At 60.1% G+C, this 56,751-nt stretch carries 52 protein-coding genes (1 of these 52 only partly in view); 19 read left to right on the plus strand and 33 right to left on the minus strand.

Going from position 1 to position 56,751, the window contains the following annotated elements:
• Positions 1–167: 167 nt before the first annotated feature.
• Positions 168–1,271, minus strand: a complete 1,104-nt coding sequence (locus GTU76_RS25305) for a cytochrome P450 (protein ID WP_180699871.1) — start codon at positions 1,269–1,271, stop codon at positions 168–170.
• 79 nt (positions 1,272–1,350) lie between these two features.
• On the opposite strand from GTU76_RS25305, the gene GTU76_RS25310 reads away from it, so the two are divergent.
• The 3 genes from GTU76_RS25310 (at position 1,351) to GTU76_RS25320 (ending at position 4,307) form a co-directional block, all read left to right on the plus strand.
• The gene (locus GTU76_RS25310; protein ID WP_180699872.1) at positions 1,351–2,109 is read left to right on the plus strand and encodes an ArsR/SmtB family transcription factor; all 759 of its coding nucleotides are present in this window, start codon (positions 1,351–1,353) and stop codon (positions 2,107–2,109) included.
• A 147-nt stretch (positions 2,110–2,256) separates the two neighbouring features.
• Positions 2,257–3,477, plus strand: a complete 1,221-nt coding sequence (locus GTU76_RS25315) for a putative DNA modification/repair radical SAM protein (RefSeq protein ID WP_007915071.1) — start codon at positions 2,257–2,259, stop codon at positions 3,475–3,477.
• Positions 3,474–4,307: a TIGR03915 family putative DNA repair protein gene (locus tag GTU76_RS25320; protein WP_180699873.1), complete on the plus strand. Its 834-nt coding sequence runs from the start codon at positions 3,474–3,476 to the stop codon at positions 4,305–4,307. Before GTU76_RS25315 ends, GTU76_RS25320 begins: the two co-directional genes overlap by 4 nt.
• A 250-nt stretch (positions 4,308–4,557) precedes the next feature.
• On the opposite strand, the gene GTU76_RS25325 is transcribed toward GTU76_RS25320, so the two are convergent.
• The 5 genes from GTU76_RS25325 to GTU76_RS25345 all read right to left on the minus strand — a co-directional run bounded on the left by GTU76_RS25325 (position 4,558) and on the right by GTU76_RS25345 (position 10,774).
• A complete protein-coding gene (locus tag GTU76_RS25325; protein ID WP_008086978.1) occupies positions 4,558–5,577 on the minus strand; it encodes a branched-chain amino acid aminotransferase in 1,020 nt (339 codons plus the stop codon).
• Positions 5,578–5,825: 248 nt separating this feature from the next.
• Positions 5,826–7,199, minus strand: a complete 1,374-nt coding sequence (gene lpdA / locus GTU76_RS25330; RefSeq protein ID WP_180699874.1) for a dihydrolipoyl dehydrogenase — start codon at positions 7,197–7,199, stop codon at positions 5,826–5,828.
• A 7-nt stretch (positions 7,200–7,206) separates the two neighbouring features.
• Complete coding sequence (locus tag GTU76_RS25335; protein ID WP_016985243.1) at positions 7,207–8,478, minus strand: dihydrolipoamide acetyltransferase family protein; 1,272 nt, start codon at positions 8,476–8,478, stop codon at positions 7,207–7,209.
• Positions 8,479–9,537, minus strand: coding sequence for an alpha-ketoacid dehydrogenase subunit beta (locus tag GTU76_RS25340; RefSeq protein WP_003224000.1), 1,059 nt, complete (start codon positions 9,535–9,537; stop codon positions 8,479–8,481).
• 1 nt (position 9,538) lies between these two features.
• Positions 9,539–10,774 (minus strand): 3-methyl-2-oxobutanoate dehydrogenase (2-methylpropanoyl-transferring) subunit alpha, encoded by a 1,236-nt coding sequence (locus GTU76_RS25345; RefSeq protein ID WP_016985244.1) that lies wholly within the window; start codon positions 10,772–10,774, stop codon positions 9,539–9,541.
• A gap of 185 nt (positions 10,775–10,959) precedes the next feature.
• Here GTU76_RS25345 and bkdR point away from each other — a divergent pair, with 185 nt between their 5' ends.
• Positions 10,960–11,448 carry a Bkd operon transcriptional regulator BkdR gene (gene bkdR / locus GTU76_RS25350; RefSeq protein WP_180699875.1) on the plus strand — a complete coding sequence of 163 codons (489 nt, stop codon included), beginning with the start codon at positions 10,960–10,962 and terminating at the stop codon, positions 11,446–11,448.
• A gap of 3 nt (positions 11,449–11,451) precedes the next feature.
• Here the strand turns inward: bkdR and GTU76_RS25355 are convergent, their stop codons facing one another.
• Positions 11,452–12,309, minus strand: a complete 858-nt coding sequence (locus tag GTU76_RS25355; protein ID WP_180699876.1) for a tyrosinase family protein — start codon at positions 12,307–12,309, stop codon at positions 11,452–11,454.
• A 125-nt stretch (positions 12,310–12,434) separates the two neighbouring features.
• Positions 12,435–13,298 carry an MBL fold metallo-hydrolase gene (locus tag GTU76_RS25360; RefSeq protein WP_180699877.1) on the minus strand — a complete coding sequence of 288 codons (864 nt, stop codon included), beginning with the start codon at positions 13,296–13,298 and terminating at the stop codon, positions 12,435–12,437.
• 91 nt (positions 13,299–13,389) lie between these two features.
• On the opposite strand from GTU76_RS25360, the gene GTU76_RS25365 reads away from it, so the two are divergent.
• The 3 genes from GTU76_RS25365 (at position 13,390) to GTU76_RS25375 (ending at position 15,952) form a co-directional block, all read left to right on the plus strand.
• On the plus strand, positions 13,390–13,731 hold the full coding sequence (locus GTU76_RS25365; RefSeq protein ID WP_007915092.1) for an ArsR/SmtB family transcription factor: 342 nt from the start codon (positions 13,390–13,392) through the stop codon (positions 13,729–13,731).
• A gap of 166 nt (positions 13,732–13,897) precedes the next feature.
• On the plus strand, positions 13,898–15,142 hold the full coding sequence (locus tag GTU76_RS25370; protein WP_180699878.1) for an NAD(P)/FAD-dependent oxidoreductase: 1,245 nt from the start codon (positions 13,898–13,900) through the stop codon (positions 15,140–15,142).
• Positions 15,143–15,151: 9 nt separating this feature from the next.
• A complete protein-coding gene (locus tag GTU76_RS25375) occupies positions 15,152–15,952 on the plus strand; it encodes a sulfite exporter TauE/SafE family protein (protein ID WP_180699879.1) in 801 nt (266 codons plus the stop codon).
• A gap of 43 nt (positions 15,953–15,995) precedes the next feature.
• On the opposite strand, the gene GTU76_RS25380 is transcribed toward GTU76_RS25375, so the two are convergent.
• From GTU76_RS25380 to GTU76_RS25405, 6 genes are all read right to left on the minus strand, one after another.
• Positions 15,996–17,276: a TRAP transporter large permease gene (locus GTU76_RS25380; protein ID WP_180699880.1), complete on the minus strand. Its 1,281-nt coding sequence runs from the start codon at positions 17,274–17,276 to the stop codon at positions 15,996–15,998.
• The gene (locus GTU76_RS25385) at positions 17,276–17,803 is read right to left on the minus strand and encodes a TRAP transporter small permease (protein ID WP_180699881.1); all 528 of its coding nucleotides are present in this window, start codon (positions 17,801–17,803) and stop codon (positions 17,276–17,278) included. The genes GTU76_RS25380 and GTU76_RS25385 overlap by 1 nt, the downstream gene beginning before the upstream one ends.
• 76 nt (positions 17,804–17,879) lie before the next feature.
• Entirely contained in the window at positions 17,880–18,851 is a 972-nt protein-coding gene (locus GTU76_RS25390) for a TRAP transporter substrate-binding protein (RefSeq protein WP_180699882.1), read from the minus strand.
• A gap of 58 nt (positions 18,852–18,909) precedes the next feature.
• On the minus strand, positions 18,910–19,803 hold the full coding sequence (locus GTU76_RS25395; RefSeq protein WP_016986823.1) for an SMP-30/gluconolactonase/LRE family protein: 894 nt from the start codon (positions 19,801–19,803) through the stop codon (positions 18,910–18,912).
• A 30-nt stretch (positions 19,804–19,833) separates the two neighbouring features.
• Positions 19,834–20,658 (minus strand): NAD-dependent epimerase/dehydratase family protein, encoded by an 825-nt coding sequence (locus GTU76_RS25400; protein WP_180699883.1) that lies wholly within the window; start codon positions 20,656–20,658, stop codon positions 19,834–19,836.
• Positions 20,659–21,072: 414 nt separating this feature from the next.
• The gene (locus tag GTU76_RS25405; RefSeq protein WP_425503670.1) at positions 21,073–22,260 is read right to left on the minus strand and encodes an OprD family porin; all 1,188 of its coding nucleotides are present in this window, start codon (positions 22,258–22,260) and stop codon (positions 21,073–21,075) included.
• A gap of 392 nt (positions 22,261–22,652) precedes the next feature.
• Between GTU76_RS25405 and GTU76_RS25410 the strand changes: the two genes are divergently transcribed.
• Together GTU76_RS25410 and GTU76_RS25415 are read left to right on the plus strand one after the other, a co-directional pair.
• Complete coding sequence (locus GTU76_RS25410) at positions 22,653–24,308, plus strand: MFS transporter (protein ID WP_180699885.1); 1,656 nt, start codon at positions 22,653–22,655, stop codon at positions 24,306–24,308.
• Entirely contained in the window at positions 24,305–25,447 is a 1,143-nt protein-coding gene (locus tag GTU76_RS25415) for an HlyD family secretion protein (protein ID WP_016985297.1), read from the plus strand. The genes GTU76_RS25410 and GTU76_RS25415 overlap by 4 nt, the downstream gene beginning before the upstream one ends.
• Before the next feature lie 114 nt (positions 25,448–25,561).
• Here GTU76_RS25415 and copD read toward each other — a convergent pair whose 3' ends face one another.
• Complete coding sequence (gene copD / locus GTU76_RS25420; RefSeq protein WP_180699886.1) at positions 25,562–26,419, minus strand: copper homeostasis membrane protein CopD; 858 nt, start codon at positions 26,417–26,419, stop codon at positions 25,562–25,564.
• Between the two features lie 3 nt (positions 26,420–26,422).
• Positions 26,423–26,785, minus strand: coding sequence for a copper homeostasis periplasmic binding protein CopC (gene copC / locus GTU76_RS25425; protein ID WP_180699887.1), 363 nt, complete (start codon positions 26,783–26,785; stop codon positions 26,423–26,425).
• Between the two features lie 139 nt (positions 26,786–26,924).
• On the opposite strand from copC, the gene GTU76_RS25430 reads away from it, so the two are divergent.
• The gene (locus GTU76_RS25430) at positions 26,925–27,545 is read left to right on the plus strand and encodes a TetR/AcrR family transcriptional regulator (RefSeq protein WP_007919317.1); all 621 of its coding nucleotides are present in this window, start codon (positions 26,925–26,927) and stop codon (positions 27,543–27,545) included.
• 223 nt (positions 27,546–27,768) lie between these two features.
• Here GTU76_RS25430 and preA read toward each other — a convergent pair whose 3' ends face one another.
• The 3 genes from preA to hydA all read right to left on the minus strand — a co-directional run bounded on the left by preA (position 27,769) and on the right by hydA (position 32,007).
• The gene (gene preA, locus GTU76_RS25435; protein WP_180699888.1) at positions 27,769–29,043 is read right to left on the minus strand and encodes an NAD-dependent dihydropyrimidine dehydrogenase subunit PreA; all 1,275 of its coding nucleotides are present in this window, start codon (positions 29,041–29,043) and stop codon (positions 27,769–27,771) included.
• Complete coding sequence (locus tag GTU76_RS25440; protein ID WP_180699889.1) at positions 29,044–30,411, minus strand: FAD-dependent oxidoreductase; 1,368 nt, start codon at positions 30,409–30,411, stop codon at positions 29,044–29,046. It abuts the gene before it with no gap.
• Positions 30,412–30,567: 156 nt separating this feature from the next.
• Positions 30,568–32,007, minus strand: coding sequence for a dihydropyrimidinase (gene hydA, locus GTU76_RS25445; protein WP_180699890.1), 1,440 nt, complete (start codon positions 32,005–32,007; stop codon positions 30,568–30,570).
• A 625-nt stretch (positions 32,008–32,632) separates the two neighbouring features.
• On the opposite strand from hydA, the gene GTU76_RS25450 reads away from it, so the two are divergent.
• Entirely contained in the window at positions 32,633–34,117 is a 1,485-nt protein-coding gene (locus GTU76_RS25450) for an NCS1 family nucleobase:cation symporter-1 (protein WP_180699891.1), read from the plus strand.
• Between the two features lie 144 nt (positions 34,118–34,261).
• Entirely contained in the window at positions 34,262–35,545 is a 1,284-nt protein-coding gene (locus GTU76_RS25455) for a Zn-dependent hydrolase (RefSeq protein ID WP_180699892.1), read from the plus strand.
• Positions 35,546–35,731: 186 nt separating this feature from the next.
• On the opposite strand, the gene GTU76_RS25460 is transcribed toward GTU76_RS25455, so the two are convergent.
• Both GTU76_RS25460 and GTU76_RS25465 read right to left on the minus strand, forming a co-directional pair.
• Positions 35,732–36,598 (minus strand): CAP domain-containing protein, encoded by an 867-nt coding sequence (locus GTU76_RS25460; protein ID WP_180699893.1) that lies wholly within the window; start codon positions 36,596–36,598, stop codon positions 35,732–35,734.
• A gap of 88 nt (positions 36,599–36,686) precedes the next feature.
• A complete protein-coding gene (locus GTU76_RS25465) occupies positions 36,687–37,457 on the minus strand; it encodes an alpha/beta hydrolase (RefSeq protein ID WP_180699894.1) in 771 nt (256 codons plus the stop codon).
• Positions 37,458–37,570: 113 nt separating this feature from the next.
• On the opposite strand from GTU76_RS25465, the gene GTU76_RS25470 reads away from it, so the two are divergent.
• Complete coding sequence (locus tag GTU76_RS25470) at positions 37,571–38,515, plus strand: aldo/keto reductase (RefSeq protein ID WP_180699895.1); 945 nt, start codon at positions 37,571–37,573, stop codon at positions 38,513–38,515.
• A 19-nt stretch (positions 38,516–38,534) separates the two neighbouring features.
• On the opposite strand, the gene GTU76_RS25475 is transcribed toward GTU76_RS25470, so the two are convergent.
• On the minus strand, positions 38,535–39,428 hold the full coding sequence (locus GTU76_RS25475; protein WP_175553937.1) for a LysR family transcriptional regulator: 894 nt from the start codon (positions 39,426–39,428) through the stop codon (positions 38,535–38,537).
• 97 nt (positions 39,429–39,525) lie between these two features.
• Here GTU76_RS25475 and GTU76_RS25480 point away from each other — a divergent pair, with 97 nt between their 5' ends.
• Positions 39,526–40,002: a (R)-mandelonitrile lyase gene (locus GTU76_RS25480; RefSeq protein ID WP_180699896.1), complete on the plus strand. Its 477-nt coding sequence runs from the start codon at positions 39,526–39,528 to the stop codon at positions 40,000–40,002.
• A gap of 423 nt (positions 40,003–40,425) precedes the next feature.
• On the opposite strand, the gene paoC is transcribed toward GTU76_RS25480, so the two are convergent.
• From paoC to GTU76_RS25500, 4 genes are all read right to left on the minus strand, one after another.
• On the minus strand, positions 40,426–42,624 hold the full coding sequence (gene paoC / locus GTU76_RS25485) for an aldehyde oxidoreductase molybdenum-binding subunit PaoC (RefSeq protein WP_180699897.1): 2,199 nt from the start codon (positions 42,622–42,624) through the stop codon (positions 40,426–40,428).
• Positions 42,621–43,577, minus strand: coding sequence for an FAD binding domain-containing protein (locus tag GTU76_RS25490; RefSeq protein WP_180699898.1), 957 nt, complete (start codon positions 43,575–43,577; stop codon positions 42,621–42,623). Before GTU76_RS25490 ends, paoC begins: the two co-directional genes overlap by 4 nt.
• Positions 43,574–44,197: an aldehyde dehydrogenase iron-sulfur subunit PaoA gene (gene paoA, locus GTU76_RS25495; RefSeq protein WP_175553941.1), complete on the minus strand. Its 624-nt coding sequence runs from the start codon at positions 44,195–44,197 to the stop codon at positions 43,574–43,576. The genes GTU76_RS25490 and paoA overlap by 4 nt, the downstream gene beginning before the upstream one ends.
• A gap of 308 nt (positions 44,198–44,505) precedes the next feature.
• Complete coding sequence (locus tag GTU76_RS25500; protein ID WP_175553942.1) at positions 44,506–46,260, minus strand: L-lactate permease; 1,755 nt, start codon at positions 46,258–46,260, stop codon at positions 44,506–44,508.
• Between the two features lie 243 nt (positions 46,261–46,503).
• On the opposite strand from GTU76_RS25500, the gene GTU76_RS25505 reads away from it, so the two are divergent.
• Entirely contained in the window at positions 46,504–46,707 is a 204-nt protein-coding gene (locus tag GTU76_RS25505) for a hypothetical protein (protein WP_064120858.1), read from the plus strand.
• 55 nt (positions 46,708–46,762) lie between these two features.
• Here GTU76_RS25505 and GTU76_RS25510 read toward each other — a convergent pair whose 3' ends face one another.
• Positions 46,763–47,038, minus strand: coding sequence for a hypothetical protein (locus GTU76_RS25510; RefSeq protein WP_180699899.1), 276 nt, complete (start codon positions 47,036–47,038; stop codon positions 46,763–46,765).
• 300 nt (positions 47,039–47,338) lie between these two features.
• On the opposite strand from GTU76_RS25510, the gene GTU76_RS25515 reads away from it, so the two are divergent.
• Positions 47,339–48,421, plus strand: a complete 1,083-nt coding sequence (locus GTU76_RS25515) for a hypothetical protein (protein ID WP_180699900.1) — start codon at positions 47,339–47,341, stop codon at positions 48,419–48,421.
• A gap of 2 nt (positions 48,422–48,423) precedes the next feature.
• Positions 48,424–48,777 carry a DUF1428 domain-containing protein gene (locus GTU76_RS25520; RefSeq protein WP_180699901.1) on the plus strand — a complete coding sequence of 118 codons (354 nt, stop codon included), beginning with the start codon at positions 48,424–48,426 and terminating at the stop codon, positions 48,775–48,777.
• A 108-nt stretch (positions 48,778–48,885) separates the two neighbouring features.
• Here GTU76_RS25520 and GTU76_RS25525 read toward each other — a convergent pair whose 3' ends face one another.
• Positions 48,886–49,080 carry a hypothetical protein gene (locus GTU76_RS25525; protein ID WP_016987682.1) on the minus strand — a complete coding sequence of 65 codons (195 nt, stop codon included), beginning with the start codon at positions 49,078–49,080 and terminating at the stop codon, positions 48,886–48,888.
• 106 nt (positions 49,081–49,186) lie between these two features.
• On the opposite strand from GTU76_RS25525, the gene thpR reads away from it, so the two are divergent.
• Positions 49,187–49,708, plus strand: a complete 522-nt coding sequence (gene thpR / locus GTU76_RS25530) for an RNA 2',3'-cyclic phosphodiesterase (RefSeq protein WP_180699902.1) — start codon at positions 49,187–49,189, stop codon at positions 49,706–49,708.
• Between the two features lie 250 nt (positions 49,709–49,958).
• On the opposite strand, the gene GTU76_RS25535 is transcribed toward thpR, so the two are convergent.
• The 5 genes from GTU76_RS25535 to GTU76_RS25555 all read right to left on the minus strand — a co-directional run bounded on the left by GTU76_RS25535 (position 49,959) and on the right by GTU76_RS25555 (position 55,201).
• Positions 49,959–51,056, minus strand: a complete 1,098-nt coding sequence (locus GTU76_RS25535; protein WP_122594386.1) for a polyamine ABC transporter substrate-binding protein — start codon at positions 51,054–51,056, stop codon at positions 49,959–49,961.
• A gap of 91 nt (positions 51,057–51,147) precedes the next feature.
• Positions 51,148–52,023, minus strand: coding sequence for an ABC transporter permease subunit (locus GTU76_RS25540; RefSeq protein WP_064120851.1), 876 nt, complete (start codon positions 52,021–52,023; stop codon positions 51,148–51,150).
• Positions 52,020–52,901, minus strand: coding sequence for an ABC transporter permease subunit (locus tag GTU76_RS25545; protein ID WP_371042493.1), 882 nt, complete (start codon positions 52,899–52,901; stop codon positions 52,020–52,022). The genes GTU76_RS25540 and GTU76_RS25545 overlap by 4 nt, the downstream gene beginning before the upstream one ends.
• Positions 52,902–52,930: 29 nt before the next feature.
• Positions 52,931–54,073 carry an ABC transporter ATP-binding protein gene (locus tag GTU76_RS25550; RefSeq protein WP_007919249.1) on the minus strand — a complete coding sequence of 381 codons (1,143 nt, stop codon included), beginning with the start codon at positions 54,071–54,073 and terminating at the stop codon, positions 52,931–52,933.
• A gap of 366 nt (positions 54,074–54,439) precedes the next feature.
• Entirely contained in the window at positions 54,440–55,201 is a 762-nt protein-coding gene (locus GTU76_RS25555) for a gamma-glutamyl-gamma-aminobutyrate hydrolase family protein (protein ID WP_180699903.1), read from the minus strand.
• Between the two features lie 282 nt (positions 55,202–55,483).
• Here GTU76_RS25555 and GTU76_RS25560 point away from each other — a divergent pair, with 282 nt between their 5' ends.
• A protein-coding gene (locus tag GTU76_RS25560; protein ID WP_007918694.1) for a glutamine synthetase family protein crosses the window boundary here: on the plus strand, positions 55,484–56,751 show its 5' portion. Its footprint extends 109 nt past the window's final position; only the first 1,268 of its 1,377 coding nucleotides appear in the window; it begins with the start codon at positions 55,484–55,486; its stop codon lies beyond the right edge, outside the window.

Here is a 56,751-nt window from a genome sequence, read left to right on the forward strand (position 1 = left end):
CGCACTAGCCCGCAAGCTTGCCCGGGTGGTATTTGCTCTGTTGAAAAACCAGAGCGAATACTCACCTAAAGCCGTTTAGGGGCTAGGCATGAACCATAGAATCTCCCACAGGGTTGTGATCACCCGTTAACTAATGTGGGAGCTAGCTTGCTCGCGAAGACGGATTGTCAGGCGCCAACGTCGCTGAATACTGGAATGCGCCCATTGAGCGAAGGCCTGTAGTGCCAGCCCAAACGATTCAGATCAATGCCACGCCCAAGTATTTCCCTCACCGTCGCTCCGGCAATACTCATCGCCAACGCTTGCCCCGGACACTGATGCCGACCACTGCCAAAACTGAAACTGCGGCGGTTCTCGCGCTGCGGCACAAACTCCTCCGGCCGTTCGTTGAGCGCCGGATCTCGATTGGCCGAGGCCAGCAGCAGCAGAATCACATCGCCTGCCTCGACCCGCACACCGGCAATCTCGCACGGCGCGGCGACAAAGCGCCGGGTGTTCTGCACAGGCGGATCGAAGCGCTGCGCTTCGCTGAGCAGTGCATCGATGGATTCGCCGCGCAACGCCGGCTGATGACGTAGCGCCAACAGGGTATTGCCGATCAGTCCGGCGCAGGCTTCGAATGTCTGCGAACAGAGGCCGATCAGGTTGGCGATCAGGATTTCCTCATCGCCGACAAAGCGCTGCTGGATCGCGCTGAGCAAATCGCTGGCGGGTTCGGCGAGCAGTTCGATAAGGTAGCCGCGCAGTTGTTCGGCCGCCGCATCGGCTGCGGCCAGTTGCAGGTCATTGCTCAACGGCGACAGGCAGGCGACGAAGTCCGCCGTCAGCTCGCTGACTGCCCGCGCCTGCGCCGGCGTGAATCCCAGCAGCGCCGCGACCACGCACACCGGGCCACGAAACATTGCCTTGTAGACACCGACGGCGTCCGCTGTGATCAGTCGTGCGGCGACCAACGCATTGATGGGTTCAAGGTCCAGCGCTGCCAGCTCAGGCTCGATTGCCGCACGCGGGCAGCGCTGGCGTTCGCCGTCATTCATGCGCATCAGGTGACCGAAGACCTTGCCGGCCATGCTTCCGGCAATCGCCTTGGGCACTGGCTCCTGCGCCGGACGCACCCGGCAATCGGCGTGGGCCAGCACGGCACACACCGCACGGGCGCTGCTGGCGACCCACAGTTTCAGATCCGGATGAAACGTCAGTCCACCGTCTGCGCGCAGTTCGGCGTAGTAGGGATAAGGATCGACATGCGTTGCGGCGCTGATCGGGTTCATGGTGTGCATCCTTGTCGGCGGGGAAAGTGTTGCTACTATCTCCACTGCGCAACGACGATGATTCGTCCGGGAGCGAACTATGCACGCAGAACATCAAGACATCGGTGTATCGCAGGTGGCCGCCGCCATCGCCGAGCCGGCGCGGACGAAAATCCTCTGTTCGCTGATGGACGGCCACGCCCGCACCAGCACCGAGCTGGCGACGATCGCCGAAGTCAGCGCCTCGACCGCCAGTGTGCACCTGGCGAAACTCAAGGACCTGGCCCTGGTGTGTCTGCATGTGCAGGGTCGCCATCGCTATTACAGCCTCGCCGATCAGCGTGTGGCGCAAGCGCTGGAAGCGTTGATGGTGATTGGCCAGAATGCGGCGCCGACGTTCAAGCCGCACACCCCGGATCGCCTGCAATTCGCCCGTACCTGTTACGACCACATGGCCGGGACGCTGGCGGTGTTGTTGCATGATCGTTTGCTCGCAGCGGGTTGGCTGGTGCAGACCGACGAGCAGGTGTATCGCTTGAGTGACAGTGGCGAGGCGTTGTTTCTCGGTTTGGGAATAGAAGTGCAGGATTTAACGACCCTGCGCCGCAAGTTTGCCTGTCCGTGCCTGGACTGGAGCATGCGCCGGCCGCATCTCGGGGGCTCGCTGGGGGCGGCGCTGTTGCAGACCGCGTTGAAGCGCAAGTGGGTGACTCAGGATCTGGACAGTCGGGCGTTGGCGTTGACGGCGGTGGGGCGCAAGGAGATCAGTGCGCGGTTCGGTGTTGAGTGGCCGGTAGACGGGCAGATCAAAAGATCGCAGCCTTCGGCAGCTCCTACAGGAGTTGCGTACACCCGATAAATCTCGACCCTACCCAATCCATGTAGGAGCTGCCGAAGGCTGCGATCTTTTGATTTTCAGCGTCTGACCGACGAGGGGCACATCTGCCACCTTGTAACACCGCATTCGACTCTATACTGTATATGCAAACAGTATAGAGCCCGCGCCATGCAAATCATCGACAAGCTCAGCATCCTCGCCGACGCCGCCAAGTACGACGCCTCCTGCGCGAGCAGCGGCGCGCCCAAGCGCAGCTCCGAAGGCAAGAGCGGGCTGGGTTCGACCGATGGCATGGGCATCTGCCACAGCTACACGCCGGACGGGCGCTGCGTATCGTTGTTGAAGATTCTGCTGACCAATTTCTGCCTTTACGATTGCCAATATTGCGTCAATCGCCGCTCCAGCGATGTCCCGCGTGCCCGTTTCACCCCCGAAGAAGTCGTCGCGCTGACCATGGATTTCTATCGGCGCAACTGCGTCAGCGGATTGTTCCTCAGTTCGGGCATCATCCGCTCGGCGGACTACACCATGGAGCAACTGGTGCGGGTGGCGAAGCTGCTGCGCGAAGAGCATGAGTTTCGCGGGTACATTCATCTCAAGACCATTCCCGAAGCCGATCCGGCATTGATCGAAGAAGCGGGACGCTACGCTGATCGCCTGAGCGTCAATATCGAATTGCCGACCGATGCCAGCCTGCAAGTGCTGGCGCCGGAGAAGGACATCAAGTCGATCAAGCAGGCGATGAACACCATCTACACCGGCGTGCAGACCGTGTTGAACGAACCGCGCTCGGCAAAGTTCGCCCCGGCCGGGCAGAGCACGCAGTTGATTGTCGGCGCCGACGACACCGATGACAGCACCATCCTCCACAGCGCCCAGGCCTTGTACGGCAACTTCCGACTGCGGCGAGTTTACTATTCGGCCTTCAGCCCGATCCCCGACAGCCCGAAAAGCGTGCCGCTGGCCGCGCCGCCGCTGATGCGCGAACACCGTTTATATCAGGCCGATTTTCTCTTGCGCAGTTATGGCTACAGCGCCGATGAACTGCTCAAGGGGCCGGGCAATCTGGCGCTGGACATCGACCCGAAACTCGCCTGGGCGTTGCAGAATCGTGAAGTGTTCCCGCTGGATCTGAACCGCGCCGAAGCCTCCTTGATTGCGCGTATTCCCGGCATTGGTTTGCGTACCACCGAACGACTGGTGGAGTTGCGCCGACAGCGGCGCATTCGTTACGAAGACGTCGCGCGCATGCGCTGCGTGCTGGCCAAGGCCAAACCGTTCATCATCACCAGCGACTACCATCCGCAGCAGGCCGAAGTCACCAGCCATTTGCTCTATCAGCAATTGCGTGACCGGCCGATGCCGCAGCAGATGGGGCTGTGGGGATGATCAATCTTGATTGCGATGATCTGTTCGACACTTGGCGCCAGCAGGCGCGCTGGCTGCTGAGCCATGAAGTCGATCCGAGTCTGGTGAGCTGGGCCTCGGAGGGTGTGGGTGATCTGTTTGCCAGTGATGAGCCGGTGCCTGAAGGGCAGGGGCCGTTTCAGGCACGTATTCCGCGAGCGCTGCTCGACACGCTGGAACAGGCCTCGCGCTATCGCGGCGATCAACGCTGGAGTTTGTTGTATGAAGTGTTGTGGCGCGTCAGCCATGGCGACCGCACGGCGATGATGGCCGGGGACAAACTCGGCAGCGAACTGCAGCGACGGATCAAACAAGTCAATCGCGAAGCCCATCATCTGCATGCATTTGTGCGCTTCATCGAACGCCCTTCATCCAGCGCGGGTCCGCAATATGTGGCTTGGCATGAGCCGGCCCACGACATTCTGCACAGCGCCAGCGAGCACTTCATCGGGCGCATGGGCCGCCACCGCTGGTTGATCGCCACGCCACGTGACGGGGTTTATTACGATGGCGAGCAACTGATTCATCAGCGGCAATGCCCGCTGGAATGGCAGCAGTTGGCGCAGAATGTCGATGATCCTCATGGGGATCTGTGGCTGACCTATTACAGCCACATCTTTAATCCAGCGCGTTTGAACGAGAAGGTCATGCAGGGGCATTTGCCGGCGCGGTTCTGGAAGAATCTGCCGGAGGGGGAGTTGATTCCGGGGTTGATTACGCAGGCGCGGATGGGGAAACAGCAGAATGGGCAGGCGAGTGGGATTGCTGATCGACTTGGTAAACGGATAACGCTGAAAAGCCCCTCACCCTAACCCTCTCCCAGAGGGAGAGGGGACTGACCGAGGTGTTTGGACTTGATCCATCGACCTGAACGATCAAGTCGAACTCACATTTTGAATACCACAAAGATCGGCTCCCTTTCCCCCTCGCCCCCTGGGGGAGAGGGCTGGGGTGAGGGGGAAAGAATCTCAAGCACACCACAAATACTGCGCCAAACGCCATAAAAAAAAGCCCCCCACCAATCACTCGGTAGAGGGCTTTTCTACATCAACACCCGTCAGATCAAACCTTGACGATCCAGCCCGCTGGCGCTTCGATGTCGCCGGTCTGCACGCCCGTCAGCTCTTTGTAGAGCTTCTGGGTCACAGGACCCACTTCGGTCTCGCTGTGGAACACATGCAGATGGTCGTTGTAGCTGATACCACCGATCGGGGTGATCACCGCAGCCGTACCGCAAGCGCCGGCTTCCTTGAAGTCCGACAGCTTGTCGATCAGCACGTCGCCTTCAACCACTTCCAGGCCCAGACGCGATTTCGCCAGTTCGATCAGCGACAGGCGGGTGATGCCTGGCAAAACCGACGGCGAGTTCGGGGTGATGAACTTGTTGTCGTGGGTGATCCCGAAGAAGTTGGCCGAACCGACTTCTTCGATCTTGGTGTGGGTCATCGGATCCAGGTAGATCGCGTCGGCGAAGTTGGCTTTCTTCGCTTTCGAGCCTGGCATCAGGCTGGCCGCGTAGTTGCCGCCGACCTTGGCCGCGCCGGTGCCTTGTGGGGCCGCGCGGTCGTAGCTGGAGATCTGGAAGTTGTGCGGGGTCAGGCCGCCCTTGAAATAGGCACCGACCGGAATGCAGAAAATCGAGAAGATGAACTCGGGTGCAGTGCGCACGCCGATGTTGTCACCCACGCCGATCACGAACGGGCGCAGGTACAGCGCGCCGCCAGTGCCGTATGGCGGGATGAAGCGCTCGTTGGCGCGAACCACGGCTTTACAGGCTTCGATGAACTGCTCGGTGTCGACCGTCGGCATCAGCAGACGCGCGCAGCTGCGTTGCATGCGTAGGGCGTTCTGGTCCGGGCGGAACAGGTTGATCGAGCCGTCCTTGCAACGATAGGCCTTCATGCCTTCGAAGCACTGCTGGCCATAGTGAAGGGCAGTCGAGCCTTCGCTGATGTGCAGCACGTTATCTTCGGTCAGGGTGCCTTTGTCCCACTCGCCATCGCGAAAGTACGACAGATAGCGTTTGTCGGTCTTGATGTAGTCAAAACCCAGCTTGTCCCAATTGATGCTTTCGTTACCCATGACACCCTCTATCACTGAACAACCGCCGAAACGGTTCAAGGCTTCTGACGTTTTTTGGATGGGCACAACAATACTTCATTCTTGAGCGGTTTCGCAGCCCGGACTATCGGATGACAGACAGATAATTCCGGTTGCCCTAGAGAATTCGCGAGCAAGTAGAATCGTCGCACCGTCGCTCCCACATTTGAAATGCATTCCCTCTGTGGGAGCGAGCTTGCTCGCGAAGGGGCCATCACTGCCACCGTCCATCACATATGCAACGCATGCCCGAGGGCACGCAACGCCGCTTCCTGCACCGCTTCACCCAATGTCGGATGCGCATGAATGGTGCCGCCGATATCTTCCAGCCGCGCGCCCATTTCCAGGCTTTGCGCAAACGCCGTGGACAGCTCGGAAACCCCGACGCCCACCGCTTGCCAGCCGACAATCACATGGTTATCCCGACGAGCGACCACGCGCACGAAGCCGCTTTTCGATTCCAGCGTCATCGCCCGGCCGTTGGCGGCGAACGGGAAGCTCGACACGATGCAGTCCAGCCCCGCAGCCTTGGCCTCGTCCGGGGTCTTGCCGACCACCACCAGTTCCGGGTCGGTGAAGCACACCGCAGCAATCGCCGTCGGGCTGAATTCACGGGTTTTGCCGCTGATCAACTCGGCAACCATTTCGCCTTGAGCCATGGCGCGGTGGGCCAGCATCGGTTCGCCGCTCAAATCGCCAATCGCGTAGACGTTACGCATGCTGGTCTGGCAGCGGCTGTCGATCTTGATTGCCGAACCGTTCATGTCCAGATTCAGCGCTTCGAGGTTCCAGCCCTGAGTATTCGGTTTGCGACCGACGGCGACCAGCACCTGATCGGTTTCCAGATTCAGGGTTTCGCCCTCCGGATCGCGCACCTGCAAAGTACCGTCGAATCCCAGCACGCTGTGTTTGAGGTACAGCTTCACGCCCAGCTGCTTCAGCGCGTCATGCACCGGTTGCGTCAGTTCAGCGTCGTAAGCCGGCAGGATGCGATCCTGCGCCTCGACCACACTGACGTCGGCGCCAAGCTTGCGATAAGCAATGCCCAGCTCCAGACCGATGTAACCGCCGCCCACCACGACCAGGCGTTTTGGCACGGATGTCGGTGCCAGTGCTTCGGTGGAGGAGATGATCGGTCCGCCAATCGGCAGGATCGGCAGATTAACGCTGGTCGAACCGGTGGCCAGCACCAAGTGCTCGCACTGGATGCGCGTGTCGCCAACGTCAACGGTTTTGCCGTCGATGACTTTGGCCCAGCCATTGATGACCTGAACCTTGTTCTTTTTCAGCAAGGCAGCGACGCCGGTGGTCAGGCGATCAACGATGCCGTCCTTCCACTCGACGCTTTTGCTGATGTCGAGGCTCGGCGCCGAAACGCTGATGCCCAGCGCCGAATGCTGGCTGTGGTGCTGGGTCTGGTGAAACTGTTCAGCCACGTGAATCAGCGCTTTCGACGGTATGCAGCCGATGTTCAGGCAGGTGCCGCCCAGCGATTGGCCTTCGACCAGAATCGTCGGGATGCCCAGTTGCCCGGCGCGGATTGCCGTTACATAACCGCCGGGGCCGCCGCCGATGATCAGCAGCGTAGTGTTCAGAGATTGCATGCGCGCCTTACTCCACAAACAAAGTGGCAGGTTGTTCGATCAGGCCGCGAATGGCCTGGATGAAGAGTGCCGCGTCCATGCCGTCCACCACGCGGTGATCGAACGAGCTGGAGAGGTTCATCATCTTGCGGATCACCACCTGGCCTTTGACGACCATTGGCCGTTCGACGATTTTGTTGACGCCGACGATCGCCACTTCCGGCAGATTCAACACTGGCGTGCTGACGATACCGCCCAGCGCACCGAGGCTGGTCAGGGTGATGGTCGAGCCGGACAGCTCATCGCGGCTGGCCTTGCCATTGCGCGCGGCGTTGGCCAAACGCGAGATTTCCGTGGCGCTGTCCCACAGGCTGCGCGCCTCGGCGTGACGCACCACCGGCACCATCAGGCCAACATCGCTTTGCGTGGCTACGCCGACATGTACAGCGCCGAGGCGAGTGATGACCTGGGCTTCGTCGTCGTAACGGGCATTCATCTGCGGGAAGTCGCGCAGGGCCACAACCAGCGCGCGGACGAGGAAAGGCAGCAAGGTCAACTTGCCACGGCTGGCGCCGTGTTTTTCATTGAGATGTGCGCGCAGTTCTTCAATCGCGGTGACGTCGATTTCTTCGACGTAGCTGAAATGCGCGGCACGCTGAGTAGCGTCCTGCATGCGCTGGGCGATCTTGCGGCGCATGCCGATCACTTGAATCTGTTCTTCGTCATTACGCTGGGCGTAAGCGGCAGCCGCCGGCGCTGAGGCGTTCGACTGACCTTGCGCCAGATAGGCTTCAAGGTCTTCGTGCAACACACGACCGGCCGGGCCGGAACCGCGCACCAGACGCAATTGAATACCCAAATCCAGCGCATGTTTGCGCACGGCCGGCGAGGCGAGAGGGCGTTCGTCTGCTTCGCGGGCAACCATCGGGCCTTGGCAAACCGCAGCCGGGCGCGGAGCGGCTGGAGCAGGTTTGCTCTCAACAACGGTTTCAACTTTCGGCGCAACTGGTGCTTCTTTAACAGGCGCAGGTGCGGCGGACTCTTTCAAGTTACCGGCACCTTCAACCTCAATGCTGATCAACACACTGCCAACCGCCATCACTTCACCCGGCTGACCACCGAGCGCAATCACTTTCCCGTGGACCGGCGACGGAATATCGACCATGGCCTTGTCGGTCATCACGTCCGCCAGCACCTGATCTTCAACGACCAGATCGCCAACCTTGACGTGCCACTGCGACAGTTCTACTTCTGCGATGCCTTCGCCGATGTCCGGCATCTTGATAACGTGCGTGCCCATTCAGACCTCCATGACCCGTTTCAACGCCGCGCCCACCCGGGACGGCCCTGGGAAATACGCCCACTCCTGCGCGTGCGGGTAGGGGGTGTCCCAACCGGTGACGCGTTCGATCGGCGCTTCCAGGTGATGGAAGCAATGCTCTTGCACCAGCGACACCAGTTCGGCGCCGAAACCGCAGGTGCGCGTGGCTTCGTGAACTACCACGCAACGGCCGGTTTTCTTCACCGATTTGACGATGGTTTCCAGGTCCAGCGGCCACAGGCTGCGCAGGTCGATGACTTCGGCATCGACGCCGGATTCTTCGGCAGCGACTTGCGAGACGTAAACGGTGGTGCCGTAAGTCAGCACGGTCACGTCCTTGCCGGGACGGGTGATCGCGGCAACGTCCAGCGGCACGGTGTAGTAACCGTCCGGGACCTGGGCTTGCGGGTGTTTCGACCACGGCGTTACCGGGCGGTCGTGGTGGCCGTCGAACGGGCCGTTGTACAGGCGTTTCGGCTCGAGGAAGATCACCGGGTCATCGTTTTCGATGGAGGCGATCAACAAGCCTTTGGCGTCATACGGGTTGGACGGCATCACCGTGCGCAAGCCGCACACCTGAGTGAACATCGCCTCGATGCTCTGGCTGTGGGTCTGACCGCCATAGATGCCGCCGCCGCATGGCATGCGCAGGGTCATCGGTGCGGTGAACTCGCCAGCCGAGCGATAACGCAGGCGCGCCGCTTCGGAAATGATCTGGTCGGAGGCGGGGTAGACGTAGTCGGCGAACTGGATCTCGGCGACCGGACGCAGACCGTACGCGCCCATGCCGACGGCCACGCCGACGATGCCACTTTCCGAGATCGGTGCGTCGAATACGCGGGAGGTGCCGTACTTGGTCTGCAGGCCCTCGGTGCAACGGAACACGCCGCCGAAGTAACCGACGTCCTGACCGAACACCACCACATTGTCGTCACGCTCAAGCATCACATCCATGGCCGAGCGCAGGGCCTGGATCATGGTCATGGTGGTCGTGGTCATGGCGGTTTCCAACTGAATATTGTTGTTGTGATCGTTCATGTCAGATCCCCAACTGCTGACGCTGGCGCTTCAAGTGCTCCGGCATCTCTTTGTAGACGTCTTCGAACATGGTCGCGGCGCTTGGAATCTGGCCGCCGGCGAGGGTGCCGTACTGTTCGGCCTGTTTCTGCGCAGCAATCACTTCGGCTTCGAGCTCGGCGCTGACGGCAGCGTGCTCTTCGTCCGACCAGTGGCCGACTTTGATCAGGTGCTGCTTGAGGCGCGCAATCGGGTCACCGAGCGGGAAGTGACTCCAGTCATCGGCCGGGCGGTATTTCGACGGATCGTCGGAGGTCGAGTGCGGGCCAGCGCGGTAGGTGACCCATTCGATCATGGTCGGGCCGAGGTTGCGGCGGGCGCGTTCGGCGGCCCAGGCAGAGGCCGCGTAAACCGCGTAGAAGTCGTTGCCATCCACGCGCAACGAGGCGATGCCGCAACCGACGCCGCGTCCGGCGAAAGTAGTGGCTTCACCACCGGCGATGGCCTGAAAGGTCGAAATCGCCCATTGGTTATTCACGACGTTGAGGATCACCGGCGCACGATAAACGTGAGCGAAGGTGAGGGCGGTGTGGAAGTCTGATTCGGCGGTGGCGCCGTCACCAATCCACGCCGAGGCGATTTTCGTGTCGCCTTTGATCGCTGAAGCCATGCCCCAGCCAACCGCCTGAATGAACTGGGTGGCGAGGTTGCCGGAGATGGTGAAGAAACCAGCGTCCTTGACCGAATACATGATCGGCAACTGGCGACCCTTGAGCGGATCGCGCTCGTTGGACAGCAGTTGGCAGATCAGGTCGACCAATGGCACTTCGCGGGCCATCAGAATGCTTTGCTGGCGGTAGGTCGGGAAGCACATGTCGTCGATGTTCAAGGCCAGCGCCTGAGCACTGCCGATGGCTTCTTCGCCGAGGCTTTGCATATAGAACGACATTTTTTTCTGACGCTGGGCGACCACCATGCGGTTGTCGTAGATGCGCGTCTTGAGCATGGCGCGCATGCCTTTACGCAGAATCTCGACCGGCACGTTTTCGGCCCATGGGCCGAGGGCGTTGCCCTGATCGTCGAGTACGCGAATCAGCCCACGCGCCAGGTCGGCGGTGTCGGCAGGTTCAACGTCAATGGAAGGTTTGCGCACCGTACCGGCATCGGTCAGATGCAGGTAGGAAAAATCGGTTTTGCAGCCTGGACGGCCCGAGGGTTCAGGGACGTGCAGGCGCAGCGGTTCATACGCTTGGGTCATGGCTTCTACGCTCGATCTTGTGAATTTCTTGTAGTGAGCTGGCAGTCATTCTTCGGTAGAAGAAATCTTGTCCTACAACAATCATAGGCCCGGGCAAGAAGAATATTTATCTCTGTTTCGTTGCGCTGGAGACGATTTGCAGATAGAAATTCTGCATAAACATAAAAAACAGGTGGTTTTGTCTCATGCGCAAACTGGACCGTACCGACATCGGCATTCTCAACAGCCTTCAGGAGAATGCGCGCATCACCAACGCCGACCTCGCACGCTCGGTGAATCTGTCGCCAACGCCGTGCTTCAATCGGGTCAAGGCAATGGAAGAATTGGGCCTGATTCGCGAGCAGGTGACGCTGCTGGATCCCGACCTGCTGGGGCTGCACGTGAATGTGTTCATTCACGTCAGCCTGGAAAAACAGGTCGAGGAAGCGCTGCAGCATTTCGAGGAAGCCATTTCTGATCGCCCCGAGGTGATGGAGTGCTACCTCATGGCCGGAGACCCGGATTACCTCATCCGGGTCTTGGTCCCGACCATTCAGTCGCTCGAACGCTTCATGATGGACTTCCTGACCAAAGTGCCGGGTGTGGCGAATATCCGGTCAAGCTTTGCGCTCAAGCAGGTGCGCTACAAGACCGCGCTGCCGTTACCCGCTAACGGTTTGACGCTGGGCAGCTGAGGGTCAGATGGAGTCATAGCGGTAATCGAGCTCTGTGGTGAAGAGGGTTTGTTGGACGGTATAGGTTGGTACCCAGGGTGCCGGCTCATTGGCGGGATGAAAGATCAGCACGGTTTCGTTCATGCCTGTCGAGCCGGCCTCGTTGGTAAAGCCCGGAGTGCCAGGGTGTTGATGTTTCCAGCGCTCCCACAACAAGTCGAGGTAGCAGTGGTGCAGGAAGAAGATCGGATCATTGGGTGAGGCGGCTTGCGCCATGCTGCCGCCTATCCAGGCATGTACCGGATTGTGCAGTTCGGTTTCCGAGATGTTTTCCCAGCCGCTTGCCTCCATCCAGTAAGGCGTACTGTTGAGCGTCGATATGACGGTCTCTGCGGTGGGCAGTGCGCCGTTTGCCCCGAGATCTCGACGAATGCCGGTGTTGCCGATGCCCTCGTCCCAGACTCTCACTTCGAACTGCGATTGCTCTCTGGAAAACGGGCCGCTGGTGACGCGCTGATCTTGCAGGCTGTCACCGTTTGAACCCATGAAGTCCGAGGTGAAGGGGTTGTCGGCCCCGGTCAGTTGCCAGTTCCAGTAGGGCAGGGTGATGGTCGGATCATTGGCGGCGGACTGCAGGGCCAGTTCGAACTGGCGGATCAGAATCCGGTGCCACGGATAGAACAGCGGGCTTCGATGCGGGTTGGGCGTCAGCGGATTGCCGCGGCCCATCGAATTTTTGTGGATCTGGACAAAATCATCGTAGCGGCTTTGCTGTCCGGGTCGCAGCACGCTGTCGACATTGTTCTTCAGCCTCAGGATGGCATCGATGAAGGCGGATTTCTGTTGCGGTGTCATGTCACGGTGATTACGACGAATATCCATATTGCGAAAACTCCATTGAATGTTTGCCCAATGGAGTCTGCTCGCTTACAGGATTTTCACCAGTTCACCACCCTCGACAGAGTTCGTAGGAAAAATAATCCGGCGACGTCCCGAGCGATTTTTTCCTATAGGGAATTGAGCGGAATCTTCAGGTAAACCACGCCGTTTTCCTCGGCCGGTGGCAAATTCCCCGCCCGCACATTCACCTGAATCGCCGGCAGCAACAGCGTTGGCATACCCAGCCCCGCGTCACGTTTTGTGCGCATCTCGACGAACGCCGCTTCATCGATTCCGTCATGCACATGAATATTGCTTTTGCGCTGCTCACCGACCGTGCTTTGGCACTGCGATTCGCGGCCTTCTGGCGGATAGTCGTGGCAAACGTAGAGTTTCACGCTGGCGGGGAAGGCGAGCAGTTTGTGGATCGAAGCAAACAACTGATGGGCGTTGCCGCCGGGAAAGTCGCAACGCGCGGTGCCGACGTCCGGCATGAACAGCGTATCGCCCACCAGAATCTGCTCGCCATCGATCAAATAAGCCATGTCCGCCGGGGTGTGGCCGGGCACATGCAGGGCCGTGGCCTTGAGATTGCCGATACGGAACGATTCGTTCGGTGCAAACAAATGATCGAACTGCGAGCCATCAACGCAGAACTCCGGCTCCAGATTGAAAAGAGCCTTGAACACGTTCTGCACTTTGCTGATCGATTCACCGATAGCGATTTTCCCGCCCAGCTCCCGGCGCAGATAAGGCGCGGCGGACAGGTGATCGGCGTGGGCGTGGGTTTCCAGCAGCCACTGCACTTGCAGATTGTGGGTGCGGACGAAGGCGATGATCTTGTCGGCCTGCGCGGTGCAGGTGCGCCCGGCGGCGCCGTCGTAATCGAGCACCGGATCGACGATCGCGCATTGCCCGCCAGCGGTTTCATAGACCACATAGCTGTAGGTCGAGGAGGCGGGGTCGAGGAAAGCTTCAATCTGCGCGGGCATGGACACCAACCTGAACAAGGAAAATGGGTTGCAACACTTTATCTAAAAACATAATGTTCGCAGCTTAAGTGACCTTGAAGGCATCGTGCAAATGCAATCCAGTCTGACCGAATGTGAAGTCGCCCAACTGCGCGCCTCGGCCTCCAAGGCCTGTGCGCTGCTCAAAGCCATGGCCAATGAGGATCGTCTGCTGATCCTGTGTCAACTGACCCAGGGCGAACGCAACGTCGGCGAACTGGAAAAGATGACCGGCGTGCGCCAGCCGACGCTGTCCCAGCAATTGGGCATCCTGCGCGATGAAGGGCTGGTCGCGACCCGTCGTGAAGGCAAGTACATTTTCTACGGGCTCGCCAGTCCGGAAGTCATCCAGGTGATGAAAACCCTCTCCGGGTTGTATTGCGGCGCCGTGCTGAAAAGTCTCGGCCATCAATAAATGCCAGCCAACACGCTATCCCAATGTAGAAGTGAGCCTGCTCGCGATAGCGGTAGGTCAGCCAGAACATTCATTGACTGACACACCGCTATCGCGAGCAGGCTCACTCCTACAATGGATGTGTGTGAGGCCAATTAATCCTTGCGTGCAGCAAAAGGAACAAGCAATGAACGATCAACACTGGGGCCCATCCATCAGTGCAGACATCGTGGTTATCGGTGGTGGTACGGCCGGTATCGGTTTTGTCGCCAGTCTGCTCAAGCGTGATCCGGCGCTGAAAATTACCGTAATCGAACCGAGTGCCCAGCATTACTACCAACCGGCATGGACGCTGGTCGGCGGTGGCGCCTTTGACGTGAAAGACACGGCCCGGCCGATGAACAAGGTCATGCCCAAGCAAGCGAACTGGCTGCAAGCGGCGGTCACCGCGATCGACCCGGACCAGCGGCAACTCACCCTCAACGATCAACGTACGGTCAGCTATCAAAACCTGATCGTCTGCCCCGGCCTGCGTCTGGCCTGGGAGAAGATCGAAGGCTTGCAGGAAAGCCTCGGCCAGCACGGCGTCACCTCCAATTACAGCTACCAGCACGCGCAGTACACCTGGGATCAGGTGCAGAAACTGCGCGGCGGCAAGGCGCTGTTCACTCAACCGGCGATGCCGATCAAATGCGCTGGCGCACCGCAAAAAGCGTTGTATCTGTCCTGCGATCACTGGCGCAAAACCACCGTACTGAACAACATCAATGTCGAATTCAATCTGGCCGGCGCCGCGCTGTTCGGCGTGGCGACGTTCGTGCCACCTTTGATGAAGTACATCGAAAAGTACAATGCGCAGCTGGCGTTCAACTCCAATCTGGTCAAGGTCGACGGCCCGGCGAAAACCGCCTGGTTCGAAATCAAGGACGCCGACGGTAACGTCACCCGTGTGGCGAAAACCTTCGATCTGCTTCACGTCGTGCCGCCGCAAGTTTCGCCGGATTTCATCGCCCAAAGTCCTCTGGCCGACGCCGCCGGCTGGTGCGAAGTCAATCCGCACAGCCTGCAACATCCGCGTTATCCCGAGGTGTTTGCACTCGGCGATATCTGCGGCACCAGTAACGCGAAAACCGCCGCAGCAGTGCGCAAACAAGTGGTGGTGGTCGCGGAAAACCTGTTGGCCGCGCGCAAGCAACAACCGCTGCCGCTGAAGTACGACGGCTATGGTTCCTGCCCGCTGACGGTGGAGAAGGGCAAGGTGATCCTTGCCGAGTTCGGATACGCCGGCAAGTTGCTGCCGACCTTTCCACTGGACCCGACGGTGGCGCGGCGTTCGGCATGGTTTCTCAAGGCGACGCTGCTGCCGTGGTTCTACTGGAACGGCATGCTCAAGGGTCGCGAGTGGCTGACAAGCCTGTCCAAGGTCGACTGAGAAAACCCTATGTTGCTGGCAAGTCTGTTTGGCGTGGTGATGGGGTTGGTGCTCGGTTTGACCGGGGCCGGCGGCGGGATTCTCGCTGTTCCGGCGCTGGTCCTCGGCCTCGGTTGGACGATGACCCAGGCAGCGCCGGTGGCGTTGTTTGCGGTGGGCAGTGCGGCGGCGGTCGGGGCTATCGACGGTTTGCGTCATGGCCTGGTGCGCTATCGCGCGGCGTTGTTGATTGCCGCTTTGGGGGCGGTGTTTTCGCCGTTGGGCATTTACTTCGCGCATCAGTTGTCGGAGAAAATCCTGATGGTTCTGTTCAGTCTGCTGATGGTCATGGTGGCCTGGCGCATGCTGCGCCGCGAGCGTCAGCAGGAGGGGCCGAGCGATCACGGTCACGCCAGTTGGGGCCAAAAGAATTGCATGCTCAATGAACAAACCGGACGCTTCGACTGGACCGCCAAATGCACCGCGACGTTGGCGGCGTTAGGCGCAATTACCGGCGTGGTGTCCGGGTTGCTCGGTGTCGGTGGCGGCTTCTTGATCGTGCCGGCATTCAAGCAACTGACCGATGTGCAGATGCGCGGGATTGTCGCCACCTCGTTGATGGTGATCAGTCTGATCTCGGCGATCGGGGTGATCGGCGCGTTTCACGCCGGTGTGCGGATTGACGGGCAGGGCGCGGTGTTCATCGTCGCCAGCATTGTCGGGATGATCATCGGCCGTAAGCTCTGCGCGCGGGTGCCGGCGCGGGCGTTGCAGGTGGGGTTTGCCAGTGTCTGTCTGGTGGTGGCGGGGTATATGTTGTTGCGGGCTTAAAGCAAAAAATCGCAGCCCGTGAGGGCTGCGATCCATTAACCGCTTACAACACCAGATGCGGCAACCACAGCGAAATCGCCGGCACGTAGGTCACCAGAAGCAACACCAGAAACAGCACCGCATAAAACGGCAGCAGCGCTTTCACAGTGCTCTCGATACTGACCTTGCCCACCGCCGAACCGACAAACAACACTGCGCCCACCGGCGGCGTTATCAGCCCGATCCCGAGGTTGACCAGCATGATCATGCCGAACTGCACCGGATCCACACCGATACCGAGAATCACCGGCATCAGGATCGGCGTCAGGATCAGGATCAGCGGCGCCATGTCCATCACCGTGCCGAGCAACAGCAGCATGACGTTGATGCACATCAGGATCACGTAGCGGTTGTCCGACAGGGTCAGGAACAGCGTGGTGATCTTTGCCGGGATCTGCATCAGGGTCATGATGTAGCCGAAGCTCGCAGCGAAACCGATCAGGATCATCACGATCGAAATCGTCCGCACGGTGCGGTGCATCAGTTTCGGCAGTTCGCTCCACTTGTAGTCGCGGTAGATGAACATGGTGACGAAGAACGACCACAGCACGGCGATGGCCGCCGATTCGGTCGCGGTGAAGATACCGGACAGGATGCCGCCGAGGATGATCACCATCGCCATCATGCCCCATAGGGCTTCGCCGACGATTTTCAACGCCTGGCGCATCGGGATCACTTCACCCTTGGGGTAGTTGCGTTTTTTCGCGAAGATCAGGCACAGCACCATCAGGCAGGCGCTCATCATCAGTCCGGGGACGATGCCGGCCATGAACAGCGAGGCAATCGAAACCGTACCACCGGCGGCCAGGGAGTAGAGCACCGAGTTATGGCTTGGCGGAGTGAGCAAGGCTTGCACTGAGCCGCTGACGGTCACGGCGGTGGAGAAATCCCGTGGATAGCCCTTGCGCTCCATTTCCGGAATCAGCACCGAACCCACCGACGCGGTGTCGGCCACCGACGAACCGGAGATCGCGCCGAAAAAGGTCGAAGCGACGATGTTGACCAGCGACAGACCGCCGCGCACAAACCCCACCAGCACCCCGGCACACGCCACCAACCGGCGGGACATGCCGCCCTCGGCCATGATCGCGCCGGCCAGCACAAAAAATGGGATGGCCAGCAACGAGAATTTGTTCACCCCCGAGGCGACCTGAATCATCACCGCCTGGAACGGGATGTCTATCCACCACGCACCGATCAGCGCGGCGGCGCCCAGCGCGTAGGCGACCGGCATGCCGACCAGGATCAATACGATAAAACTGCCCAGCAGTATCAGAGCGTCCATTAAGCGGCACCTTCACTTTCTTCAACCAGGTCGAACTGCACGACTCGACGTTTGCTCTGGTCACCGAGCAAGAGTTTTTCCAGAACAAAAATCAGCGTCAGAAAGCCGCCCAGCGGAATCGGCAGATAGGTCACGCCCACGCGCAGATCGGGCAGGGCCGCCATGAACTGGTTCCAGGTGGACATGCACAGTTTGGCGCCCCAGATCGTCATGAAGATGCAGATCGCCGCCATGAGCAGTTGGGAAAAAACCGCCGCCGCGGTTCTCAGCTGCGGCGGCATGCGGTCGGTGAGCATGGCCACGGCCATGTGCGCCCCGGCGCGGTAACTGGCGGCAGCGCCGATGAAGGTAAACACCATCATCAGCAGGATCGCCGTGGGCTCGGGCCAACTCGAACCGGTGCCCAGCACGTAGCGGGCGAACACGCCCCAGGGAATCATCAGGGAAATCGCCAGGACGGAAAGGCCGGCGACCCAGATGCACGTCATGTAGATCTTGTCGTTGATACGCAGCAGCAGATTCTTCATCGGGTTCCACCGTAACCGGGTGCGCCGCAGTCATCGGGCGCACCGGGCCTTGTTCATGGGGACGGAGCGGGAGGCGTTACTGAACGGCTTCGATCTTTTTGATCAGATCGGCATACGGCGCGCCGTATTTCTCACGAACCGAGGCGGTGGCGTCGTAGAAGGGTTTCTTGTCAACGGTGATGAACTCGACGCCGGCAGCCTTGAGTTTTTCTTCGCTGGCAGCGGACTTCTTGTCCCACAACACGCGTTCTTCGGCCTGGGCAGCCTTGGCGGCTGTCTTGACCTGCGCCTGTTGATCCGGCGTGAGTTTTTCCCAGGTGATTTTCGACATCACGATCGGCTCTGGCAGGATCAGGTGACCGGTCAGGCTGTAGAATTTGGCGTTCTGGAAGTGGTTGTGTTCGAGCAGGGTTGGCGGGTTGTTTTCCGCGCCGTCGATCACGCCGGTCTGCAGGGCACTGAAGATCTCGCCGGTGTCCATGGCGATACCGTTACCGCCCATGGCGTTCATCATGTCGATGAACATCGGGTTGCCTTGCACGCGGATTTTCATGCCCTTGAGGTCTTCGAGCTTGCGCACCGGTTTCTTGGTGTAGATGTTGCGCGTGCCGCCATCCATCCAGGCCAGGGCCACCAGGCCGAATTCGGAGTTGGTGATTTTGCCGAGGATTTCGTCGCCTACCGGGCCGTCGATGACGTTACGCATGTGTTGCTGGTCGCGGAAGATGAACGGCATGTTGAACACGTTCACGTCCGGCACCACCGGGCCGACGATCCCCAGGCTGACGCGCGACAGCTGCACCGCGCCGACCTGCATCTGCTCGATGACTTCCTTTTCCGAACCGAGTACACCGCCCGGGAAGTACTTGAAAGTCAGCTCGCCGTTGGTTTCCTTGGTCAGGGTCTTGCCCATGCTTTCTTCGGCTACGACAGTCGGGTAACCGGCGGGGTGAATGTCAGCGAATTTGAGTTCCAGCGCCTGAGCGGCACCGGCAAAGGTGAACATCAGCGGAAGTGCAGCGGCGAGCAAGGTGCGTTTGAAGTCCATGGGGGTGTCTCCAGTCTTGTTATTGTTGTGTTCAAGGCGCAACGGTGCAGCAGAGGGTTTAAAGCAAATCGTTGTACAAGGGTTCCGGAAGGCCTTTGACGCCTGGCTTCAGGGCGAACACGCCGCCGGCCAGGGATTGCGGATCGTGGTCGTCGCCCGGACGAATCGAGGCGACGAACAAGGTGTCCATGGCGCTACCGCCGAAGGCGCACATGGTCGGTTTTTTCACCGGGACGGCCAGCGAGAAGTCGAGTCGGCCGTCCGGGGCAAAGCGGTGAATCAGTCCGGCGTCGTTGGCGCAGATCCAGTAGAAACCTTCGGCATCCACGGCGGCGCCATCGGGGCGACCGGGGAAGTGGTTCATGTCGACGAAGACGCGGCGATTCGACGGTGTGCCAGTTTCGGTGTCGTAATCGAACGCCCAGATCAACTGCACGTCGGGGTGCGAATCGGACAAATACATCGTCCTGCCGTCAGGGCTGAAACCGAGGCCGTTGGGCACGATGAAACCGTCGAGCTGCGCTTCGATCACGCCGGACTGCCCGGCGCCGTAACGATAGAGCCGGCCCTCGGGCGCATTCAGGCCCATGTTCAACACCATGCTGCCGGCCCAGAAGCGGCCCTGACGGTCGCAGCGGCCATCGTTGAGGCGCATGTCTTCGCGGTTGTGTGCAACGCTGGCGAGCTGCTCACTGTCGAGGCTGCCGTCGCTGTGCGGGTGCAGATGAAAGAAGCCGCTTTCCATTCCGGCCACCCAGCCGCCACGGCTGTGACGGGCGATGCAGGCGAGCATCTCCGGGGCTTTCCAGGCATGTACGTGGCCGGTGTCAGCGCTCCAGCGTTGCAGGCCGCCGTTGGGAATGTCGACCCAGTACAGTGCGTTTTCCTCAGCTACCCAGACCGGGCTTTCGCCCACGGCGTTGCGCGCATCGACGATCAATTCGGCTTGCATACTCAATCCCTTGTGTCGTTGTCAGAGTGATCAGTCGCCAAACGGACCGGCCGCGACAAACGCGCCGCCCTGATAGATTCGCGCCGGGTCATCGGCCGCCGGCATTGGCTGCGCCTCGACTTTTTCGCGGAACACTTCGGAGCTGTCCTTCGCCTCGAAGCCGAGGTGGCTGGCGAATTTGTTGTCCCACCAGACGTCCTTGTTGGCGGACATGCCGTAGACCACGGTGTGGCCGACGTTGGGTGTGTACAGCGCGCGTTCGAGCAATTGGGTGAGGTCGTCGAAGCTCAGCCAGGTGTGCATCATTCGACGGTTTTGCGGTTCGGGGAACGAGGAGCCGATGCGGATGCTGACGGTCTCGATGCCGTAGCGATCGAAGTAGAAACTGGCCATGTCTTCGCCGTAGGACTTCGACAATGCGTAATAGCCATCGGGGCGGCGCGCGGAGCTGGCGTCGAGCGCCTCGTCCTGTTTGTAGAAGCCGATGACGTGGTTGGAGCTGGCGAAGATCACCCGCTTCACGCCGTGGCGGCGCGCGGCTTCGTAGATATGGAAGACGCCGCAGATGTTGGCACCGAGGATTTCTTCGAACGGCCGCTCAACAGAGACGCCACCGAAATGCAGGATCGCATCGACGCCTTCGACCAGTTGGTGCACGGCGTGTTTGTCGGCCAGATCGCAGACGACAATTTCTTCCCGATCATCGACGGCGGGGGCGAGGGCGGCGATGTCCGACAGACGCAGGACATTGGCATAAGGGCGCATCCGTTCGCGCAGGACTTTGCCCAGGCCACCGGCAGCGCCGGTCAGCAGCAGACGGTTGAGCGGGGCGCGGGGAGTGGAGGTAGATGTCATGGCAATCCCTTACACGATTGTTATTAGGTTTGTTGTAGGTTGTCGTATGACTGCGCTGAAGTATCGGTAGGGTTTCCGGAACTTGTCAACGCGACTTTTGGTGTAGATGACGGAAGGCCTAGCCTCTTTTCAATCACCACAGTTCTGTATTTGCAATGCAATCCCATGTGGGAGCGAGCCTGCTCGCGAAAGCGGTGTGTCAATTAACATCGATGGTGAATCTGCCGCCGCCACCGCTGGCAAGCCAGCTCCCACAGGTATCAGCGTTGTTTTCAATTACTGCATTCACCACAAAATCCTGTGGGAGCTGGCTTGCCAGCGATGAGGCCGGTCCAGGCAACTCTTGTATCGACGGACACGCCGCCTTCGCGAGCAGGCTCGCTCCCACAGGGAAACTCGGTGTGACGACTGGCTTTACAACAACGAAATCGGATAACTGATAAAGATCCGGTTCTCGTCAAACTCGTTGGTGCTGAAGTCCCGGCGTATCGTCGCGTTGCGCCATTTCACGTTGAGGTTTTTCAGCGGGCCGCTCTGCACGGTGTAGGCCAGTTCCGACTCGCGGCCCCATTCCTTGCCGTCATTGGTGGCGGCGGTGTGCACGTTGTCGCCGCTGATGTAGCGGTTCATCAGGGTCAGACCGGGCACGCCGAGGGCGACGAAGTTGTAGTCATGGCGCAGCTGCCAGGAGCGCTCTTTGGCGTTGTCGTAGCTGGCGTTGTAACTGTCGTTGGCCAAGGTGCCGCCGCTGGTGCCGTTGACACGCATCCAGGCGTCGTCGCCGCTGAGTTTTTGCAGGCCGACGTAGAAGGTGTTGCCACCGTATTTGGCCGAAAGCAGGGCGAACGCGGTCTTGTTGTCGAGGTCGCCGGCCTGGGCGCTGCCGTCTTCTTTACCGGTGAAAAAACCGAGGTTGGCGCCCAGCGTCCAGTCGCCTAGCGGCTGGCTGTGGCTGAGGTTGAAATACTGTTGCTGGTAGATGTCGCTCAGTTCGGCGTACCAGACACCAACCTGCGTGCGCTTGTCGTTGAAGCTGTACTCGCCGCCGCCGAAGTTGAAGCGGTCGGAAGTGAACGCGCCACGGCCGTTCATTGACATGTCTTCCATGCTCGCGTCGTTGCGCGGGCTGTTGCCACGGAACTGGCCGCCGTAGACGGTCAGGCCATTGATCTCGGTGGACGTGATCTGGCCGCCGCGAAAGGTCTGCGGCAGCGAGCGGCCATCATCCGAACGCAGGATCGGCAGCACCGGCATCCATTCGCCGACCTTCAGTTCAGTCTTCGACACCTTGGCCTTCAGTGCCACACCGAGCCGTCCGAAATTGTCCGCCGGGCGCCCGTCATCGTGGATCGGCAACAGTTGCGTGCCGCCCGTACCTTTGCCGCCATCGAGCTTCTGCGAATACATTCCCAGCAGATCAAGGCCGAAACCGACGGTGCCCTGAGTGAAGCCGGATTTGGCATCGAGGATGAAGTTCTGCGTCCACTCCTCAGCCTTGCCCTGCGGGTTGGCCGGGTTGACGAAGTTGCGGTTGAAGTAGGCGTTGCGCAGGTTCAGCGTGGCTTTGCTGTCTTCGAGGAAACCTTCGGCATCGGCGCTCATCGGCAGGGCGAGGGCGAGGCTGCTGCAGCCGATCAGGCCAAGTGTGGAACGGCTGGAAAAGCGGGAAGGGCGGACGGAATTGCAGACGGGTGTGCTCACTGTGACGCTCCCTGTTTCGTTTGTTGTTTTTATTATTTGTCATACGTCGTCGTACAACATGGGTGCGGATATTTCCTAGGTTTTGCGGGAATGTCAACAGCAAGTTATACGATGACTCCCAGTCATCACACCGAACCCTTGTGGGAGCGAGCTTGCTCGCGAATGCCGACTTTCATCCGCCGATGTTGTCGACTGACACACCGCTTTCGCGAGCAAGCTCGCTCCCACAGGGGAAAAGTGTTTTAGCAATGAATTTGCGGCAAACTTAACCACCCTCCGCACAAGGCCTTTCAATGGATCAATACGCCCCGCGCAACTGGCAGCCCCACGAAAAGCCCAGTCTGCCCGGTTCCCCCTCGACACCGTTGCACTCCACCCCCAAGCGCCTGGCCTATGCGCTGGTCGGCGTGCTGGTGGCGGTGACCGGTGGCTTGGGTAACTCGCTGGTGGTGGCCAACCTGCCTTATCTGCAAGGCGCGCTCGGTGCGACCACGGCGGAAATGGCCTGGCTGCCAGCGGCCTATGTGATGACCAACGTGTCGATGAACCTGTTGCTGGTGAAGTTTCGTCAGCAGTTCGGTTTGCGCGCGTTCACCGAAGTGTTCCTGGTCTTGTATGCGCTGGTGACCTTCGGCCACTTGTTCGTCAACGACCTCAATTCAGCGGTGGCGGTGCGTGCCGCCCACGGCATGGTCGGCGCGGCGCTGAGTTCGCTGGGCCTGTATTACATGGTTCAGGCATTCCCGGCGAAGTGGCGGCTGAAGGCGCTGGTGCTCGGCCTCGGCACGTCACAACTGGCGTTGCCGCTGGCGCGATTATTCTCCGAAGATTTGCTGCAGATCGCTGAATGGCGTGGTCTGTACCTGTTCGAATTGGGTATGGCGTTACTGTCGTTGGGTTGTGTATTGCTGCTCAAATTACCGCCAGGCGATCGCTTCAAAACCTTCGAAAAACTCGACTTCCTTACCTTCGCGATTCTCGCCACGGGTGTGGCGTTGTTGTGCGCGGTGTTGTCGCTGGGGCGGATTGACTGGTGGCTGGAGGCGGACTGGATCGGCTATGCGCTGGCCGCCTCGATTGCCTTGGTCCTCGCCGGTCTGGCGATCGAACATAACCGCAGCAATCCGCTGCTGATGACCCGTTGGCTCGGCAGCGGGACGATGATCCGCCTGGCGCTGGCGGTGACCCTGATTCGCATGGTCACCTCGGAGCAGTCCACCGGTGCGGTCGGTTTCATGCAGAACCTGAACATGGGCTATGAGCAGTTGCACAGCCTCTACGTGGTGATGCTGATCGGCAGTGTCGCGGGACTGTTGACCAGTGCGCTGACCATCGACCCCAAACACCTGTTGATGCCGTTGATCATCTCGCTGGGTCTGATGGCCACCGGGTCGGTGATGGACAGCTTTTCCAACAACCTGACTCGCCCGCAAAATCTCTACTTCAGTCAGTTTCTGCTGGCCTTCGGCAGTACGTTTTTCCTCGGCCCGACCATGGTCTTCGGCACTCGCAACGTGCTGACCAATCCACGCAATCTGGTGAGTTTTTCCGTGCTGTTCGGGATCTGCAATAACCTCGGCGGTCTGCTCGGCGCGGCACTTCTGGGCACCTTCCAGATTGTCCGGGAAAAATTTCATTCCAGTCACATCGTTGAGCACCTGACGCTGTCTGACCCCTTGGTGGCTGCACGCGTGCAGAGCGGCGGTTCGGCGTACGGCTCGCTGTTGGCCGACCCGAGTCTGCGTAACCTGGCGGGTATTCGCAGCCTGGCCAACGCCGCTACCCGTGAGGCCAACGTGCTGGCCTATAACGATGTGTTCATGCTGATCGCCGTGATTGCGGTGCTGACCATGATCTGGCTGTCCATTCGTGCGCTGTGGCTGATGAGCACCACCAAAGCCGTCGCCCCTGCGCCATCCACACTTTCGAGCGGTGCCACTTCTTCATGACCGAACCGACCACCACGACCACCAATGCCATTGCTGCCACGCCTGAGGGTGTGGCGCCGCCGTCATCGCCAAACACCGAGCCACGCTCGCTGCGGGTGCGGATCATCTCTTCAATGGGCTTCGCGGCGATTGCCATCGTCGGTGTGTTGATCGTGCTCTATGCCTGGCAATTGCCGCCGTTCAGCAGTGCGGTCGAGACCACCGAAAACGCCCTGATTCGTGGGCAAGTGACAATCATCGGCCCGCAGCTCGCCGGTTATGTCTATGAAGTGCCGGTGCAGGATTTCCAGTACGTGAAGGCCGGGGATTTGCTGGTGCGCCTGGATGACCGTATCTATCAGCAGCGGCTCGATCAGGCACTGGCGCAACTGGCGGTGCAGAAAGCCGCGTTGGCCAATGTGGTGCAGCAACGCAACAGCGCCGAGGCGACGATCAAATTGCGTCAGGCCGTGCAGGCCGACAGCGAAGCGCAATTGCGTAAAAGCGAGGCGGATCTGCGCCGCAACAAGGAATTGGTTAGCGACGGTTCGGTGTCCAAGCGCGAGATGGACGTCGCGCTGGCGGCGAATGCGCAGAGTGTCGCAGCGGTGGCGCAGGCCAAGGCCAATCTGGAAATTGCCCGTCAGGATCTGCAAACGGTGATCGTCAATCGCGGCTCGCTGGAAGCGGCAGTGGCCAGCGCCGAAGCGGCTGTGCAACTGGCGCGGATCGACTTGTCGAACACCCGTATCGTCGCGCCACGTGACGGTCAGCTCGGGCAGATTGGCGTGCGTCTCGGTGCTTACGTCAATTCCGGGGCGCAGTTGATGGCGCTGGTGCCGAACCAGAAATGGGTGATCGCCAACATGAAGGAAACCCAGATGGACAACGTTCGCGTCGGGCAACCGGTGCGCTTCACCGTCGATGCGCTGAATCACCGCCGATTCACCGGGCATGTGCAGCATATTTCGCCGGGCACGGGGTCTGAATTTGCTCTGTTGCAGGCGGATAATGCCACTGGCAACTTTGTGAAAATCGCCCAGCGCGTGCCTGTGCGGATCACCATTGATGCGGATCAGCAGGAGGAAGAACGGTTGCGGCCGGGGATGTCGGTGGTGGTCAGCATCGACACCGCGGCGGGCGACACCCAACCCCACTGATCAATGCATAACCCTGTGGGAGCGAGCTTGCTCGCGAAAGCGATGTATCAGTGGCATTTCTTTATCTGACACACCGCCTTCGCGAGCAAGCTCGCTCCCACAGTTGAACGGTGTTTATCCTGTGATCATCGGGGGCAGGGTACCGAGTAGCGAGACGGCCGCCACCGCGCCAATGCCGAGTAACCACTCCAGCATCACACTGCGCCTGAGCGCGCCCATGCGCTGTTCGCAATCATCAATCCGCAAGCGGTTGAACAGCGCTAGCCCAAGCATCCCCAGCACGATCAGCGCCTTGATCAGCAGAATCAGCGCAAACCCGCTGAACAACGGCGTCGGCCACCACTGGCCGGTGAGCACGCGTACGTTGATCAAACCGGTGATCAGCAACCCCGCGACCAAGGCATAACCGACGCCGCTGAAGCGCCGCAAAACTTCACGCATCGGCTCCGTCGGCTGACGCAGAATCATCACCAGCATCAACAGTCCGCCGAGCCACGCCGCCACGCAGTTCAGATGCACGATCTGGTTGAGAATCAGCAATTGCCCACTCAACCCGTCGAGCATGGCGCCGTGTCCGACCGGGGCCAGGGTCGCGAGCAACAATGCGCTTAAGCCCAGTCGCATCGGCATGCTTGAGCGCCAAGGCGTAAACAACAGCGCCAACAGCGCGGCATTGATCAGCAAATGCCAGCGCCATACCTGACCAAAAAACGTATTGCCCAGCACCAGCGCAACCGTGTCCGGGTCAAACGCCGCTGTAGCCGAGCCGGCCATGCTCGCAGTAATCAACAGCGCCCAGGCAATCCCGCTGAGCAGCGCCACAGCCGCCAGCCAACGCGCCAGTCGCGCCAGGTGCCGATCCACTTGTGGCGCTTCATCCTTGAGCAGCAACGGCCTGAACAGCCAGGCCCCGAACAGCATCAACACCACGATGAAATGCACAAAGCGGCACAGCACCAGCGCTTCACTCATGGGTTACTGGCCAACCTTGAACTGATAGGCGCCTTCGCTTTTGTGCGTGTCGACCGACACCGCGTGCCATTCGACTTTGTACTCGCCGGCGGTCAGCGGAGCGGCGGGGGTGACGATCAGGGTTTTCTTGTCGCCTTCGGTGGTCAGCGGCTTGATCGCGACTGCTGCGCCATCCTTGGTCACGGTGACTTTGGTGAAACTGGCCTCGACACCTTCGGAAAAGGTCAGGCGCAAATCGGCCGGGGCGGCGACGGTGCTGTCGGCGGCCGGGGTCTGGCTTTTCAGGTGCGCGTGGGCGAATACGGAAGATGCGGCGAACAGCGAAGCGAGCAGGGCAGTGGTGGTCAGGACGTTCTTGAACAGCATCGCGAATACCTCTGAGGCAGGAGTGAAGAAACGTCAGTTTAGCCATCCGCTCACGCCAGTACGAAGTTTTGTTTGCAGCGGTCGCCCGCGGAGCAGAGCGGATGCTAGTCTTGGGCAACGCTGTTGTCAGGGAGCCCTCATGGGCAATCACAAGATCGAGATTCGTCGCAACAACGTCGAGAAAATTCTCCTCGCGGCGGAAAAAGTCTTCGCCGAAAAAGGCTTCGGCGGTACCGCCATGGCCGACATCGCGGCTGAAGTGCAATTGCCGCGCTCCAACCTGCATTACTACTTCAGCACCAAGAGCGAGTTGTACAGCGCGGTGCTGTTCGACCTGCTGGAAGTATGGAAACAGGACGCGCTGTGCTTCGAGATGTTCGACGACCCGCGCGTGGTGTTGAGCAGCTACATCCGCGCCAAGATGAACCACTCGCGCAGCCGGCCGTACGGCTCGAAAGTCTGGGCCAACGAAATCATCCACGGCGCGCCGACGTTGGGCGAGGCGCTGGATGTCAGCCTGTATGACTGGGCGAAAATGAAGGAAGCGAAGATTCGCCAGTGGGTCGAGGACAAGCGGATTCTGCCGGTGGAACCGTCGAGTCTGCTGTACATGATCTGGGCGTCGACGCAGCACTATGCTGACTTTGATCATCAGGTGAATATTCTGAATGAGCATCAGCCGTTGTCGGATATGCAGTTTGAGCGGGCGGTGCAGACGGTGACGAGTGTGATCTTGCGTGGGATCGGGTTGGAGCCCTAGAAGCAGACCCTCACCCCAGCCCTCTCCCGGAGGGAGAGGGGGCCGACCGAGGTGTCTCTCGGGTTACATCGACCTGAAGAACCGAGTCGATTGCGGATTCAAAGCAGCTCGTGCCTATGCATGTATCGATTATGGATTCAAAGCAAATCGTTCAGGTCGGCGGAGTTTGCCAACATCCCCCAATCAGTCCCCTCTCCCTTTGGGAGAGGGTTAGGGTGAGGGGCTAGACCGCAACGTGATACGGATTCCTCGGATCATGATTCCAATCGAGAAACGGCTTGCCAGTCTCCATCGGCACCATCTCGATGCAATCCGCCACCGGACAAGTGATCTGACACAGATTGCAGCCCACACACTCCTCATCAATCACTTCATATTTATGCGTGCCGTCCGCCTGCTTCAGACTGCCAATCGCCTGATGTGAAGTGTCCTCACAAGCAATGTGGCAACGCCCGCAACCAATGCACGCGTCCTGATCAATCTTCGCGATCACCTGATAGTTGATGTCGAGGTACTTCCAGTCCGTGGTATTGCCCACCGCGCGCCCGGCAAACTCGTTGATGCTGGCGTAACCCTGACTGTCCATCCACCGCGACAGCCCATCCTTCATCTCCTCGACAATGCGGAAGCCATGCAGCATCGCCGCCGTGCACACCTGCACCGCGCCGCTGCCCAGCGCCATGAATTCCGCCGCATCGCGCCAACTGCCGATGCCGCCAATCCCACAGATCGGCAAGCCCTGGGTCTGTGGATCGCGGGCAATCTCGGCGACCATGTTCAGCGCGATCGGCTTCACCGCCGAGCCGCAATAACCGCCGTGGGTGCTTTTGCTGCCGACGGTGGGCAGGGCGACCATGTGCTCGAGATCGACGCTGGTGATCGAGTTGATCGTATTGATCAGCGACACCGCATCGGCGCCACCACGGTGGGCCGCGCGGGCAGCGACACGGATGTCGGTGATGTTCGGCGTCAGTTTGACGATCACCGGCAGGGAGCAATAGGTCTTGCACCAGCGCGTCACCTGCTCGACGTACTCCGGCACCTGACCGACCGCCGCGCCCATGCCACGTTCAGGCATGCCGTGCGGGCAACCGAAATTCAGCTCGATACCGTCAGCGCCGGTGGCTTCGACCAGCGGCAGGATGTGTTTCCACGACTCCTCGACGCACGGCACCATCAGCGAAACGATCAGCGCGCGGTCCGGCCAGTCCTTCTTCACCTGAGTGATTTCGCGCAGGTTGATTTCCAGCGAACGGTCGGTGATCAGCTCGATGTTGTTGATGCCGAGCACTTCACGGTTGTTGCCGTAATGCGCGGAGTAACGCGACGACACGTTGACCGCCGCCGGATCCTCTCCGAGGGTTTTCCAGACCACGCCACCCCAGCCCGCTTCGAAGGCGCGGACGACGTTGTAAGCCTTGTCGGTGGGTGGCGCAGAGGCCAGCCAGAACGGATTCGGCGCTTTGATGCCAGCGAAGACAATCGACAGATCGGCCATTTACGCAGCCTCCACGTTAAGCATCAGTTGAGCATTGATCGCCTCGGCGGCGCGTTTGCCGTGCTGCACGGCTTGCACGGTGAGGTCCTGATCGAGGCTGGTGCAGTCGCCGCCGGCATACACGCCGGGGATGCTGGTGCGCAGGTTTTCATCGACGTCGATGCGTTCGCCCTGACGCTTGAGTTCGCGGGCCAGCGGGTCGGCGAGGGTGCTGCCATCGAACGCCTGGCCGATGGCCTTGAAGATCGCATCGGCGGCCAGTTCGAAGGTCTCGCCGGTGGTTTGCAGGCGACCGTCGACCAGATCGGTGCGGGCGAAACGCATGCCGCGCACCTGGCCCTGAGCGTCGAGCAGGACTTCTTCAGGTTGTGCCCAGGTCAGCAGGCGCACCTGATTGGCTTTGGCGATGTCTTGTTCATGGCCGGTGGCGCCCATGTCGGCGGCGCCACGGCGATACACCAGATTGACTTCGCGGGCTCCGAGGCGGGCCATTTGCACGGCCATGTCGATCGCGGTGTTGCCGGCGCCGAGGACGATGCAGTGTTCGGCCAGTGGCAGTTGCGTGAGGTCATCGGCCTGGCGCAATTCGCGGATGTAATCGGTCGCAGCGAGCAAGCCTGGGGCATCTTCGTGGGGCAGGCCAAGTTGTTTGCTGGCGCTGAGGCCGAGGCCGAGGAACACCGCGTCGAACTGTTGATGCAGTTCACTCAGCGTCAGATTCTCGCCGAGTTTTTGCCCATGACGAATTTCGATGCCGCCGATTTGCAGGAGGAAATCCAGTTCCTTCTGCGCGTAGTCGTCGACCAGTTTGTACTTGGCGATTCCGTACTCATTGAGGCCGCCAGCCTTCTCCCGTGCTTCGAAAATCACCACGTCGTGGCCGTGCATGGCACTGCGGTGGGCGCAGGACAAACCGGCCGGCCCGGCACCGACCACGGCGATACGTTTGCCGGTGGCGGCGGCGCGCTGGAACGGATGTTCGCTGAAGTGTGCATTGTCGACGGCGTAGCGTTGCAGCAGGCCGATCAGCACCGGTGCGCATTCGTGAGCGTTGTTACGCACGCAGGCTTGCTGGCAAAGGATCTCGGTTGGACAGACTCGGGCGCAACTGCCACCGAGGATGTTCGCCGAGAGGATTTTCTGCGCCGCACCGGGGACGTTGTCCTGGTGAATATTGCGGATGAACGACGGGATATCGATCTCGCTCGGGCACGCATTCACGCAGGGCGCGTCGTAGCAATACAGGCAGCGCGAGGCTTCCAGATGCGCTTGCCGATCGTTGAGCGGCGGCGCCAGATCGGTGAAATGCCCGGCGAGGGCGGCCGCGCTTTCGTGCGGGTGGGGGAGATGGTTCAGGGTCTCGATCACGGTTTATGGCCTCACGGTTATTTGAGGTGCTGCCTCTGATGGGCATTGGTTTTTGTGTTGCCTGGACTAGCCTCTTCGCGAGCAAGCTCGCTCCTACAGGGGAATGCATTTCAAATGTGGGAGCGAGCTTGCTCGCGAAGGCCGAAGGCCTGGATTTCAGCGTTTCACAGCAGTGGGCCGGTGCATCTCAGCCCGCTTGCTCAGCAAATCAAAAACCGCCGGATACGCCGGCCGTTCGATATACCGCCCGGCGCCACGCTCGGCGCGCAAATCACCATCGGCCCAGACCAGCCGGCCCTGGCTGACGGTATGGCTCGGCACGCCGCGCACGGTCTTGCCTTCGAAGATATTGAAGTCCACCTGCTGATGGTGGGTCTTGGCGGAAATGGTGCGGGTGCCTTGCGGGTCCCACAGCACCAGATCGGCATCGGCGCCGACGCGAATTGCACCTTTGCGCGGATAGAGATTGAAGATCTTCGCGGTGTTGGTGGAGGTGAGGGCGACGAAATCCTGCATCGATAAACGCCCGCTGTTGACGCCTTCGTCCCACAGCACCGCCATGCGATCTTCGATGCCGGCGGTGCCATTGGGAATCTTGCTGAAGTCATCGCGCCCGGCGGCTTTTTGCTCGGCGCAGAAGCAGCAGTGGTCAGTCGCGGTGGTGTGCAGATTGCCGTTTTGCAGTCCGTGCCACAGCGCCTCTTGATGACCGCGCGGACGGAACGGCGGGCTCATCACGTAACCGGCAGCGGTCTGCCAGTCCGGGTGTTGATAGACGCTGTCATCGAGCAGCAAATGCCCGGCGAGGACTTCGCCATACACCGGTTGGCCCTTGCTGCGCGCATAGGTGATTTCGTCGAGGGCTTCTTTGGTCGAGACGTGCACCAGATACAGCGGCGTGCCGATGGTTTCGGCAATACGAATCGCCCGGCTCGCCGCTTCACCTTCAACCTGCGACGGCCGCGACAGCGGATGCGCTTCCGGCCCGGTGATGCCCTGGGCCATCAACTTGCGTTGCAAGTGATAAACCAGCTCGCCGTTTTCTGCGTGCACGGTCGGCACCGCGCCGAGTTCCAGGCAACGTTCGAAACTCGCCACCAGTGTGTCGTCGGCGGCCATGATCGCATTCTTGTAAGCCATGAAGTGTTTGAAGCTGTTGATGCCGTGATGGCTGACCAGCTCGGCCATCTCCTCACGCACCTGTTCGCTCCACCAGGTGATCGCAACGTGGAAGCCATAGTCGGAAGCGGACTTTTCCGCCCAGCCGCGCCACTGATGAAACGCCTCCATCAGCGACTGCTGCGGATTGGGAATTACAAAGTCGATGATCGATGTGGTGCCGCCGGCCAGACCGGCCGCCGTGCCACTGTAGAAATCCTCACTGGCCACAGTGCCCATGAAGGGGAGTTGCATGTGGGTGTGCGGATCGATGCCGCCGGGCATCAGGTATTGGCCGCTGCCGTCGAGTACTTCGGCGCCGGCGGGAATATCAAGGTTTTCACCGATGGCTTTGATCACGCCGTCGGCGCAATAGACGTCGGCGCGATAACTTTCATCATGGGTAACAACGGTGGCGCCACGGATCAACAGAGACATTCCGAGTTCCTCGCAGGCATTGACCGACTTGTGTCGGTTCTAGATGTTTTATTGATGTACAGCGTTGCAGAGCGTATTCCTGTCAGCGCTGTCAGGAATAGAAACTAGTCGCAGATTTGCAATAGATCAAGATTATTTTTTATAAGCTTATGACTGTTTTAAGTGTATGAAAAATAACGATAAAAACATCAAATCACCAAAATGGTGAGGCTGCTCACCATTTTGACGCACTTGACAGGATGGAAATATGAGCAAGATTTCCTATGTGAAATCAGCCGCTTGAAGTTGAGCTGCGGTTGCTCGCTCACGATGAAAATAAATGCAGTGCACCAGATTGAGTCCTGTCTGTTCGGACAACTTGGCAGGTGTTTAGCCTGAGCACCCAGACAAGTTTCCGCGAACTCATCCGGTGAATAATTAAAACTGATTAATATCAGAAAGTTGCAAAGCGTTTAACGCTCGGCCCGATGCGCAAGCGGGGCACCCGGCACGTTTATTGATGCCGCCGCTGACACCATGGCCGGTGCACGAAAGTTGTCAGTTCCTCCGGCCATCGTCCGGCTGCACCTGTGTGTGCAAGCCGCCTGATGAGCAGAAAAATAATCAGAAGAACAGTGGAGCGGCCATGCAACAGATCAGATCGCAAGTGACCGAGCGCGACGGCTTGTTCGAGCTTGAAGCCGGTAGCGACGTCCTCGACAGTCCCCGTTACAACCACGACATGGCACCGACCAAGGTGCGCGAACGAACCTGGAACAAATGGCACATCACCGCGCTGTGGGTCGGCATGTCGATCTGCGTGCCGACCTACACCCTCGGCGGCGTACTCACCGCTTACTTTGGCCTGACGGTCGGTGAAGCGCTGTTGGCGATTCTGTTCGCCAACATCATCGTGCTGATTCCGCTGACACTTAACGCTTTCCCCGGCACCAAGTACGGCATCCCGTTTCCGGTGTTGCTGCGCTCGTCGTTCGGCATTCTCGGCTCCAACGTGCCGTGCCTGATTCGCGCACTGGTGGCGTGTGGCTGGTTCGGCATTCAGACGATGTTTGGCGGGCTGGCGATTCACCTGTTTCTCGGTTCGGTGTTCGAGGGCTGGAAATCCCTCGGCGGCACGGGGGAGGTGATCGGTTTCATGGTGTTCTGGGCGCTGAACCTGTGGGTGGTGATTCGTGGCGCCGAGTCGATCAAGTGGCTGGAAACGTTGTCGGCACCGCTGCTGGTGGCGGTCGGCATCGGTCTGCTGGTGTGGGCGATGCCTAATGTGTCGATGAGCGAATTGATGGCGATCCCGGCCAAACGCCCGGAAGGCGCGAGTGTGGTCAGTTACTTCGCCGCCGGGCTGACGGCGATGGTTGGCTTTTGGGCCACGTTGTCGCTGAACATTCCGGACTTCAGCCGTTATGCCAAGAGCCAGAAAGATCAAATCCTCGGGCAAATTTTCGGCCTGCCACTGACGATGTTTCTGTTCGCCTCCCTCGGTGTGATCATGACCGCCGCGTCTGTGAAGCTTGTCGGTGTGACCGTTTCTGATCCGGTTAGCCTGATCGGCCATATCCAGAGTCCGGTGTGGGTGGCGGTGGCGATGGCGTTGATCATCATCGCCACGCTGTCGACTAACACCGCCGCCAATATCGTCTCACCGACCAACGACTTCCAGAACATCGCACCCAAGGTCATCAATCGCACCAAAGCGGTGTTGCTGACCGGGGTTGTCGGGTTGGCGTTGATGGGCCATGAACTGCTGAAAAAACTCGGCCTGATCGTTTCCGATGTCAGCCTGGAAACCGTGTATTCCAATTGGCTGCTCGGTTATTCAAGCCTGCTCGGACCGATCGCCGGGATCATGGTGGTGGACTATTTCCTGATCAAGAAACAGCAACTGGACCTCGCCGGGCTTTACCGCGACGACGTCTATCCGGCATGGAACTGGGCCGGTTTTGTTGCGTTTGGCGTACCGGTGGTGTTGACCGTGATGTCGCTGGGCAGCGATGCGTTCAGCTGGTTTTACAGCTATGGCTGGTTCACCGGCTCGGCGCTGGGCGGGATTATTTATTACGGGTTGTGCGTGATGCGTGCTAGTCCGTCAGTAGCGAAATCTGCGGTGTGAATGCAGGCCTCTTCGCGAGCAAGCTCGCTCCCACAGGAGTACGCATTCCAAATGTGGGAGCGAGCTTGCTCGCGAAGATGGCCTCACTTGCGGCAGAGATGTATCTGAAGAAACTCATAAGAAAAGCAGCCTGAGGAGATCCCCATGAACGCAGCCGTAGACGTTCTGCAATCAACCCATCAGCACATCAACCGCGATCGCTTGTGGGCGTCGCTCATGGAACTGGCCAAACTCGGCGCGACGGTCAAGGGCGGGGTCTGTCGCCTGGCCCTCACTGACCTCGACCGCCAGGCCCGCGACCTCTTCGTGCAGTGGTGCAAGGACGCCGGGTGCAGCGTCACGGTCGATGAAGTCGGCAACATCTTCGCCCGTCGCCCCGGGCGCAATCCGAATCTGCCACCGGTGATGACCGGCAGCCACATCGACACCCAACCCACCGGCGGCAAGTTCGACGGCTGCTTCGGCGTGCTCGCCGGCGTCGAAGTTCTGCGCACCCTCAACGACCTCAAAGTGGAAACCGAAGCACCGCTGGAAGTAGTGGTCTGGACCAACGAAGAAGGCTCACGATTCGCTCCGTGCATGATGGGCTCCGGGGTGTTTGCGGAGAAATTCACCCTCGAAGAAACCCTCGCCAAAGTCGATGCCGACGGCGTCACCGTTGGCGAAGCGCTGAACGCCATTGGTTACGCGGGTCCGCGTAAAGTCAGCGGGCACAAGGTCGGCGCCTATTTCGAAGCTCACATCGAACAAGGCCCGATCCTCGAAGACGAGCAGAAAACCATCGGCGTGGTGCTCGGCGCGCTGGGTCAAAAGTGGTTCGACCTCAAGCTGCGCGGCGTCGAGGCGCATGCCGGCCCGACGCCGATGCACCTGCGCAAAGATGCACTGGTCGGCGCCTCGGTGATCGTCGGTGCGGTCAACCGCGCGGCCCTCGGTCACCAGCCGCATGCCTGCGGCACCGTCGGCTGCCTGCAAGCCTATCCGGGCTCGCGCAACGTCATCCCCGGCGAAGTGCGCATGACTCTCGACTTCCGTCATTTGCAACCGGCGCGTCTGGACTCGATGATCGCTGAGGTGAAGCAAGTCATCGACGCCACCTGCGAAGAACACGGCCTGACTTATGAACTGACCCCTACCGCGGACTTCCCGCCGCTGTACTTCGAAAAAGGCTGTGTGGAAGCGGTGCGCAGCGCAGCAAAAGGGCTTGGCTTGTCGAATATGGACATCGTCAGCGGCGCCGGACATGACGCGATTTTCCTCGCCGAACTCGGCCCGGCCGGGATGATCTTCGTGCCATGCGAGGGCGGCATCAGCCACAACGAAATCGAGAACGCCGCGCCGGATGATCTGGCGGCGGGATGTGCGGTGTTGTTGCGGGCGATGCTGGCGGCTTCGGCGATGGTCGCGGGAGGACAGCGGGCGGCTTGAAGATCAAAAGATCGTAGCCTTCGGCAACTCCTACGGGGAAACCATAAATCCTGTGCAGGAGCTGCCGGAGGCTGCGATCTTTTTGCTGTCACCACAACGTCATGACTATGTGGCGGACCGCGATAGCCGTTGTATCGCCGTCAACGTTGCGCAAGGAATAGCTGAAACTGAAGCTTGTGCGACCAGTCACTGCGCACCAAACACCATCGTCCAGTAAACCCCTTCATCACTGCGCGCCTCACTGGCAAATCCGGCACCAACCTGGGTAAACATCGGGTTCATCAGGTTGGCGCAATGCCCGGGACTGGCCAGCCATCCGGCCATGGCCTTGCCCGGTGAACTCTGCCCGGCGGCGATGTTTTCACCGATTTGCCGACCGCGATAGCCGGCCGCACGGGCGCGATCAGAGGGCAGGTCGCCGTCCGGGTCGCGGTGGGCGAAATAGTTGCCGTAAGCCATGGCTTTGCTGTGTCCCTGTGCGGCGGCGCCCAGCGCGGCGTTCCAGCTCAGCGGCCGGGCGGCGGCGAATCGCTGACGGCCGCACATCCGTGGCCGGGCGCGCGCGGCGTTGACCTCAGCGAGCAAAGCCTTGCCGACGCTGCGGTTATCGCCGACGCGATGGTCGAGCACCGGTTGCGCCAACACCACTTGCCACTCATTGCGTGAACGACTGACGCCGATGTCCGCGTAGCTCGCATCCAGCAGCGCGGCGCAGTGCTCGTCTTGCAGCAGGTCGAAGGCCTCTTCGGCGTCCTCGGCTCCGATCACGCGAATACTGCGCACCGCGATGGCGGAATACCCGGACGACTTCAACGCTTCACGCATGCCACCGGCGTAGCGATAACCAATCGGCAAGGCCAGGTTGGACTTCAGCGCCAACGGCGCCAGACGCTGCGCCGGGCGTCGATCGCAACGTTGCGGATGGGCACGATAGTCGTTGATGGCGGCCACCAGTTGCCGCTCCGCACCGGCATGGGCGGTTTCCGCGAACAGCGGCGAAAGGATCAGCAGGCACAGCGAAACGAAGCGAGACGAACGAACGGCGTGGCGCATGAGACGGGCAGCTCTGAAGAGGGACAGCGCAAAAGTTGAGTGAACCGCAGAAAGCGGCGCGAGTAGGACTGGGCTTTTTGGACTTGGTTCAGCGATTCAACACATTCCCCATCCACTGCAAATACTGCGCACGGTCGGAAATCGAGTTATGCCCCGAATCCGGCACCACTCTGAGCAGTGCCACGCCTTGCGGGAAGTTCTCCAGCAAACGCTGCGTACTGGCGCGTGGAATCACCTCGTCGTCGCTGGCCGCGAGCAGCAGCGTCGGCACACGGATATGCGCGGCGTACTTGCCCGATTCAAAGCGATCCTTGAGCAACCACTTCACCGGCATCCACGGGTATTGCCGTGCCGCGATTTCTTCGAGGCTGTTGTAAGGCGTCACCAGAATCAGCTGTTGAACCGGTCGTTGGCTGGCCAGACGCACGGCGACGCCCGATCCCAGGCTGCGGCCAATCAGCGAAACCTGCGGGTGGCTGGTGTACACCTGATCGAACAGCGCCAGCGCATCCTCGGCAATCGCTTCCTCAGACGGTGAACCACCGCTGCCACCAAAGCCGCGATAGTTGAGCAGATAGACCGCGTATTCAGGAAACGCCTCGGCAAACTCCGGCAGATTGCGCGAAACGTCCTCGGCATTGCCGCCAAAGTAGATCAGCGCCCGGGGCCCGACGCGCTCGCGGGTGATCACTGAAACCTGTGCGTCCGGCATCGACAGGGTCAGTTGTGAATCGGCGCTGGTGACGGCATTGGGCTGCGGAAAATAGATCATCGAACGCTGAAAAAAGAACAGCGCCGCGCACAGCACCAGGTATACGGCAACGATCAATGCGACGAGTGACATCAGGGTTCGGGACATTCGGCTACTTTTAACGGGGTGTGAAGGGTTCGCTGTCGCAGTGTAGTCCAGCCCTGCCAGCGGATGCCCCATACACACAACAGGCAACAGATCCACGCAGCAGGAGAACCAGCATGAGCCACACTGAGGGTTACTCCCGTCGCCGATTGCTCACGCTGGCTGCCGGGGTTTCGGCGGTCTTCACCTTTGATCGGGCGTTGGCCACAACCACCACACCCGCGACCACCGGAGGCCACGCCATGCAGACCCGCGCCATCCCGTCCAGTGCCGAGTCGCTACCCATCGTCGGCCTGGGCACCTATCGCGGCTTCGACGTCGCCCCCGGTGATCCGGCCTACCGGCAATTGCCGGCGGTGCTTGATGAACTGTTCACCAAGGGCGGCACGCTGATCGACAGTTCGCCGATGTATGGCCGCGCCGAACAGACTACCGGTGAGCTGCTGTCGATCCACGAACCACGTTCGCCAGCATTTCTGGCGACCAAAGTGTGGACGCGCGGACGCGAGGAGGGCATCGCGCAGATGGAGCAGTCATTCAGCCTGTTGCGTACCGAACGCATCGACCTGATGCAGATCCACAACCTGCTCGACTGGCAGACGCACTTGCCGACGTTGCGTGAATGGAAAGCGCAGGGGCGCATCCGCTATATCGGTATCACTCACTACACGCCCTCGGCCTACGAAGAGGTCGAAGCCGTGCTGAAGGCAGAGCCACTGGATTTTCTGCAAATCAACTACGCCCTCGATGACCGTGGCGTGGAGAAACGTATTTTGCCTTTGTGCCGCGAACGCGGCGTTGCGGTGATCTGCAACCGGCCGTTCGGTGGCGGGGGACTGCTGGCCCGGCTCAAGGGCAAGCCGTTGCCAGGCTGGGTTTCCGATGTGCAGGTCAATAGTTGGCCGCAACTGGCGTTGAAGTTTCTGCTGTCGCATCCAGCAGTGACGTGCGTGATACCCGGCACGGGCAATCCGCGCTACATGGCCGACAACGCCAAGGCCGGGTTCGGGCCGATGCTGACCGATGCACAGCGGCATCAATTGATTGCGCTGCTGGGTTGATCGATCTCGTAGACGGCACTCAGCCGCGATAGCGCAACGCCTCCAGCAACAACGCAAACGCCGGCGCCGCCTGACGCCGGCTCGGGTAGTAGAGGTGATACCCGGCAAACGTCGGGCACCAGTCTTCCAGCACTTGTCGCAATCGGCCGTCGGCCAGATAGGGTGCGACGATGTTTTCCGGGATGTAACTCAGGCCGAAACCGTCCAGCGCAGCGTCGAGCAGCGGGTAGACGCCGTTCAGGGTGATTTGCCCGGACACCCGCACTTTCAGGCTTTCGCCAGCCTTTTCGAATTCCCAACTGTACAACCCGCCGTTGGTGGGCAGGCGCAGGTTGTTGCAGGCGTGATCGGTCAGATCCCGTGGCGTTTGCGGCGCGGTTCGTTTGGCGAAATAGGTGGGTGAACCCACCACCGCCATGCGCATGTCGGGGCCGATGCGGGTGGCGATCATGCCTTGCGCGACGTCCTCGCCCAAGCGCACGCCAGCGTCGAAACCTTGGCCGGCGATGTCGACGAAACCATAGTCGCAGCTTACCTCGACGCTGATGTCCGGGTACTTCGGCAGAAAGTTCTTGAGCACCGGGCGCAGCAGCCAGTCCAGCGAATGGTCGGTGGCGTTGAGGCGGATCTTGCCGGCCGGGGTGTCGCGCAGGTTACTCAGGGCCGCGAGTTCCAGTTCGATTTCTTCGAAGCGTGGGCCGATGGTTTGCAGCAGGTGTTCGCCGGCCTCGGTGGGCGAGACGCTGCGGGTGGTACGGGTCAGCAGGCGCAGGCCTAAACGTGCCTCAAGTGCGCGAATCGTGTGACTCAGTGCCGATTGCGAAACGCCGAGTTTGGCCGCCGCTTTGGTAAAGCTGCGCTCGCGCGCTACGGCGAGGAAGGCGAGCAGGTCGGTAGCATTTTCCCGAAGCATTGATGAGTTTCCTGCATAAGTTTTTTTGAATTCTAGTCGATTATCGGAAGAGTGCGGCTGGGTAAAGTAGTGGCATTGATTATCTGGAGGAATTGCCATGAACCCGATTGCCGCTTCTGCGTTGACCCTTTCCCTGTTGGCGGGTGAGGTGCAGGCCAATGACAATCCCCGCGTGACCGTGACACCCAATGGCTCACAAGCTTCGGCCAGAGGCCCGGCGGATTGGTTCACTGGCACTGTCCGTGTCGATGCGCCGTTCAAAGGCACAGACGAGGCGCGGGTCAGTGGTGCGACGGTGACGTTTGAGCCGGGCGCGCGTACCGCGTGGCACACGCATCCGTTGGGACAGACCTTGATCGTCACGGCGGGTTTCGGTTTTGTGCAGGAGTGGGGGCAGCCGGTGCGTGAGATTCGTCCTGGGGATACGGTGTGGATTGCGCCGGGGGCCAAGCATTGGCACGGGGCGGCGCCGACCACGGCGATGACGCATATCGCGATTGCTGAAGTGCTGGACGGCAAAGTTGTGGATTGGATGGAGCAGGTGAGTGCCGAGCAGTATCCACGAGCGGACTGAAAGCTGTCAGGTAGCGCACTTGCACCCCATGCTAGTGCGCTACCTGATTTCCCCTCACCCCAGCCCTCTCCCAGAGCGAGAGGGAGCCGACCGAGGTGTCTTGGGTCAGACATCGACCTGAGAAACCGAGTCGATTATGGATTCACATTGGAGCTTTCAGGTCGGTGAAACTCTCCAATTTCCCTCACCCCAGCCCTCTCCCAGAGGGAGAGGGGGCAGACCGAGGTGTCTGGCGTCATACATCGACCTGAGAGACTGAGTTGATTATGGATTTACAGCAAAGTGCTATCCATCGACCTGAATGTGCTGTGTCGATTATGGATTCACAGCAGGACGTTCAAGTCGGTGCAGCCCTCAAATATCCCCGGATCAGTCCCCTCTCCCTCTGGGAGAGGGCTAGGGTGAGGGGCTCTTTCCGGTGGTTCAGATCATCTCCGGCAGTGAAGAGAGGATTTTATCGAGGGTGATCGGATACTCCCGCACCCGTGCCCCGGTGGCGTTGTAAATCGCATTCGCCACCGCCGCACTGACCCCGCAAATTCCCAGTTCACCAACACCCTTGGCCTTCATCGGCGAAGATACCGGATCAGTCTCATCAAGAAAAATCACCTCCTGATGGGGAATGTCGGCATGCACCGGCACTTCATACCCGGCCAGATCATGGTTGACGAAAAAGCCCAGTTTCTTGTCCACCGCCAACTCTTCCATCAGCGCCGCACCGACACCCATGGTCATTGCGCCGATGACCTGACTGCGCGCGGCTTTCGGGTTGAGAATCCGCCCGGCCGCGCACACCGCCAACATGCGGCGTACACGCACTTCACCGGTCGCCGCATCCACCGCCACCTCAACGAAATGCGCACCAAACGTTGACTGCTGATACTTCTCGGCCAGGTCGGCAAATTCGATGCTGTCCTCGGCCACCACAACGCCGTCCTGCGCAGCGTTGCGCAACGGCACGCTCTTGTCGCCGAGCCGCACCTGACCGTCGATAAACTCCGCCTGATCCGCCGCCATCCCCAGTTTGCCAGCTACCGCCTCACGCAGTTTCATGCACGCGGCGTACACCCCGGCGGTCGAGCAGTTGGCACCGAATTGCCCGCCGGAGCCTGCCGACACCGGAAAACTCGAATCGCCCAGATGCACGTTCACATCCTTCAAACCAACACCCATCATCTCGGCGGCGGTTTGCGCAATGATCGTGTAACTGCCAGTGCCGATATCGGTCATGTCGGTTTCCACCGTGATCTTGCCATCGCGCTCCAGCCGCACCCGCGCGCCCGACTTGACCAACAGATTGTTGCGGATCGCCGCCGCGACACCCATGCCGATCAGCCAGCGACCCTCACGCCGTGTACCCGGTTGCGCAGTGCGCTGGTCCCAACCGAATTTATCGGCACCGGTCTGCAGGCATTCGATCAGGCGCCGCTGCGAAAACGGCCGCTCGGTTTTCACCGGATCGACCTGGGTGTCGTTGAGAATGCGGAACTGGATCGGATCAAGTTTGAGCTGCTCGGCCATCTCGTCCATGGCGATTTCCAGGACCATCAGCCCCGGCGTTTCGCCGGGTGCGCGCATGGCGTTGCCTTCCGGTAGGTCCAAGGGAGCCAGACGCATGCTGACCAACCGATTTTCAGCGGCGTACAACAACTGACTTGGCTGCGCCGCGACTTCGACTTTGCCTTCCGCCAGATTGCCCGACCAGCCTTCGTGAGCGATCGCGGTGAGTTTGCCGTCCGCCGTCGCGCCCATGCGAATGCGCTGAATCGTCGCCGGGCGGTGGGTGGTGTTGTTGGCGATCTGCGGGCGGGCGAGGGCGACCTTCACCGGCCTGCCAGCCATGCGCGCACCGAGGGCGGCAAGAATCGCATCGGCGCGCACGAACAATTTGCCGCCGAAACCACCGCCAATGTACGGCGAAATCAGCCGGACTTTTTCCTTGGGCAGACCGAGGGTGGCGGCGATGTCGCCGACGCTCCAGGCAATCATCTGATTCGATGTCCACAGGGTCAGTTGATCGCCTTTCCACGCCGCCAGCGTGGCGTGCGGTTCCATCATCGCGTGGGACTGATCGGGCGTGGTGTAGGTCTGATCGAACTGCACCGGCGCAGCGGCGAACGCCTTGGCGAAATCACCGTGGCTGACGTCGGGCAACTCCTCTTTCGGCTCGACGCCTTGGTCGCGCACGCTGGTCAGATCGAATTCGCCGTTGCTCGCGACGTAGTCGACCTTGACCATTTGCGCAGCGGCGCGGGCTTGCTCGAACGTCTCGGCCACCACCAGCGCGACGGCCTGGTGGTAGTGCTGAATCTCGGGCCCGGCCAATAAATGGGCGGCGTTGTATTTGCCCTTGCCGAGTTTGCCGGCGTTGGCGGCGGTGACGATGGCCAGGACACCGGGCGCGGCTTTGGCTGCCTCAAGATCGATGTTGTTGATCCGCCCCTTGGCGATGGCCGAGCCGACCATGAAACCGTAAGCCTGATTGGCCACCGCCTCATGTTGCTCGTAGGCGTAAGGCGCCTGACCGCTGGTTTTCAACGGGCCTTCGATACGGTCGGTGGGTTGGCCGATCACCTTCAACTGGTCGATCGGGTTGGTGGTGGCGGGCGTGTCGAATTTCATGCTTCATCCCTCGCTTGCGCCAACACCGAACCGAGCGTGCGCTCGACCAGGGTCAGTTTGAATTGGTTGTCGTGGGTCGGCGTGGCGCCGTCGAGCAGACGTGCGCTGACGGCTTTCGCGCCTTGGGGTAGCAACGCCTCGGCGGCTTCAACCCGCCATGGTTTCGGCGCGATACCGCCGACGGCGATGCGGCCGCTGCCGTCCTTTTGCAGGATCAGACCGACTGACACCAGCGCAAACGCATAGGACGAGCGATCTCGCACCTTGTGATAAACGTGGGTACCGCCAAGCGGTGCGGGCAGTGTCATCGAGGTGATGAATTCGCCGGGGGTGAGGCTGGTTTCGATGTTCGGCGTGGTGCCGGGCAACTGGTGAAAGTCGGCTATCGCAATGCTGCGAGTCGTGCCATCGGGTTTCACCGTTTCAATCTGCGCATCGAGCGCGCGCATGGCAATCGCCATGTCGCTCGGGTGTGTGGCGATGCACGCGTCGCTGACGCCGATAATCCCCAACTGCCGACTGACCCCGCCGATCGCTGCACAACCGCTGCCGGGTTGGCGTTTGTTGCAGGCCTGATTGGTGTCGTAGAAGTACGGGCAGCGCGTGCGTTGCAGCAGGTTGCCAGCAGTGGTTGCCATGTTGCGCAGCTGTCCGGAAGCCCCGGCGAGCAAGGCACGGGAGAGCAGGGCGTAGTCTTTTCTGATGCGCTGATCAGCCGCCAGGTCGGTATTGCGCACCAGCGCGCCGATGCGCACGCCGCCTTCGGGCGTGGCCTCGATCTGATCCAGGCCGAGGTGATTGACGTCGATCAAATGCAGCGGGGTTTCGATGTCGAGTTTCATCAGGTCGAGCAGGTTGGTGCCGCCAGCGATGAACCGCGCACCTTCGACTTGAGCGGCTTGCGCAGCGGCCGCGGCGGGGGAGTCGGCGCGGCTGTAATTGAACGGTCTCATGCCGGCACCTCCGCGACTTCAGTAATCGCTTCAATGATGTTCGAGTAAGCCCCGCAGCGGCAGATATTGCCGCTCATGCGTTCCTGAAACTCACTGGCGATCAGTTGCGGTTGCTCGGTCAGGCTCTCACTGACATGGCTGGGAATGCCGTCGCGGATCTCTTTGATCACCGCCACCGCCGAGCAGATCTGCCCCGGTGTGCAATAGCCACACTGATAGCCGTCATGCTTGATGAACGCGGCCTGCATCGGGTGCAGATTGTCCGGCATGCCGAGGCCTTCGATGGTCGTAATCTCGCTGCCTTCATGCATCACCGCCAGGGTCAGGCACGAGTTGATGCGTCGGCCATCAGCGATCACCGTGCAGGCGCCACACTGGCCGTGGTCGCAGCCTTTTTTACTGCCGGTCAGGTGTAAGTGCTCGCGCAAGGCATCGAGCAGGGTGGTGCGGGTGTCGACGTCAAGCGCACGTGGCTTGCCGTTGACGTTGATGGTCACTTTACTCATGGCCGGTTTCTCCAGATTGGCGGCGTAGGCCTTGAGGCTGATAAACGGCGGCATTGCGAACGCGGTGGCGGTCACGGCGCCGAGGATCAGAAATCTGCGTCGGGAAATCGTCATGGTTCGATTCCTTTTCTCTTCATCAGGGCAGCTGGGTCGTGGATGGCCCAAGCGGGCAGCCAGCGTCATCGCCGGTCTCGTTAAGGAGTGACTGCCGGAAAGAGGAAAAGGTTTTGTCGGATTTTCGCTATAGAGTTATGCGTGTGGCTCATTAATTGTCTGGCGCTGTAAACACCTTTGCATTCACAGCCTCAGACCTGTGGGAGCGAGCTTGCTCGCGAAGAGGCCGGCACAGTCAACCTCTTCACTGACTGAACGGACGCCTTCGCGAGCAAGCTCGCTCCCACAGGGGAATGGGGTGTAGCTGGCTAATGCGAGCCAACCACCATATGTGTAAACGGCGCCACATACGCCTGCAACGTCACCAGCCCGCCGACCAGAATCGCCAGCACAATCGAGTGGAAGAACACGTAGCGCAGAATCTCGCCCTCATGCCCGTACCAGCGTGTCGCGGTGGAGGCGACCACAATCGATTGCGCATCGACCATTTTGCCCATCACCCCACCGGAACTGTTCGCCGCTGCCATGAGGATCGGACTGATGCCGAGCTGTTCCGAAGTCACTCGCTGCAAACCACCAAACAATACGTTCGACGCGGTATCCGAACCGGTCAACGCCACACCCAGCCAACCGAGCAACGTGCCGAACATCGGATAGAAAATCCCCGTCGCCGCAAACGCCAGACCCATGGTCGCGTCGAGCCCTGAATAGCGCGTGAGGAACCCCAGCGCCAACATCGCCGCAATGGTGATCAGCGAAAACCGCACCACCCACAACGTGCGCAGGTACTGCTTGATCAGTTGTGGAATCGAATAGCCCATCAGCAACCCACCGACAATCGCTGCCAGCAGAATCCCGCTGCCAGTGGCGGTGAACCAGGTGAATTTGTACACCGCTTCCTCGGCTTTCGGCGCGGCCACCACTGGCGGCACTTTTTCGATCTGCAGGTGCAGGGTGGTGAAGGTCACCGCCGGCGCGAAGATCGGATTAGCCTCGTTCACCGGTTTGCCCGAGGGGTCGAGTTTGGCCGAATGCGTGACCGGATCAATCGCCGGGCGCACGTCGAACATATTCTTGAAGCCCTGCGTGCCCCAGGCAAACACGAACACGGTGAGGATGATCCACGGCATCCACGCGCGCATCACCGCCGGACGCGCCTGATCGCTGAACGCGGCGCTGGCGGTGACTTTCTCTTCTTCGACTTTGGAGTTATCGACTCGCCCTGAAAGAGCTGCCGAGGTGTGAATGGTCGCCGGTTTCCACACCTTTAAAAACAATGTCAGACAAGCCATGGAAATCAACGCGGCGATCACGTCCACCAGCATCGGCCCGTGGTAGTTCGACACCAGAAACTGCGGCACGGCGAAGCTCACCCCGGCCACCAGAATCGCCGGCCAGATCTCCAGCATCTTGCGCCACCCGGCAAACGCCCAGATCAACCAGAACGGCACCAGCACCGAGAAGAACGGTAACTGCCGACCGACCATCATCGACAGCTCCATTTCATCCAGCCCGGTGACTTTGGCCAGGGTGATGATCGGCGTACCGAGTGCGCCGAATGCGACTGGCGCGGTGTTGGCGATCAGCGCCAGACCCGACGCGGCCAACGGCGAAAACCCGAGACCGATCAGAATCGCCCCGGTCACCGCCACCGGGGTACCGAATCCCGCCGCGCCTTCGAAAAATGCACCGAAGCAGAAGGCGATCAGCAGCAACTGCAGACGTCGGTCATCGGTGATGCGTGCGAGAGAATCCTGCAGCACTTTGAACGAGCCGTTCTCGGTGGTCAGGCGATGCAGGAAGATGATGTTGAGGACGATCCAACCGATTGGCAGCAAGCCATTCGCCGCGCCAAACAACGCCGCAGAGCCAGCCATGCTTGCCGGCATGCCGAAGGCAAAAATCGAAATCAGCAGGGCGGACGCCAGCGCCAGCAGCGCCGCCAGATGCGCCTTGACGTGGAAAAACGCCAGCGCCGCCAGCATCACCACCACCGGCACAGCGGCCATGAGCGTGGAGATCACCGGATTGCCGAACGGGTCGTAGATTTGCTGCCAGACCATGGTCCACCTCTGCTTGTTGTTATTGAGGGCGCAGATCCATTGCGTGGGGCTAGGTTGCAAGGAGTATAGGTGGCATTTCGCCGCTGTTTGGGCCGCGCGGGCGGGGCGACAAACGGTCGATGGTGGCCAGTGAATCAACGGCGTTTTGCCCGGTCGTATCTGCGGCTGCGCGCACCGCGTCATGAAGGCGTGGGCAGCGTGGCCGATTCCGTCGTCAAGACCTTGGTTTTAGGGAAGTGTTGAATGAAGCGCGCAACAACGATGCTGTTGACCGTGACCGCCGCCGTAATGCTCGGCGGCTGTGTCGCGGATTTTGATGATGACCACCGCCATGGCCGGCATTACGACCGCGATCATGGCCGCAATTACGACCACGATCGGCGTTGGGATGACCGTGATGATCGCCGCGACGGGCGTCGTTACTATCGCGATCGGGATGATGATTGATTGAACGCAAAAAGGGCGTCCTGCGATGGGACGCCCTTTTTGTTTGGCCTTTTAATTAAAAGTGAGCGCTCGCCCGGACGCTGGATCGCGCAGGCACGGCGGCCTCGATGTCCAGCAAATGGGTGGCGAGAATGTCGCTCAGAAAACGGAACTGATCGTTGAGGCCGACCACTTCATTGCTGAAATGATTGCTCGCGGCGGGCATCAGCAGATCTTCGAAATCTTCGTTGAACACCAGTGCCTGCGCCTTGTGCGACACGACGTGCTGGTCGTAATAGTTGCTGCCGAACACCGGGAAACTCACCGAGAGTGTGACGTGGGTGTGAATCATGCTGTGAACTCCTCGTTGTGTTTCGGATGGGCTAATCGTGCCTTTCATGGGCGGTCGGCGGAAGGCAATCGTGGCGATGGTGAATATCGATGGCAGTGATGGTTGTCGCAGCCCCCTGTGGGAACGAGCTTGCTCGCGAAGGCGTCGAGCCAGTCGATTCATATGTGTCTGATACACCGCATTCGCGAGCAAGCTCGCTTCCACAGGGGATCTGCGGAGTTTTCGCGACAGCGGACAAATGGTCCGACGCACACACCTATACTCAAATCTGCTTGCGCCCATTTAAAGGAAATCTCAACCGTGAACCCGCGTGCGCTGCTCGTCGCCGCACTGTTGTTGCTGGCCGGCTGCGCCACTTCGGCGCGGGCCCCGGTGTCAGCGCCGCAAGCGGTGTTCGTCTCGCCGCAGACCTGGCAGCAGATCGACCGGGAAATCGTCAGCGCTTCGCAGCAGTCCACCGATCAAGTAAAGGTATTCGCCCGTGGCTCGATGGAACATTGGCGCACTCGGGTCTATCAGCAAACTGAAGAAAATTTCATTCCGTGGTTCAGCAGCTACTGGACCCAGGAATGGCTGTCGATGAAGGTCAGCTGGTACACGATCAATGCCGGCGGCGAGCAGGATGCATCGGCCAAGCGGCTGGCGGCGTATCTGCTTGAGCAATATCAGGAAAGGGTGCTGGCGCCAGTCGCGGTGGAAATCGATCCGGATGCGATTCTCGGCCAAGCGACGGCGTTCTATGCGCAACTGATGGCGCAGCAGATGCCGCTCATCGCCCAACGCCATGGTGTGCCCGTTGGTCAGCTCAATGGACGCTTGCAGACAGTCCCGGCCATTGCGCTTGGCCCACCACCGGCGCGCGATGCTTCGCTGTATCAGGTCATCAGTACCGAGCCGCTGAACACGCTGCCGGCCTACGCCGCGCTGATCGACAAGATACACACCGAGGGCGGCGCCAAGGGCATTGCCTCGACGGATGCCGGCATGGCCCCGGTGGCCAAGCGCGCCAGCCAACGGATGGAAGCGGAAATGGCCCCGCGCGGTGCGGCCAGCGCAGTAGCCGCTGCGGCCGGAAAACTGGCTGGCGGATTGATTTCGGTGGGTGTAGCCGGCATTCGCGCGATCATTCAGGCCAATGACCGGCCCGACAGTGAAGCGCTGATCCGCAGCAGCCTGGGCAGCACCTTCGACAAGGCTTGGCTGAAGCTGGTGCAAAACCCGACCACCGGCGTCATGGCCGGCACCCTGCACATGGCCGGTCAGGTCGAGCGCAATCTGGGTGAGGGTGAAGAACCGTCGGTCGGCTTGGGCGTGAGTCCTGTCGAATGGCAGCCACCGCAATCGACCAATCAGCAGATCGAACCCAACGTGCAAGGAGAGTGATCATGGCTTACATCGATATTTTCGTAGCGCCGGTGCCGACTGCCAACCTTGAGCAGTACAAAAAGCACTGTGAAATCGCGGCGAAACTGTTCAAGGAATACGGTGCACTGGATGTGGTGCAGTGCTGGGGCGATGACGTGCCGGAGGGCAAGGTCACGTCATTCCCGATGGCGGTAAAGCTCAAGGAAGGCGAAACGGTGTCGTCCGGCTGGCTGATCTGGCCCGACAAGGCCACTCGCGACGCCGGCATGGGCAAAATGATGGAAGATCCGCGCATGCAACCAGACGTCAACCCGATGGGGTTCGATGGCCAGCGCATGATCTTTGGCGGTTTCAAAAACATCCTCGAACCCTGACGCTCACACACATCCCCGTAGGAGCTGCCGAAGGCTGCGATCTTTTGATGTTGATTGTAAAAAACAAGATCAAAAGATCGCAGCCTTCGGCAGCTCCTACAGGGGGCCTCACTCGGGTGAGGGGGTGATTCTGCAGCTTTTGCGGTTGCGGATCTGCTCGTCCGTCGGCCGTTCACGGACGAACTCGAAGCGCGGCTCACCCTCGCTGTAATGCACCAACCAGCCCCATTCCAGTTCGGTTTCGTCCTGTCCGGGATGCGGCGGTCGGGCCCACCACGGTTCTTTGCTGAGGATCGCGCGCATGGCGGCCTCCGGTTGATGGCAATCCTTGAACTATAGCTACCTGTCACGAGTCGTCAGATCAGGCTGTGTAGAATCCGGCGGATCACGATGAACAGGGAGCAGGGCCATGACCGATGAAGCGAAGCGACTGTTTTTTGCCCTCGATTGCCCGCCGGCGCAGCGGAAGGCGATCGCTCAGTGGCGCGGGGAGTTGGGTTTGCGAACCGGTAAGCCGGTGCCGCCGGACAATTTCCACCTCACGCTGTTGTTTCTGGGCGCTGTACCATTGGCGCAGATCAATGAAGTCTGCGAAGCGGCCGGGCAAGTGCGCACGCCGGGTGAGCCATTGAAGATTGCGCTGGATAGCTTGCAGGTCTGGCATCGCGCCGGGGTGTTGTCGCTGGCGCCGGAGCAGGCCCCGCAGGCGTTGCTGCGCTTGGTCTATGCGCTGGAGCAGGCAATGTTGCCGTTTGGCTTTGAAGAGAAAACCCGCGAATTTCGCCCTCATCTGACGTTGGTTCGCGATTACCGCGCGCCGGAACCGGAATCGGCCACGGCGCCGGAGTTCTTCTTGCGCGCCGAACGTTTTGCCCTGTTCGAATCACACAAGGGGCGCTATCGGGTTCTGCAAGATTGGTCGCTGATTTGATGCAACAAAAAAAGGCGCCCGCGGGCGCCTGAGAATTCACCCGAGCCGAGGGAGCCAGGTGAGGCCGTTCATAGCAGGGTGCAGCGGTGGTAAGGCGCTGCGTGAACGGGAAATCAATGATTTTTCGAGTCAACACCGTCCCTGTGGGAGCGAGCTTGCTCGCGAAGGCGTCGGTTCATTCAACATCTGCATAGCCTGACCCACCGCTTTCGCGAGCAAGCTCGCTCCCACATTTGGATTTGCGCTTGTTCTATTTACCGAGTTTCACCCGCGTCCAGCCACGGGTCATGATCCGCTGAGTGGCAATCGGCTGATCCGGCACCGCATACAACGTGGCCATCACCGCTTGCGACGGATACGAACCCGGATCGTTGCGGATCGCTTCGTCCACCAATGGCGTCGCCGCCGCGTTGGCGTTGCTGTAGCCGTTGCTGTTGGTGATTTCGGCGATGATGTCCGGACGCATCAGAAAGTCCATGAACAGGTAGGCGTTCTCGACGTTGGCGGCATCGCGCGGGATCGCGACCATGTCGTAGAAACTGCCAGCGCCTTCCTTGGGAATGCTGTAGTCGATGACCACGTTGTTACCCGATTCCACCGCGCGGGCCTTGGCCTGCAGCACGTCACCGGAGTAACCGACCGCGACGCAGATGTTGCCGTTGGCCAGATCCGAGATGTATTTCGAGGAGTGGAAGTACGCCACGTTCGGGCGAATCTTCATGAACAGTGCCTCGGCTTCCTTGATGTGCGCGGTGTCCTTGTCGTTCACCGGGTAGCCCAGATAGTGCAGGGCGGCCGGGATCATTTCGGTCGGCGAGTCGAGGAAACTGATGCCGCAGGCTTTCAGTTTTTCAGCGTTTTCCGGTTTGAACAGCAAGTCCCAGGAATTGGTCGGGGCGTTGGCGCCGAGCACTTCCTTGACCTTGGCCGGGTTGAATCCGATGCCGATCGAGCCCCACATGTACGGGAACGCGTGGGCGTTGTCCGGATCACTGGCGGCGGCGTTTTTCAGCAGCACCGGGTTTAGATTCTTCCAGTTCGGCAGCTTCGATTTGTCCAGCGTCTGATACACGCCGGCCTTGATCTGCTTGGCGAGGAAACTGTTCGACGGCACGACCAGGTCGTAACCGGATTTGCCCGCCAGCAAGCGCGCCTCAAGGGTCTCGTTGCTGTCGAAGACGTCGTAGGTCACGCGGATGCCGGTCTCGTCTTCGAACTTCTTGACGGTGTCCGGCGCGATGTAATCGGACCAGTTGTAAACACGCAGCACCTTGTCGTTGGCCTGGGCGCCCATGACGATTGCGCCCATTAAGGACAGTGTCAGCAGAGTCCTGCCAAACATTTTCATCGGTACAACTCCATTCTTTTTATTCACGTTACGCAAAGCCCCCTCACCCTGACCCTCTCCCATAGGAGAGGGGCGGGGTGAGGGATACAGGTTAAGCAGTTGCTGCGGATTGCTGAGGTTGCCACGACTCATTCGCCGTCTGATCCATCGCTTCCTGAATCGCTTTTTTGCGGTTGGCTTCTGCCTTGCGGCCGAAGTACCAGACCAGGAAAGTCACCAGCGACACCGCCAGCAGAATCAGGCTGGCCACGGCGTTGATCTCAGGCTTCACACCCAGACGTACCGCCGAGAACACTTCCATCGGCAGGGTCGTCGAACCCGGCCCGGAGACGAAGCTGGCCAACACCAGGTCATCCAGCGACAAGGCAAACGACATCATCCCGCCCGCCGCCAGCGACGGCGCAATCATGGGAATGGTGATCAGGAAAAACACCTTGAACGGCTTCGCACCGAGGTCCATCGCCGCTTCTTCGATCGACAGGTCCAGTTCGCGAAGGCGGGCGGAGACTACCACCGCGACATAAGCGGCACAAAACGTGGTGTGGGCGATCCAGATCGTGACGATGCCACGTTCCTGCGGCCAGCCGATCAACTGCGCCATCGCCACGAACAGCAGCAACAGCGACAGACCGGTGATCACCTCAGGCATCACCAACGGCGCGGTGACCAGACCGCCAAACAGCGTGCGGCCCTTGAAGCGCGTGACGCGGGTCAGCACGAAAGCGGCGAGGGTGCCCAACGCCACGGCGGCAATCGCGGTGTAGCAGGCGATTTCCAGCGAGCGCACCACCGAGCCCATCAGTTGCGTGTTGTCGAGCAAACCGACGTACCACTTCACCGACCAGCCACCCCACACCGTCACCAGTTTGGAGGCGTTGAACGAGTAGATCACCAGAATCAGCATCGGCAGATAAATGAACATCAGGCCGAAGATCAGCATGAACTTGGAAAAACCGAAGCGTTTCATCCCCGTGCCTCCATCTCTTTGGCCTGGCTGCGGTTGAACAGCAGAATCGGCACAATCAGGATCAACAGCATCACCACCGCCAGCGCAGATGCCACCGGCCAGTCGCGGTTATTGAAGAACTCTTGCCACAGCACGCGACCGATCATCAGCGTCTCCGGGCCACCCAGCAGTTCCGGAATCACGAACTCACCGACCACCGGAATGAACACCAGCATGCAGCCGGCAATAATGCCGTTCTTGGCCAGCGGCACGGTGATTTTCCAGAAGTTGTTGAAGTTGCTCGAACCCAGGTCCTGCGCGGCTTCCAGCAAGCTGCCGTCGTGCTTGACCAGGTTGGCATAGAGCGGCAACACCATGAACGGCAAATACGCGTACACGACCCCTATATAGACGGCGGTGTTGGTGTTGAGGATCTCGATCGGGTGATCGGTCAGCCCCGTCCACATCAGAAACGCGTTGAGCAAACCGTTGTTGCTGAGGATGCCCATCCACGCGTAAACGCGGATCAGGATCGCCGTCCAGGTCGGCATCATGATCAACAGCAGCAGGACGTTTTGCGTTTCCTTGCCGGTCTTGGTGATCGCGTAGGCCATCGGGAAACCGATCAGCAGACACATCATCGTGCTCAGCGCCGCGACCTTCAGCGAGCCGAGGTAGGCCGACAGGTACAACTCGTCTTCGCCGAGCATGGTGTAGTTGCCGATGTTCAGCAGCAGCTGGAATTTCTGTTCGGCGTAGGTGTAGATCTCCGAGTACGGCGGGATCGACAGCGCGGCTTCCGAGAAGCTGATCTTCATCACCAGAAAGAACGGCAGCATGAAGAACAGGAACAGCCAGATGAACGGGATGCCGATCACCAGTTTTCGCCCGCTGGGCACCAGGCGCAGGAATTGCTGATTGAAGGTTTTCATGAGCGCAGTACCACGCCGCTGTCGTCTTCCCACCAGACGTAGACTTTGTCGTCCCAGGTCGGGCGCGCGCCACGGCGTTCGGCGTTGGCCATGAACGACTGGACGATTTTGCCGCCGGGCAATTCGACGTAGAACACTGAGTGGCCGCCGAGGTAGGCGATGTCATGCACTTTGCCTTCGGACCAGTTGTAGCGGAACTCCGGTTGGGTGGTGCTGACGAGCATTTTTTCCGGACGGATCGCGTAGGTGACCGACTTGTCCTGCACCGAGGTGCTGACGCCGTGACCGACGTAGATCTTCTGCTGCAAGTCCGGGCTGTGGATGATCGCGTGACCTTCAAGGTCTTCCACCACGGTGCCGTCGAAGGCGTTCACGTTGCCGATGAACTCGCAGACCATGCGACTGACCGGGGCTTCATAGATGTCGACCGGACTGCCGATCTGCGCGATCCAGCCGAGGTGCATGATTGCGATGCGCTCGGCCATGGTCATGGCCTCTTCCTGGTCGTGGGTCACCATCACGCAGGTCACGCCGACGCGTTCGATGATCTGCACGAGTTCCAGTTGCATCTGCGAACGCAGCTTTTTATCCAGCGCACCCATCGGTTCGTCGAGCAGCAACAGCTTCGGACGCTTGGCCAGCGAGCGGGCGAGGGCGACGCGCTGGCGCTGGCCGCCGGACAACTGGTGCGGGCGGCGTTTGGCATATTGGGTCATGTGTACCAAGCGCAGCATTTCATCGACACGGGCGTCGATTTCGCTGGCGGGCAAACGGTCCTGCTTCAAGCCGAAGGCGATGTTCTGCGCAACGGTCATGTGTGGGAACAGCGCGTAGGACTGGAACATCATGTTGATCGGCCGCTCGTACGGCGGCATGTCAGTGATGTCCACGCCGTCGAGCAGAATCCGCCCTTCAGTCGGGCGCTCGAAACCGGCGAGCATGCGCAGCAGGGTCGATTTGCCCGAACCGGAGCCGCCGAGCAGGGCGAAGATTTCGCCCTGATGGATCTCCAGGGACACATCGTCCACGGCCACGGTTTCGTCGAACTTCTTGGTGACACGGTCGACTTTCACCAGAACCTTTTTCGGTTGCTGATGACCTTCAAGTGCCTTCCTGTAAGTGCTGGAGGCGTTTGCCATGTGAAACTCCCAACAGGTTTCGTTCGCGCGGCCAATGTGGCCGGGCTTAAGTGGATTGCAAGCCTGCAGGTGCATTCCCGCTCGGATCACATCTCCCTGTGGGAGCGAGCTTGCTCGCGAAGACGTCGTGTCAGCCGACATCGTTGTTACCTGACACACCGCTTTCGCGAGCAAGCTCGCTCCCACAGGGTTTTGTATTGATCTGACGGTCTTGCTCCTGCCATCCGGCTTGGTCGGCGCCGCCGTCCTGGCTGCCTGGGTCGTACTTGTTGTTATTACGGGTGTTGTTGTTCACGGATGACGGATGTGCGCAGGCACACCCGACCTCCGAGGGGGCAGTAAATCGTTACGTATTCTTGGGTTGGATCAGCGCTGGTTGCGCCGCGCCGCCCGTTGCCGGCAAGCCTCGCCGAACGCCTGGAAAATCTTCAGGTAGTTCGGGTTGTCGAGCACTTGCCATTCCGGGTGCCATTGCACGCCGAGGGCGAAGGTCGGGCTGTGCTCGACCGAGACCGCCTCGATCAAGCCGTCCGGCGCCACCGCTTCGGCACGCAGGCCGGGGGCGAGGCGGTCGATGCCCTGGCTATGAATCGAGTTGACCTGGAATTCGGCCGGCAGCTCCAGAGCTTCGAACACGCCACCACCGAGCACAGTCACCGCATGCGCCGGTGCGTATTGCACGGCCACATCAGGGCTATCGGCTTCGCGGTGATCAAGCATGCCCGGCAGCTCATGCACCTTCTGATGCAGGCTGCCGCCGAATGCCACGTTCATTTCCTGGAAGCCACGGCAAATGCCGAGCACCGGAACGCCCGCCGCAATGGCTGCACGCAATAAAGGAAGGGTGGTGGCATCCCGCGCCGGATCGTGATCCGTGCCGGGAGCGCTGGCCGGGCCTTGATAGTGGAAAGGTTCCACGTTGGAAGGCGAGCCGGTCAGCAGCAGACCGTCGAGTTGACCGAGCAGGTCTTCGATTTCAGTCAGGTTGCCAAGGGAAGGAATGACCACTGGCAACCCCTGAGCGCCAACGCTGACAGCACGTACGTACTTGTCGCCGCTGATGTGATAGGGATGCAGGCCAATCTGTTTGACGCACGCAGTAACGCCGATCAATGGCTTGAATGCCATTTTTATTCACCTCGAAGTTTGACACTTGAACGAGCTTTTCCGGAGCTTAGCCTCGTTGATTTTAATTAACAACTGCCATGTAAAAAATTCTAAACGTCGTTCATCCAATCTTCATGATTCTCTGGGCTCTGGCGCCTGAAATGGCACGCAAGTGTTAAAAAAAGCCCGAAAAATAAACCTTCAGCGGCCATCTGTTCGCTATTGACTTCACTTTGCCGTTCGGGTTGACTGGCTCGGCGAAACAGCAGTGAACATAATAATTAACAGCTAAATAGGTGCATCATGTCGGTCCCTCTGCGTACCGTTCAACTCAACGAAGCAAACGCATTCCTTAAGAAATATCCTGAGGTTTTGTACGTCGACCTTCTGATTGCGGATATGAACGGTGTGGTGCGCGGCAAGCGCATCGAACGCACCAGTCTTCATAAGGTTTACGAGAAAGGCATCAACCTGCCGGCCTCGCTTTTCGCGCTCGACATCAATGGTTCCACGGTGGAAAGCACCGGCCTGGGTCTGGACATCGGCGACGCTGACCGCATCTGCTACCCGATCCCCGGCACCCTGAGCATCGAGCCGTGGCAAAAGCGCCCAACCGCACAACTTCTGATGACCATGCACGAAATCGAAGGCCAGCCGTTCTTCGCTGACCCGCGTGAAGTGCTGGCCAACGTCGTGCGCAAATTCGACGACCTCGGTCTGACCATCTGCGCGGCGTTCGAACTCGAGTTCTATCTGATCGATCAGGACAACGTGAACGGCCGTCCGCAATCGCCACGTTCGCCGGTGTCCGGCAAGCGTCCGGTGTCGACTCAGGTCTATCTGATCGACGATCTCGACGAATACGTCGATTGCCTGCAAGACATCCTCGAAGGCGCGAAAGAGCAGGGCATCCCGGCTGACGCGATCGTCAAGGAAAGCGCCCCGGCGCAGTTCGAAGTCAACCTGCATCACGTCTCCGACCCGATCAAGGCGTGCGACTACGCCGTCCTGCTCAAGCGTCTGGTGAAGAACATCGCCTACGACCACGAGATGGACACCACCTTCATGGCCAAGCCGTATCCGGGCCAGGCGGGCAACGGTCTGCACGTGCACATTTCGATCCTGGACAAAGAAGGCAACAACATCTTCGCCAGCGAGGATCCCGAGCAGAACGCCGCACTGCGTCACGCGATCGGCGGTGTGCTGGAGACCCTGCCTGCGCAAATGGCGTTCCTCTGCCCGAACGTCAACTCGTACCGCCGTTTCGGCGCGCAGTTCTACGTACCGAACTCGCCGAGCTGGGGCATCGACAACCGCACCGTTGCGGTCCGTGTGCCAACCGGTTCTGCCGATGCTGTGCGTATCGAGCACCGTGTTGCCGGTGCTGACGCCAACCCATACTTGCTGATGGCGTCGGTGCTGGCCGGTATTCACCACGGCCTGACCAACCAGATCGAACCGGGCGCTCCGGTGGAAGGCAACAGCTACGAGCAAAACGAACAGAGCCTGCCGAACAACCTGCGCGATGCACTGCGTGAGCTGGACGACAGCGAAGTCATGGCCCGCTATAT

The sequence above is a fragment of the Pseudomonas crudilactis genome, assembly GCF_013433315.1.
Taxonomy (GTDB): domain Bacteria; phylum Pseudomonadota; class Gammaproteobacteria; order Pseudomonadales; family Pseudomonadaceae; genus Aquipseudomonas; species Aquipseudomonas crudilactis.

Excerpts from the sequence above, each read along its gene's own strand:
- GTU76_RS25375 (WP_180699879.1), top strand. The coding sequence starts at position 15,152 with ATGTTGCTGGCAAGTCTGTTTGGCGTGGTGATGGGGTTGGTGCTCGGT.
- GTU76_RS25365 (WP_007915092.1), top strand. The coding sequence starts at position 13,390 with ATGCAATCCAGTCTGACCGAATGTGAAGTCGCCCAACTGCGCGCCTCG.
- GTU76_RS25465 (WP_180699894.1), bottom strand. The coding sequence starts at position 37,457 with ATGTCCCGAACCCTGATGTCACTCGTCGCATTGATCGTTGCCGTATAC.
- GTU76_RS25415 (WP_016985297.1), top strand. The coding sequence starts at position 24,305 with ATGACCGAACCGACCACCACGACCACCAATGCCATTGCTGCCACGCCT.
- GTU76_RS25305 (WP_180699871.1), bottom strand. The coding sequence starts at position 1,271 with ATGAACCCGATCAGCGCCGCAACGCATGTCGATCCTTATCCCTACTAC.
- GTU76_RS25345 (WP_016985244.1), bottom strand. The coding sequence starts at position 10,774 with ATGACCCAAGCGTATGAACCGCTGCGCCTGCACGTCCCTGAACCCTCG.
- GTU76_RS25340 (WP_003224000.1), bottom strand. The coding sequence starts at position 9,537 with ATGAACGATCACAACAACAATATTCAGTTGGAAACCGCCATGACCACG.
- GTU76_RS25480 (WP_180699896.1), top strand. The coding sequence starts at position 39,526 with ATGAACCCGATTGCCGCTTCTGCGTTGACCCTTTCCCTGTTGGCGGGT.
- GTU76_RS25410 (WP_180699885.1), top strand. The coding sequence starts at position 22,653 with ATGGATCAATACGCCCCGCGCAACTGGCAGCCCCACGAAAAGCCCAGT.
- GTU76_RS25455 (WP_180699892.1), top strand. The coding sequence starts at position 34,262 with ATGAACGCAGCCGTAGACGTTCTGCAATCAACCCATCAGCACATCAAC.
- GTU76_RS25540 (WP_064120851.1), bottom strand. The coding sequence starts at position 52,023 with ATGAAACGCTTCGGTTTTTCCAAGTTCATGCTGATCTTCGGCCTGATG.
- GTU76_RS25390 (WP_180699882.1), bottom strand. The coding sequence starts at position 18,851 with ATGGACTTCAAACGCACCTTGCTCGCCGCTGCACTTCCGCTGATGTTC.
- GTU76_RS25395 (WP_016986823.1), bottom strand. The coding sequence starts at position 19,803 with ATGCAAGCCGAATTGATCGTCGATGCGCGCAACGCCGTGGGCGAAAGC.
- GTU76_RS25510 (WP_180699899.1), bottom strand. The coding sequence starts at position 47,038 with ATGATTCACACCCACGTCACACTCTCGGTGAGTTTCCCGGTGTTCGGC.
- copC (WP_180699887.1), bottom strand. The coding sequence starts at position 26,785 with ATGCTGTTCAAGAACGTCCTGACCACCACTGCCCTGCTCGCTTCGCTG.
- GTU76_RS25525 (WP_016987682.1), bottom strand. The coding sequence starts at position 49,080 with ATGCGCGCGATCCTCAGCAAAGAACCGTGGTGGGCCCGACCGCCGCAT.
- GTU76_RS25335 (WP_016985243.1), bottom strand. The coding sequence starts at position 8,478 with ATGGGCACGCACGTTATCAAGATGCCGGACATCGGCGAAGGCATCGCA.
- GTU76_RS25405 (WP_425503670.1), bottom strand. The coding sequence starts at position 22,260 with ATGAGCGCCGATGCCGAAGGTTTCCTCGAAGACAGCAAAGCCACGCTG.
- GTU76_RS25450 (WP_180699891.1), top strand. The coding sequence starts at position 32,633 with ATGCAACAGATCAGATCGCAAGTGACCGAGCGCGACGGCTTGTTCGAG.
- paoC (WP_180699897.1), bottom strand. The coding sequence starts at position 42,624 with ATGAAATTCGACACGCCCGCCACCACCAACCCGATCGACCAGTTGAAG.
- GTU76_RS25550 (WP_007919249.1), bottom strand. The coding sequence starts at position 54,073 with ATGGCAAACGCCTCCAGCACTTACAGGAAGGCACTTGAAGGTCATCAG.
- paoA (WP_175553941.1), bottom strand. The coding sequence starts at position 44,197 with ATGACGATTTCCCGACGCAGATTTCTGATCCTCGGCGCCGTGACCGCC.
- GTU76_RS25400 (WP_180699883.1), bottom strand. The coding sequence starts at position 20,658 with ATGACATCTACCTCCACTCCCCGCGCCCCGCTCAACCGTCTGCTGCTG.
- GTU76_RS25535 (WP_122594386.1), bottom strand. The coding sequence starts at position 51,056 with ATGAAAATGTTTGGCAGGACTCTGCTGACACTGTCCTTAATGGGCGCA.
- GTU76_RS25355 (WP_180699876.1), bottom strand. The coding sequence starts at position 12,309 with ATGGATATTCGTCGTAATCACCGTGACATGACACCGCAACAGAAATCC.
- thpR (WP_180699902.1), top strand. The coding sequence starts at position 49,187 with ATGACCGATGAAGCGAAGCGACTGTTTTTTGCCCTCGATTGCCCGCCG.
- GTU76_RS25460 (WP_180699893.1), bottom strand. The coding sequence starts at position 36,598 with ATGCGCCACGCCGTTCGTTCGTCTCGCTTCGTTTCGCTGTGCCTGCTG.
- GTU76_RS25500 (WP_175553942.1), bottom strand. The coding sequence starts at position 46,260 with ATGGTCTGGCAGCAAATCTACGACCCGTTCGGCAATCCGGTGATCTCC.
- GTU76_RS25380 (WP_180699880.1), bottom strand. The coding sequence starts at position 17,276 with ATGGACGCTCTGATACTGCTGGGCAGTTTTATCGTATTGATCCTGGTC.
- GTU76_RS25310 (WP_180699872.1), top strand. The coding sequence starts at position 1,351 with ATGCACGCAGAACATCAAGACATCGGTGTATCGCAGGTGGCCGCCGCC.
- GTU76_RS25360 (WP_180699877.1), bottom strand. The coding sequence starts at position 13,298 with ATGCCCGCGCAGATTGAAGCTTTCCTCGACCCCGCCTCCTCGACCTAC.
- GTU76_RS25555 (WP_180699903.1), bottom strand. The coding sequence starts at position 55,201 with ATGGCATTCAAGCCATTGATCGGCGTTACTGCGTGCGTCAAACAGATT.
- GTU76_RS25475 (WP_175553937.1), bottom strand. The coding sequence starts at position 39,428 with ATGCTTCGGGAAAATGCTACCGACCTGCTCGCCTTCCTCGCCGTAGCG.
- GTU76_RS25385 (WP_180699881.1), bottom strand. The coding sequence starts at position 17,803 with ATGAAGAATCTGCTGCTGCGTATCAACGACAAGATCTACATGACGTGC.
- GTU76_RS25315 (WP_007915071.1), top strand. The coding sequence starts at position 2,257 with ATGCAAATCATCGACAAGCTCAGCATCCTCGCCGACGCCGCCAAGTAC.
- GTU76_RS25470 (WP_180699895.1), top strand. The coding sequence starts at position 37,571 with ATGAGCCACACTGAGGGTTACTCCCGTCGCCGATTGCTCACGCTGGCT.
- preA (WP_180699888.1), bottom strand. The coding sequence starts at position 29,043 with ATGGCCGATCTGTCGATTGTCTTCGCTGGCATCAAAGCGCCGAATCCG.
- lpdA (WP_180699874.1), bottom strand. The coding sequence starts at position 7,199 with ATGCAATCTCTGAACACTACGCTGCTGATCATCGGCGGCGGCCCCGGC.
- GTU76_RS25320 (WP_180699873.1), top strand. The coding sequence starts at position 3,474 with ATGATCAATCTTGATTGCGATGATCTGTTCGACACTTGGCGCCAGCAG.
- GTU76_RS25325 (WP_008086978.1), bottom strand. The coding sequence starts at position 5,577 with ATGGGTAACGAAAGCATCAATTGGGACAAGCTGGGTTTTGACTACATC.
- GTU76_RS25370 (WP_180699878.1), top strand. The coding sequence starts at position 13,898 with ATGAACGATCAACACTGGGGCCCATCCATCAGTGCAGACATCGTGGTT.
- GTU76_RS25490 (WP_180699898.1), bottom strand. The coding sequence starts at position 43,577 with ATGAGACCGTTCAATTACAGCCGCGCCGACTCCCCCGCCGCGGCCGCT.
- GTU76_RS25505 (WP_064120858.1), top strand. The coding sequence starts at position 46,504 with ATGAAGCGCGCAACAACGATGCTGTTGACCGTGACCGCCGCCGTAATG.
- GTU76_RS25520 (WP_180699901.1), top strand. The coding sequence starts at position 48,424 with ATGGCTTACATCGATATTTTCGTAGCGCCGGTGCCGACTGCCAACCTT.
- hydA (WP_180699890.1), bottom strand. The coding sequence starts at position 32,007 with ATGTCTCTGTTGATCCGTGGCGCCACCGTTGTTACCCATGATGAAAGT.
- bkdR (WP_180699875.1), top strand. The coding sequence starts at position 10,960 with ATGCGCAAACTGGACCGTACCGACATCGGCATTCTCAACAGCCTTCAG.
- copD (WP_180699886.1), bottom strand. The coding sequence starts at position 26,419 with ATGAGTGAAGCGCTGGTGCTGTGCCGCTTTGTGCATTTCATCGTGGTG.
- GTU76_RS25430 (WP_007919317.1), top strand. The coding sequence starts at position 26,925 with ATGGGCAATCACAAGATCGAGATTCGTCGCAACAACGTCGAGAAAATT.